The 57671-nt window shown below is 56.2% G+C and carries 50 protein-coding genes, 1 tRNA gene and 1 pseudogene (2 of these 52 cut by a window edge); 21 read left to right on the top strand and 31 right to left on the bottom strand.

Annotated elements, in window-relative coordinates; all coding sequences use genetic code 11:
• The 6 genes from GXM22_RS00495 to GXM22_RS00470 all read right to left on the bottom strand — a co-directional run.
• Nucleotides 1–575 carry the start of a hypothetical protein gene (locus GXM22_RS00495; protein WP_005928761.1) on the bottom strand. The gene continues 4057 nt to the left of window position 1, outside the view, so only the first 575 of its 4632 coding nucleotides appear in the window; the start codon lies at nt 573–575; its stop codon lies off the left edge, out of view.
• 43 nt (nt 576–618) lie between these two features.
• Entirely contained in the window at nt 619–999 is a 381-nt protein-coding gene (locus GXM22_RS00490) for a hypothetical protein (protein ID WP_005928763.1), read from the bottom strand.
• A gap of 499 nt (nt 1000–1498) precedes the next feature.
• Nucleotides 1499–2131 carry a response regulator transcription factor gene (locus GXM22_RS00485; RefSeq protein WP_005928770.1) on the bottom strand — a complete coding sequence of 211 codons (633 nt, stop codon included), beginning with the start codon at nt 2129–2131 and terminating at the stop codon, nt 1499–1501.
• Nucleotides 2128–2958 carry a sensor histidine kinase gene (locus GXM22_RS00480; RefSeq protein ID WP_005928773.1) on the bottom strand — a complete coding sequence of 277 codons (831 nt, stop codon included), beginning with the start codon at nt 2956–2958 and terminating at the stop codon, nt 2128–2130. The genes GXM22_RS00485 and GXM22_RS00480 overlap by 4 nt, the downstream gene beginning before the upstream one ends.
• On the bottom strand, nt 2943–4595 hold the full coding sequence (locus GXM22_RS00475; protein WP_163397091.1) for a histidine kinase N-terminal 7TM domain-containing protein: 1653 nt from the start codon (nt 4593–4595) through the stop codon (nt 2943–2945). The genes GXM22_RS00480 and GXM22_RS00475 overlap by 16 nt, the downstream gene beginning before the upstream one ends.
• 192 nt (nt 4596–4787) lie before the next feature.
• Nucleotides 4788–5573 carry a YesL family protein gene (locus GXM22_RS00470; RefSeq protein WP_035393203.1) on the bottom strand — a complete coding sequence of 262 codons (786 nt, stop codon included), beginning with the start codon at nt 5571–5573 and terminating at the stop codon, nt 4788–4790.
• A 205-nt stretch (nt 5574–5778) separates the two neighbouring features.
• Between GXM22_RS00470 and GXM22_RS00465 the strand changes: the two genes are divergently transcribed.
• From GXM22_RS00465 to GXM22_RS00410, 12 genes are all read left to right on the top strand, one after another.
• Complete coding sequence (locus GXM22_RS00465) at nt 5779–6972, top strand: alpha/beta hydrolase family protein (protein WP_005928782.1); 1194 nt, start codon at nt 5779–5781, stop codon at nt 6970–6972.
• A 107-nt stretch (nt 6973–7079) separates the two neighbouring features.
• Nucleotides 7080–8483, top strand: coding sequence for an ABC transporter substrate-binding protein (locus GXM22_RS00460; RefSeq protein WP_157747387.1), 1404 nt, complete (start codon nt 7080–7082; stop codon nt 8481–8483).
• Between the two features lie 129 nt (nt 8484–8612).
• Nucleotides 8613–10460, top strand: a complete 1848-nt coding sequence (locus GXM22_RS00455) for a cache domain-containing sensor histidine kinase (protein ID WP_005928787.1) — start codon at nt 8613–8615, stop codon at nt 10458–10460.
• Nucleotides 10435–12003, top strand: a complete 1569-nt coding sequence (locus tag GXM22_RS00450; protein ID WP_163397090.1) for a response regulator transcription factor — start codon at nt 10435–10437, stop codon at nt 12001–12003. Before GXM22_RS00455 ends, GXM22_RS00450 begins: the two co-directional genes overlap by 26 nt.
• Before the next feature lie 137 nt (nt 12004–12140).
• Nucleotides 12141–13067, top strand: a complete 927-nt coding sequence (locus tag GXM22_RS00445; RefSeq protein WP_005928793.1) for a carbohydrate ABC transporter permease — start codon at nt 12141–12143, stop codon at nt 13065–13067.
• Nucleotides 13068–13080: 13 nt separating this feature from the next.
• Nucleotides 13081–13971 (top strand): carbohydrate ABC transporter permease, encoded by an 891-nt coding sequence (locus tag GXM22_RS00440; RefSeq protein WP_099045439.1) that lies wholly within the window; start codon nt 13081–13083, stop codon nt 13969–13971.
• A gap of 34 nt (nt 13972–14005) precedes the next feature.
• Nucleotides 14006–14860 carry an MBL fold metallo-hydrolase gene (locus tag GXM22_RS00435; protein ID WP_005928799.1) on the top strand — a complete coding sequence of 285 codons (855 nt, stop codon included), beginning with the start codon at nt 14006–14008 and terminating at the stop codon, nt 14858–14860.
• Between the two features lie 598 nt (nt 14861–15458).
• Nucleotides 15459–18590 carry a DEAD/DEAH box helicase gene (locus GXM22_RS00430; RefSeq protein ID WP_005928805.1) on the top strand — a complete coding sequence of 1044 codons (3132 nt, stop codon included), beginning with the start codon at nt 15459–15461 and terminating at the stop codon, nt 18588–18590.
• A gap of 12 nt (nt 18591–18602) precedes the next feature.
• On the top strand, nt 18603–19004 hold the full coding sequence (locus GXM22_RS00425) for a (deoxy)nucleoside triphosphate pyrophosphohydrolase (protein WP_005928808.1): 402 nt from the start codon (nt 18603–18605) through the stop codon (nt 19002–19004).
• A gap of 97 nt (nt 19005–19101) precedes the next feature.
• Entirely contained in the window at nt 19102–19770 is a 669-nt protein-coding gene (locus GXM22_RS00420) for an alpha/beta hydrolase (RefSeq protein ID WP_005928812.1), read from the top strand.
• Nucleotides 19767–20204, top strand: coding sequence for a YaiI/YqxD family protein (locus GXM22_RS00415; protein WP_005928815.1), 438 nt, complete (start codon nt 19767–19769; stop codon nt 20202–20204). The genes GXM22_RS00420 and GXM22_RS00415 overlap by 4 nt, the downstream gene beginning before the upstream one ends.
• 185 nt (nt 20205–20389) lie before the next feature.
• Entirely contained in the window at nt 20390–20992 is a 603-nt protein-coding gene (locus GXM22_RS00410) for a histidine phosphatase family protein (protein WP_005928818.1), read from the top strand.
• 15 nt (nt 20993–21007) lie between these two features.
• Here the strand turns inward: GXM22_RS00410 and GXM22_RS00405 are convergent.
• Nucleotides 21008–21098: transfer RNA gene (locus tag GXM22_RS00405), tRNA-Ser, on the bottom strand.
• Between the two features lie 381 nt (nt 21099–21479).
• Here GXM22_RS00405 and GXM22_RS00400 point away from each other — a divergent pair.
• A complete protein-coding gene (locus GXM22_RS00400; protein WP_005928825.1) occupies nt 21480–23717 on the top strand; it encodes a glycoside hydrolase family 2 protein in 2238 nt (745 codons plus the stop codon).
• A 127-nt stretch (nt 23718–23844) separates the two neighbouring features.
• On the opposite strand, the gene GXM22_RS00395 is transcribed toward GXM22_RS00400, so the two are convergent.
• From GXM22_RS00395 to GXM22_RS00375, 5 genes are all read right to left on the bottom strand, one after another.
• Complete coding sequence (locus GXM22_RS00395; RefSeq protein WP_005928830.1) at nt 23845–24048, bottom strand: hypothetical protein; 204 nt, start codon at nt 24046–24048, stop codon at nt 23845–23847.
• A gap of 43 nt (nt 24049–24091) precedes the next feature.
• Nucleotides 24092–24388: a TM2 domain-containing protein gene (locus GXM22_RS00390; protein ID WP_005928832.1), complete on the bottom strand. Its 297-nt coding sequence runs from the start codon at nt 24386–24388 to the stop codon at nt 24092–24094.
• Between the two features lie 115 nt (nt 24389–24503).
• Nucleotides 24504–26021, bottom strand: coding sequence for an MFS transporter (locus GXM22_RS00385; protein WP_005928834.1), 1518 nt, complete (start codon nt 26019–26021; stop codon nt 24504–24506).
• 364 nt (nt 26022–26385) lie between these two features.
• Nucleotides 26386–26937: a TM2 domain-containing protein gene (locus GXM22_RS00380; protein ID WP_005928836.1), complete on the bottom strand. Its 552-nt coding sequence runs from the start codon at nt 26935–26937 to the stop codon at nt 26386–26388.
• 135 nt (nt 26938–27072) lie between these two features.
• The gene (locus GXM22_RS00375) at nt 27073–28701 is read right to left on the bottom strand and encodes an MFS transporter (protein ID WP_005928840.1); all 1629 of its coding nucleotides are present in this window, start codon (nt 28699–28701) and stop codon (nt 27073–27075) included.
• Between the two features lie 428 nt (nt 28702–29129).
• On the opposite strand from GXM22_RS00375, the gene GXM22_RS00370 reads away from it, so the two are divergent.
• The 3 genes from GXM22_RS00370 to GXM22_RS00360 all read left to right on the top strand — a co-directional run bounded on the left by GXM22_RS00370 (nt 29130) and on the right by GXM22_RS00360 (nt 33716).
• The gene (locus GXM22_RS00370; protein ID WP_005928846.1) at nt 29130–31373 is read left to right on the top strand and encodes a glycoside hydrolase family 3 N-terminal domain-containing protein; all 2244 of its coding nucleotides are present in this window, start codon (nt 29130–29132) and stop codon (nt 31371–31373) included.
• 44 nt (nt 31374–31417) lie between these two features.
• On the top strand, nt 31418–32794 hold the full coding sequence (locus GXM22_RS00365; protein ID WP_005928849.1) for an MATE family efflux transporter: 1377 nt from the start codon (nt 31418–31420) through the stop codon (nt 32792–32794).
• A gap of 67 nt (nt 32795–32861) precedes the next feature.
• A complete protein-coding gene (locus tag GXM22_RS00360) occupies nt 32862–33716 on the top strand; it encodes an SDR family oxidoreductase (protein WP_005928852.1) in 855 nt (284 codons plus the stop codon).
• A gap of 93 nt (nt 33717–33809) precedes the next feature.
• On the opposite strand, the gene argF is transcribed toward GXM22_RS00360, so the two are convergent.
• The 15 genes from argF to GXM22_RS00285 all read right to left on the bottom strand — a co-directional run bounded on the left by argF (nt 33810) and on the right by GXM22_RS00285 (nt 50500).
• The gene (argF, locus tag GXM22_RS00355) at nt 33810–34724 is read right to left on the bottom strand and encodes an ornithine carbamoyltransferase (RefSeq protein ID WP_005928855.1); all 915 of its coding nucleotides are present in this window, start codon (nt 34722–34724) and stop codon (nt 33810–33812) included.
• Nucleotides 34721–35926, bottom strand: coding sequence for an acetylornithine/succinylornithine family transaminase (locus GXM22_RS00350; RefSeq protein ID WP_035393208.1), 1206 nt, complete (start codon nt 35924–35926; stop codon nt 34721–34723). Before GXM22_RS00350 ends, argF begins: the two co-directional genes overlap by 4 nt.
• 119 nt (nt 35927–36045) lie before the next feature.
• Nucleotides 36046–36900: an acetylglutamate kinase gene (argB, locus tag GXM22_RS00345; RefSeq protein ID WP_035393210.1), complete on the bottom strand. Its 855-nt coding sequence runs from the start codon at nt 36898–36900 to the stop codon at nt 36046–36048.
• Nucleotides 36901–37057: 157 nt separating this feature from the next.
• Entirely contained in the window at nt 37058–38287 is a 1230-nt protein-coding gene (gene argJ, locus GXM22_RS00340) for a bifunctional glutamate N-acetyltransferase/amino-acid acetyltransferase ArgJ (RefSeq protein ID WP_005928866.1), read from the bottom strand.
• 156 nt (nt 38288–38443) lie between these two features.
• Nucleotides 38444–39379: an N-acetyl-gamma-glutamyl-phosphate reductase gene (gene argC, locus GXM22_RS00335; protein ID WP_005928869.1), complete on the bottom strand. Its 936-nt coding sequence runs from the start codon at nt 39377–39379 to the stop codon at nt 38444–38446.
• On the bottom strand, nt 39376–40776 hold the full coding sequence (gene argH / locus GXM22_RS00330) for an argininosuccinate lyase (protein ID WP_005928872.1): 1401 nt from the start codon (nt 40774–40776) through the stop codon (nt 39376–39378). The genes argC and argH overlap by 4 nt, the downstream gene beginning before the upstream one ends.
• Nucleotides 40777–41233: 457 nt before the next feature.
• Entirely contained in the window at nt 41234–42469 is a 1236-nt protein-coding gene (locus tag GXM22_RS00325; protein ID WP_005928879.1) for an argininosuccinate synthase, read from the bottom strand.
• 270 nt (nt 42470–42739) lie between these two features.
• Nucleotides 42740–43588 carry a GNAT family N-acetyltransferase gene (locus tag GXM22_RS00320; RefSeq protein ID WP_005928889.1) on the bottom strand — a complete coding sequence of 283 codons (849 nt, stop codon included), beginning with the start codon at nt 43586–43588 and terminating at the stop codon, nt 42740–42742.
• A gap of 1 nt (nt 43589) precedes the next feature.
• A complete protein-coding gene (locus tag GXM22_RS00315) occupies nt 43590–44417 on the bottom strand; it encodes an MYG1 family protein (RefSeq protein ID WP_005928891.1) in 828 nt (275 codons plus the stop codon).
• A 196-nt stretch (nt 44418–44613) separates the two neighbouring features.
• Nucleotides 44614–45129 (bottom strand): hypothetical protein, encoded by a 516-nt coding sequence (locus GXM22_RS00310; protein WP_005928897.1) that lies wholly within the window; start codon nt 45127–45129, stop codon nt 44614–44616.
• Between the two features lie 18 nt (nt 45130–45147).
• Nucleotides 45148–45909, bottom strand: coding sequence for a hypothetical protein (locus tag GXM22_RS00305; RefSeq protein WP_035393213.1), 762 nt, complete (start codon nt 45907–45909; stop codon nt 45148–45150).
• A gap of 166 nt (nt 45910–46075) precedes the next feature.
• Nucleotides 46076–47449, bottom strand: a complete 1374-nt coding sequence (locus GXM22_RS00300; protein ID WP_005928905.1) for an ATP-grasp domain-containing protein — start codon at nt 47447–47449, stop codon at nt 46076–46078.
• Between the two features lie 18 nt (nt 47450–47467).
• The gene (locus GXM22_RS00295; RefSeq protein WP_035393214.1) at nt 47468–48220 is read right to left on the bottom strand and encodes an esterase family protein; all 753 of its coding nucleotides are present in this window, start codon (nt 48218–48220) and stop codon (nt 47468–47470) included.
• Nucleotides 48221–48368: 148 nt separating this feature from the next.
• Nucleotides 48369–49142 carry an alpha/beta hydrolase gene (locus tag GXM22_RS00290; RefSeq protein WP_005928911.1) on the bottom strand — a complete coding sequence of 258 codons (774 nt, stop codon included), beginning with the start codon at nt 49140–49142 and terminating at the stop codon, nt 48369–48371.
• A 278-nt stretch (nt 49143–49420) separates the two neighbouring features.
• Complete coding sequence (locus GXM22_RS00285; protein ID WP_005928914.1) at nt 49421–50500, bottom strand: branched-chain amino acid aminotransferase; 1080 nt, start codon at nt 50498–50500, stop codon at nt 49421–49423.
• Nucleotides 50501–50854: 354 nt separating this feature from the next.
• Here GXM22_RS00285 and GXM22_RS00280 point away from each other — a divergent pair, with 354 nt between their 5' ends.
• A complete protein-coding gene (locus GXM22_RS00280; protein WP_035393217.1) occupies nt 50855–51508 on the top strand; it encodes an HAD family hydrolase in 654 nt (217 codons plus the stop codon).
• A gap of 97 nt (nt 51509–51605) precedes the next feature.
• Complete coding sequence (locus GXM22_RS00275) at nt 51606–52001, top strand: NifB/NifX family molybdenum-iron cluster-binding protein (protein WP_005928920.1); 396 nt, start codon at nt 51606–51608, stop codon at nt 51999–52001.
• Nucleotides 52002–52130: 129 nt separating this feature from the next.
• Here the strand turns inward: GXM22_RS00275 and GXM22_RS00270 are convergent, their stop codons facing one another.
• Nucleotides 52131–53075, bottom strand: a complete 945-nt coding sequence (locus GXM22_RS00270; RefSeq protein ID WP_035393220.1) for a LysR family transcriptional regulator — start codon at nt 53073–53075, stop codon at nt 52131–52133.
• A 182-nt stretch (nt 53076–53257) separates the two neighbouring features.
• Nucleotides 53258–53368 (bottom strand): annotated as a pseudogene (locus GXM22_RS15155) (DUF6061 family protein); the annotation flags it as partial.
• A 16-nt stretch (nt 53369–53384) separates the two neighbouring features.
• Between GXM22_RS15155 and GXM22_RS00265 the strand changes: the two are divergent.
• The 3 genes from GXM22_RS00265 to GXM22_RS00255 all read left to right on the top strand — a co-directional run bounded on the left by GXM22_RS00265 (nt 53385) and on the right by GXM22_RS00255 (nt 56060).
• On the top strand, nt 53385–53651 hold the full coding sequence (locus GXM22_RS00265) for a hypothetical protein (protein ID WP_005928927.1): 267 nt from the start codon (nt 53385–53387) through the stop codon (nt 53649–53651).
• Between the two features lie 557 nt (nt 53652–54208).
• Nucleotides 54209–54457, top strand: a complete 249-nt coding sequence (locus GXM22_RS00260; protein ID WP_005928936.1) for a DUF6061 family protein — start codon at nt 54209–54211, stop codon at nt 54455–54457.
• 388 nt (nt 54458–54845) lie between these two features.
• Nucleotides 54846–56060 (top strand): ATP-binding protein, encoded by a 1215-nt coding sequence (locus GXM22_RS00255; RefSeq protein WP_005928939.1) that lies wholly within the window; start codon nt 54846–54848, stop codon nt 56058–56060.
• Between the two features lie 51 nt (nt 56061–56111).
• Here the strand turns inward: GXM22_RS00255 and GXM22_RS00250 are convergent, their stop codons facing one another.
• Nucleotides 56112–57581 carry a toll/interleukin-1 receptor domain-containing protein gene (locus GXM22_RS00250; RefSeq protein WP_005928941.1) on the bottom strand — a complete coding sequence of 490 codons (1470 nt, stop codon included), beginning with the start codon at nt 57579–57581 and terminating at the stop codon, nt 56112–56114.
• A 9-nt stretch (nt 57582–57590) separates the two neighbouring features.
• Nucleotides 57591–57671: the end of a TIGR02391 family protein gene (locus tag GXM22_RS00245; RefSeq protein ID WP_005928943.1), read on the bottom strand. It continues 624 nt past the right edge of the window; the window shows 81 of its 705 coding nt (coding positions 625–705); its start codon lies off the right edge, out of view; the stop codon is at nt 57591–57593.

The following is a 57671-nucleotide window of genomic DNA, read 5'->3' as shown; positions in this document are numbered from 1 at the left end:
CCGGAGCCAGTCTCGCCGGAGCCGGGGTTGGGGTTGGGGTCGGTCTCACCGCTGTCGGGGTTAGGGTTGGGGTTGGTCTCGCCGCTGTCGGGGTTGGGGTTGGGGTTGGTCTCGCCGCTGCCGGGGTTGGGGTTGGTTTCGCCGCCGGTCTCACCGGAGCCAGTTTCGCCGCCGGGCTTGGTCTCGCTGCTGTCGGGGTTGGGGTTGGGGTCGGTCTCGCTGCTGTCGGGGTTGGGGTTAGGGTTGGGGTTGGGGTTGGTCTCACCGCCGGTCTCACCGCTGCCCTCGGGGTTGGTCACGATCACGCCATCCAGCTTCTGGGAGCCGTCAGGGTTGGTCGTGGGGTTTTTATTGTATTTGACTTCCGCATCCTTCAGGGTCTCATGAGCGTTTTTCGCTTCCTGATTGACCTGAGGTTCTGCGGTGTTTTCCTCTTTCTTGGTTTCCTCCGCCACAGGCTCCTTTTTCTCCGGAGCTGCTTCCGGAGCATCTGCGTTTGCTGCCAGAGGGCTTGCGGCCACACAGGCGGTCAGGGCCACGGACATTGCCGCCATCTTCAGTTTCTTGTTCGTCATGGTAGTTGCTCCTTTCCAGAATCATGCTGTTTGTTTCAAGGGATCACAGGGCATCGATCATAGCAGAGAGATAGTCGGAGGAGACAGAGCTGTAAAAGAACCCGTCGATCAGACCGTCCTTTTTCGCCCGCCGCACCTGGTCCGCCAGTTGAGGCTCGCACACCTCATCTACCACCAGCGCCACCCGGCAGCCGGGCAGACCCTGCCGCAGCCTCCGGCACAGGTCCAGCCGCTGTTCCAGCCGCCACGGCGGGTAGGCCGTGACCTCTGCAACAAGAACATCGGCATGGGTATCCACACACAGATCCTCCGCAGCGGTTCCTTCGGTCTGGTAGACCCGGAACCCTGAGTCAAAGTGCTGCAGGGAACCCGATATCGCATCGCCAAAGAGCCTGTTGCGCATATCGACTACGACACATTTCATGTCCACGGCCTCCTTTCCGGGCAGTGTCTCGCCACATGGATGCAGAACGTTTTACTGTATCAAGGATACCACACCGCCCCGCGGCTCCGCATGGGCCATAAGGGACAAAACTGTGAAAATTTTTCGGTGTTCTGCCCAAAGTTTTTCCAGAATTTCCGGCGTGTTCCACAATTTGGCACTTTTGGGAGCAAAATGCGCATAAAAAAAGCCCCCCTGCAAAGGGGGGCTCACGGGCAGGCTTCGCCTTTGTACAACCCTTCCGTCTTTGCTGCGCAAAGCCACCTCCCCTAGTAGGGGAGGCCTTGGCAGGGCGGCAGCGTCTGCGTGTTGACCATAAAGCAGAAACTTATCCTCTTTGCCAAGGGCCCCACTACTAGGGGGGCTGGCACGGCGCAAGCCGTGACTGAGGGGTTTTGCACGGCAGTTTGCCGTAAAGCAGCGCCTTTCTTGCCTCCCCTATTAGGGGAGGTGGCGAGCGAATGCGAGACGGAGAGGTTCCTCACTCCTCCTCCAGATGGGGGAGGATGAAGTTTTTCTTGGTGACGGCAATGGCCAGGCGGGTGCGGTTGGAGTAGCCAGTTTTTTCCAGCAGGGAAGAGACAAAGCGCTTTACGGTGCGGGAGGAGATGCCCAGCTCTGCGGCGATCTCCTCATATTCCAGCCCCTCACACACCAGCCGCAGCACCTCGATCTCCCGGGGGGTGAGCTGGGTGCTGCTGACCTGCCCCAGGCGGGTCTCCGGGGTGCGGTCCGGGTAGAGGCTTTCCCCCGCCATGGTGCGGTCCATCACCTCCAGCAGGCTCTCCGGGGACACATCCTTGTACCAGAAGCTCTCGGCCCCGGCGGCCTTTGCCCGTTTCAGGTAGCTTTCCTCCACCATGGAAGTAATGATGATGACTTTGGTCTCCGGGTACCGGGCCTTGATCTCTGCCGCCACGTCAATGCCGTCCCGGCTGCCCTTGGTGCACACATCCATCAGCACCAGATCCACGCTGTGCCGGGCGCACTGGGCCAGCGCCATTTCCGCTGTGCTCAGGGAGGCCACCCGGCGGTAGCGGCCGCTGTCCTCCACAAGGTGCTCCATGTTCTCCCGGGGCATCCGCTGGTCTTCCACGATCAAAACGCTGGTCATATCGTTTCCTCCTTTGGCAGGTTCACACACAGCCGGTAGCGGGGCCGGGCCTGCACCTCCATGGTGCCGCCCGCCTGCATCACCCGGCGCTGGATGGCGGTAAGCCCTCCGCCCGGCGTAATGGCGGGGTCTGCGGGGGGCGGGCCGTCGTTTTCAAACTGCCAGCGCTGGCCCCCGCCCTGCGGGGTGATGGTGATCTCCAACCGGTTGGCCCCGGCGTAGCGCACCGCGTTGGTGATGCACTCCCGGGCAATGGTCAGCAGCAGCTGCTGGTGCTGCCGGGGCATGGGCCCCTGCAGGGCCACCGTGACTCCCAGCTGGGCCGCGTCCTCCACAAACACGTCCCACTCGTTTTCCTCCGGCGGGGCCTCACTGTCCTTCCGGTACAGCTGCACCGCCTTGTTCATCTGTTCAAGGGAGGCTTCCAGCTCCGCCGGGTCCTTCCGCTGCAGCAGGCACTGCCGCACCGCCGTAAGGCCGTAGCCCATTTCATCGTGGAGCCGGGTCTTGAACTCCAGGATCTCTTTTTCCCGGGTCATCTCCTGCACGTTCTCCGACAGCCGGCGCAGCTCCCGGTTCATCCGCAGCAGCTCCTGATTCTGCCGCAGCAGCTCCTGCCGCTGGCGCTGCAGGTCTGTCACCTCCGAAAAGATGCACTCCACATGGGGGCGGACCCCCTCCCCGAACACGGTCTGCTCCGAGTAGAGCCAGCAGGTGCCGTCCGGGGTAAAGTAGCACACCGCCGCGGGCAGGTCGTCAAAGCCCTCCTTGATGGAGCCGCGGGTGATGTGGTCCGGGTGCAGCCACTGCTTCAGTTTGTTCCACATTCCGGGGCACCTCCTTCAAAGTGATCGTTCAGCACCCAGCTGCCCGGGGCCTCCTGCACAGCGGCGGGGCAGGCGGCTTTCAGGTCTGCCCCGGTCTCCACCGAAAGATAAAGGTTCAGCCGGTGATCCTTCCAGATGGCCCGCACAAACAGGGCATCCAGCTGCCCCAGCGCCCCCTCCACCACCGACTCGAACCGGCTGTAACAGGCCGCTGCCGCCTCTGCCGGAAGCCGGGCCTCGTGGGTCACCTCCATGGCGCACTCCACCCCGGCCAGCTCCAGGCTGCTGATGGATTCCTCCAGCGCGTACCGCAGCTCCGCCGAGGGCACATACCGGTGCTGCTGAGCCAGAAACATCAGGTTGGCACCCCGTTTCAGGTAAGCGCCCAGCACCGCCACCTGCCCCAGCAGCTGCCGCTTTTCTTCCTCCGGGGCCGCGCGGTACCGGGTCAGAAGCTGATCCATCCGGATGATCTGGGGGGCCAGCTGACGCTGCAGCAGATCGTACAGGCGTTTTTTCTCCCGCAGGGCGTTGATCTTGCGCTCCACCTCGTAGTTCTGCTGTTCCAGATAGTTGCGCTCTGCCAGCTCCGTTCGGTTCTCCTTCAGGCGCTCCATATTTTCCACCAGCTCGGTGATGTCTGTCTGCCACATCACATAACCGCCCTGCACCGGTGCGCTGCGCAGCAGGGTGTGCTCGTCCAGCTGCACCGTGCCATGCATGGCGGCCTGCAGCTCCCGGCGGTCCACCATGCGGCCGTTCTCGGAGCAGCAGTACACGTTGCCCTGCCGGTCCACCAGCTGCACCGCCAGAGAGGTGACGCGCAGCAGCTCCTCATAGCCGGTGTTGGACTGGATCAGGCCGCAACGCAGGCCCCCTTCCAGCGAAGCCGCCGTCATCAAGCAGTGGACGATGGTCATATCCCCCAGAAACTGCTTGATCAGGGGGATATGGAAGCCGTAAAGCACCGCGTACACCCCCAGCAGCACCATCGGAATGGCAGGCAGGGGCAGCCGCCGGAGGATCCGGGGGTTCCGGCTCTTGTGGGCGATGATCCCAAAGGCCAGCAGGATGCAGATCACGATCCACCCCACCACCAGACCGAAAAGCCAGCCGTACTGGTAGTTTTCGTTCCAGGGCTGCTGCAGCCGGAACACCTGCTGGTGCAGGTCGTTGGTCAGCACCAGCTCCAGCAGCACTGCCGAAGGCAGCCACAGCATTCTGGCCCAGGCAGACAGGCGGTAGCGCTCGGATCTGTCCACCGTCAGGACCAGCTGAACGCAGAGCACCGGTATCCCCAGCATGGGGGCATAGTAGAGGTACCCCAGCATCCGATCCATCCCCGGGGGAGTGTTCAGCTGGAACCGCAGGGTGCGCACAAGAATCCAGAACAGCATCAACAGATCCACATTCAGCAGCAGCCGCCGCACCTGCGGATGCACCGTGCGGTTGTACAGGGAGATTCCCCACCCTGCGAACAGGCTCAGATACAGCAGGCTCCGGAGGATGCCGCAGGCTTCCTGCAGGCCGGAGGGCAAGCCCTCCAGCGGGAGCACCCGGCACAGCCATGCCAGCAGCACCACGGTGCCCACCGCACAGCCTCTTTGAACCTGTTCCCGCTGCCTCTGCCCCATCATGCCAGCCTCCTTCTTTTGTGCCGTTCTCCGGTGGTTTTTCTCCATTATATCACATCCGTGCTGTAATTTACCAGAGAGCAGAGGGGGAATGTACGAACCGGCATTCTTTTTGGGGCCGGGATCCCAAAACCGGGTGGTCTCATAAACAAAAGACAGGCCTGCCCCACAGTGATGCGGAGCAGGCCTGTTTGGTTACAGAAAAGGATTCGGGGCGTTTCCTTGCAGGATCCGTGATTCTATGCTAAAATTTCTTTCAACACAACCATAGAGCAGAAATGCTACTGTCAGCATTGGCAGCCACAGGTTGGAGACGATGAGCAGGAATGATAAAGTGGCTGGCAGCAGAACAAACAGTGCAGCATAACCGATCAATGCGGCAACAGCCATCAGCGAGCACCCAAGGTTGCCCCGAAACAGCAGAAAGGCATTTTTGAGCAGTGCTGATACAGGGAGCTGCATCAGGGGGATCTGGATGGCAAGGTTCAGCGCAAAGCCCAGCAGGAAGATTATGGATATCACCAGAAACTCGACCTGAAACACGCTTTGGCCGCGGCGTACCGCCAGACTTAACCCTGCCAGATCCACAGCAAATAACGGGCCGAATACCGCCCCGAACAAAGCGGCCGGCAGGGTGTTGTTCTTCAGAGACTTTTTGTATTGGAAAGACCAAAAACCGGCCTCATCCCGCAGACAGCGCAAAATTGTATCCAGCAGGTTCATCCCGAAGACAGAGGCCAGAGCACCGGTGACAACACAGGAAAGGATCAGCGGTCCCAGAGCATTGGATGGCAGGAACAGCATGATACAGAGTCCGTAGGGCAGAGTCGCCGCCGTGGCGATCAAGCCGGAACCCAGCAACTGCCAAAAGTCCCGCACAACGATCTCCAGGATACGGGCAAGCCCTTTTTTTCGCCGCTGTCCTTCCGGGTACAAAGCGCCGGTGGCGGGGTCTTTTTTGTAGATCTCAAAATGCTTCATGTTCATTCCTCACTAAAGTACCCTGATACCGTGTTGGCATCTGTTTATATAAAACATTATAAGTCATTCGGCTGGCCGGAGCGACATCACTGTATCAGGTTCGGTGTATTTTGAAGCATCTCCTGAATTTTTTCAACCCGCCATGCTGCTGCGGATGATATGATGAAAAGGGGCATGATCCGTCCCCGGTTAGGAGGAATATCAGATGAATTTGCCGTTGGTATTGGAAAAGAATACGACTCCGCAGAATTGGAATGCACGGCGGGAAGCGCTGCTCGCGTTGTTCCGCTCGCAGGAGTACGGCATCCGGCCGGAAGTTCCCTATGAACAGACCGAACACCTGCGGTCAGAAGAGTATCTGCCAAAATGCAAAGCCATACGGCAGATCTGGGATGTCTGTCTGAAAACGAAGCAGGGAAGTCTGAAATTCCCCGTGGTGCTGGTGCGTCCGGAGGGAACGCAGAAAGTCCCGGCAGTCCTGTTCCTTTGCAATCACGAAAAGACAGCCTCTCCCGGGCCGAAAATGGGGCCTGATCAGATGGAAAAACTGCTGGCCAATGCCCCGGAAGCGTGGCGCAAAGAGGCCATGAATTTCTTCCAGAATATTCCAGCCGGAAGCGGTGGGCCGTCGCTCATTGATATCGAACAGGAAACGGAGCAGGAATACTGGCCTGCTGAACAGATCGTACAATCGGGCCGGGCAGCCGTGACCTTCTATGCAAGTGCATTGCAGCCCGACGATGCTGCGCAGTATCCCGGCCCACTGGCAAAGCTTTTTGGGCTCAGTGCAGATGCACTGCCTGCCGATGCATGGGGAACCCTGGACATCTGGGCCTTTGGGATGAGCTGTGTGGTAGACCTGCTGGTAAAACACCCGGGCATCGACCCGGCCCGAATCTCGGTAGGCGGTTTCTCGCGCGGCGGCAAGGCAGCTCTTTGGTGTGCGGCACAGGATGAAAGGGTCTGCGGGGTCCTTGTCAATGATTCCGGCTGCTCTGGTGCTGCCGTGTCCCGTGGCAAGCATGGTGAGACGGTGGGTTCCATCACGGCAGCATTTCCCCATTGGTTCTGCAAAAATTATCAGAAGTATGCATGGAAAGAGGAGACCCTTCCCTTCGATCAGCACCAGCTGGTGGCCTGTGTGGCACCACGGCTGTGTTACATAACCAGCGGCTCTGAGGATCGGTGGAGCGACCCTGATGCAGAGTGGAATGGTGCAAAGAGCGCCAGTTGTGCCTGGGAGCTCTTCGGGGATGCTCCTCTGCCCAGCCAGCCGCCTGCCAATGACTCGGGATACCTGACCGGGCGAATTGGATACCACCGCCGCACCGGCGGCCACGATATTACCCGATGGGATTGGGCAATGTTTCTACGTTTTTTGGATTTTCACAATGGCTGAAGTAATTTTTTGAACATAAAAACTGAATATTTTACTCCCTGAAATCCGGCAGATTTGGTATGCTCTCAGTAGAAGAAGGTTCTGTTCTCAAAAGAGGAGGAAAGATTATGAAAAAAAAGATCAACCGGCGCGATTTTCTTAAAGTCATGGGTGTTGTTGGCATGACGGCATCTCTGGCCGCCTGTGGGGACTCCGGTTCCAGCAGCGCGGCTGCCAGTTCTACCGCTGGCGGCGATGACGGCGTGATCACCATCTCTTACTGGACCACGGACCGTCACGATCAGGCGTATCTGACTCCGCTGATCGAAGAATACAACAAGACCAATTCGGACAACATTTATATCGACTACCAGGTCTATGCCGACAACTATTCTCAGATGCTGGATCTCGCTTTCAGCACCGACACTGCACCGGATGTGTTCAAGCTCAGTGGAACGGACCCGCTGGAAGTGCAGGTGGACGAAAAGAAGATGCTGCTGGATCTCTCTCCGTATATGACGGAGGAGTACAAGGCTCGTTTCTGGGATGGCGCTTTTGTGCAGGGCATCAACTCCTGGGGCGACGGAATCTACTCCCTGCCCTTTACGGCATCTGCCTGTCGCCTGTTCTACAACCAGGATCTGCTGGATCGGGTGGGCATTTCTGCTCCCCCCAAGACCCTGAAGGAACTGGTAGATGATGCCACACTGGTGACAAAGCAGCTGAGCAGCGAAGGGATCTACGGCATTGCAGGCAACTATAAATCGGCAATGAGCGCCGTAATGCGTTCCATCGATCCGGTGGTTCAGGTCAGCGGCGGCACCTGCAATGGCTTTGACTTCAAGAACGGCAAGTACGATTTCAGCAGCTACAGAGAAGTCCTGCAGCTGTTCCGTGAAATGTACTCCACCGGTGTAGCATTCCCCGGCAGCGAGTCTCTGGACATTGACCCCCTGCGCACCCAGTTTGCAGCAGGCAACATTGCCTTCTATTTCTCCTTGAGCCATGCAGAGCCCGGCGTTTACCAGAGCCAGTTTCCCACGGATATCAACTGGAACTGCTGCCAGATCCCCAGCCTGTCCGGAAATACGGACGGTGTGCAGAACCTGTGGTTTGGCGGCTCCGATAAGGCGATCAATGCCTCCACAAAGCACCCGGATGAAGCATGGAAAGTCATGGAATTCCTCCACAGCGATGAGGTCATGGGGCCCTATTATACCGCCGGTCTCGGCACTGTCATGATCAAGAGCGCCGTGGAAGGTGCAGAACCGCCGGCCTCCATTGAGACCATGCCGGATCTGGCCATTGGGGCAAATGATCAGAACTGGCCGATCCGCCCCGCCATTTCCATCGAGGGCGAGGATTACTCCACCGTGGCGGTTCAGTGCATTTTTGGTTTAAAGGACATTGATCAGGCCATCAGCGAGCTGAACGATCGGTACAACAACGCCTATGATAAGTCGGTTGCCGATGGGGCAAAGCGTATCGTTTATCCCAACTTTACCGCAAAGAATCAGGACACTTCCGTTTGATAACAGATGCCCGCGTGCATCGGAACTTAAACTGAACTCCGCTCCCATTTGATCCATATATGTGAAGCACCAATAGAGGAACCCGGCTTCGGGTCCCTCTATTGGTGCTTCTGAGAAGAAAGAAGCTGTATGAACAATCACACGCATCATCACAATGGTTCGATCGTTCTGAAGGTCACTGCCACCATCACCGTGATCTTTCTGGTTGCCATCACCCTGAATCAGATCATCCTGAACCGCCATATCAACGACACGATCGAGGAGAATATGGAAGAGACCGTTCTGCGAACAGCGGAACAGACAGAGAACTATCTGTCCACCCGCGTTAGCGGGAGCATCGAGCGGCTGCTTTATTTTAAGGCTGAATCGGGGCTGGACAGCATTTTGGCAAATTACTTTGCAAACCCCAATGCGGCAGCCTACAGCGTGGCAATGTCCAATCTCGCTGCACCCCTATCCACAAAAAAGGTGTCCGACAGTCTGATCAGCGATCTGTATCTCTACACGGATTATGGTGCATTTACGGACGGCAGCACCCTGTTGACTCCGGGGTTTTCACTGGAAAAAGTTGCGCTGTGGTCCGAGATCCGGGAAGGAAATTCATTTCTGGAGTTCTGCACCGTCCGCAATGACGAGATCTTCCGCTCCCGGAAATGGGTGGTACCAGTGCTCTATCGATTCAGTATCTCCTCAGCGCAGGTGTATTCTGCCACCCGGAAATGCATTTTAGTGGTAAATCTGGACTGTAAGGAGATTCAGGCACTGATCCGAAAAATCGTTCCCGAAGCGGAATCGGCGATCCTTGTGCTGGATCAGGAAGGCAACCCCGTGACCTGTGTGAATGCCGCAGCGGAAGAGTTGATGAGGGAACCGGAGCTGTTGAGTCGGCTGACCGCCGCAAAAAATACAGTTTTGGATGTTAGATTAGACGGAAAAAGGTATTACGGTGTCGCCCGCAAGGTATCGGTAACACCGTGGACCATCGTGTGTCTGCAGGCATCTACCACAGCACGGGAAGAATCCCGATCCTATCTGCAGCTGCTGCTTGTGGAAGGCGGGACACTGATCATGGTAACAGGGATAGTGTGCCTGCTGATGCTCCATTGGTTCACAGCCCCCTTGCGGGAGTTGATCAATTGCCAGAATGTGAGGCAGGAGTTCTGCTATGAAGGCAACGATGAGATCGCATTGCTGACAAAAAGCTACAACCAGATGCTCCGGAGCAGCAATGAGATGCTGGACAGGGAGAAGCAATACAGCCACCAGCTCGAGGAAAAGAATGATGCCATTGAACTGGAGCAACGGCTGAAACGCCGAGCGGAACTGCAGGCTTTGCAGGCCCAGATCAACCCGCATTTTTTGTATAACACGCTGGACTCCATCCGGTGGAAGGCAGAGGCCGCAGGAGCGGAGGACATCAGCCAGATGGTGCGTGATCTGGCAAATTTTTTCCGCATCGGCCTCAGCCGGGGGCGGGAGATCATTCCGCTGGAGCAAGAGATCTGCCATGTGCGCAGTTATCTAGACATCCAGAAGATGCGGTATGGCGATCGATTGGATTATCAGATCCGGATCCCGGAGGAACTGAAAAAGCTCTACACGGTCAAATTGCTGATACAGCCTCTGGCGGAGAATTCTATTTATCACGGGATCAAGGAATCGGACCGGAAAGGCACCATTCTTATTACAGCAGGCGAAGAACCAGGGGGGGTCTATCTCTGTGTCCGTGATGACGGGCTGGGAATCTCGCAAGAGACACTGACGATCCTGAATGCAGATCTGAAGCGGGGCGTAACGGTCAGCGATGGTGGTTACGGCATCTTCAATGTCAACGAGCGGATCAGGCTCTATTTTGGCCGCGACTATGGTTTGGAGCTCAGGAGTTGTACAGGAGAATGGACAGAGGCAGTCATTCATCTGCCAAAGTATATTCCGGAAAGGACGGAGTGGGATGTTTCAGATTTTGATCGCAGATGATGAACCGAATATCCGGGAGGGGGTAAGGCAGTTTATTACCAGACGCTGCCCGGAGTGGCAGGTGGTAGGGGCGGCTCGCGACGGCAAAGAAGCCTTGGCAATGGCAGAACGATTTCTACCGGACTGCATTATGACCGACATCACCATGCCTCATGTAAACGGATTGGAGTTTCTGGAAAAGATCAAGGAGGAACTTCCGGATGCAAAACTCCTGATCCTGAGCGGCTACGATGATTTTGAATACGCCGTGCAGGGAATGCGGCTGGGGGTATCAGATTATTTGTTAAAGCCGCTGGACACAGAACTTCTGATCCAACGGCTGGATGCCTTTGCAGCAGAGTTGACCCAGCGTCAACAACAGTGGCAGGATCGGGTGCAGCAGATGCAGCAACGGCTGCACCAGGAACAGAAGATCCGGGAACTTATGTGGCGAGCCAGTGCAGGGGAGCTTGCTTCAGAAGAAATGAAAGAGTTACAACAGTTCTGCATCGGAAGCGACCGTTATCTGGTCGCACTGTTTCAGGGCGGCCCCGAGATACGGCAGGAACTGCCCGCACTGTTGAACCAGCGCTTTGAAAAAAAGCTGGATGCTTATGTTCTGAACCATTCTGTGGAAGGAATGTCTTTCATTGTGTTCTCCATCCACCAGGAAGTGACCAATGCCGCGGCGGCGCTTTTGCTGACCCGTGAACTGACGGCTGTGGTGGTGGCGATCCGGCGCAAATGGAATCAAACGGTCCACTTTTTTCTGGGAGGGATCAAGGACAATATCTACAAGTTGGAAAAATCCGGTCACGAGGCAAAAGAAGCAGCGGAGTATTCTTTCTATGAAATGGCTCCGCCGGTGCGCACCATCTCTGACGTGCTGCTGACGCGGGTAACAGCCTGCCTTGAGATCGACCCCCATCTGACAGAGCAAGTGGCACTGACGGTGGCCGGAGGAGATGCGGAGGCCATTGCAGGGGCAGTAGACGGAGTTCTGAGTTGGTTCTACCCCCATGGAGTAGTGGATGCAGCATACATCAAAATGGCAGTTCTGGACATGTGCCTTTCCGTATTGAAGAAGCGCCGGGGACAAAACCCCATCACCTACGTGGAATATAAGGCCTGCCATCAGGAGATCATGGAGGCCGGAACCCTGGAGGAATTGCAGGAATGCTTTAAAAATCTTCTTCTCCTGTGCCGTGCTGCAGAAGAGAAAAAGAATCCTGGACAGGAACTGGTGTCCCGGATCGATGAGATCATGGGAGAACATCTGAGCGATCTGCAGTTTTCGCTGGATGATGTAGCAGCGGAATTGTACATCAGCCCCAATTACCTGCGGCAGCTGTTCAAGCAGGCTTCCGGGCAGACCTTCACCGAACACCTGACCGAAATGCGAATGAAGGAGGCACAACGGCTTTTGGACGACGAAAGCCTGAAGATCTATGAGGTAGCAGAGCGCACCGGCTATGCGGATTCCCGGTATTTCTCCGTCTGTTACAAAAAATACTGGCATATTACCCCCACTGATTATCGCCGCACCCTGCAGGAAAGCGGCTGAGCGGAAATATGCAGAAGCAGATACAAGAATCGGAATTTTTTCAACATAATCGGGTATCCATTTCTCTACGTTTCAAAAAAATCCCCGTATACTTATAATCAGAAATGCCTTCAGATAATCCGTTAGGAGGAAACACTATGGAAACGAGGAAAAAAAGCCTTGGGAGAAGGATCCGGGAGGAGAAGACATCCTATTTGATGCTTCTGCCCAACCTGATCATGTTTGTTGTTTTCACCATCTACCCCATCCTGTGGACAATACGGTACTGTATGTTTGACTACAAGGGCTACGGCACCCCAAAATTTGTAGGCTTTGCAAATTTTGCCCGCATTGCCCGGGACACTGTGTTCAAGACAGCCATCGTGAACACCTTCGTTTATGTGGGAGGCAAACTGCTGCTGACGCTGCCCATTGCATTTATGCTGGCGTTCCTGCTGAGCAAAAACACCCGGCTCAACGCCACCGGACAATCCATTATCTTTACCCCGACCATTATGTCCAGCGCTGTTATGGCGTTGATCTTCTACCTGCTGTTCAACACTTACAACGGCGAGATCAACCGCTTCCTGACGTGGCTGGGTATTATCGATGAAAATGTCAACTGGCTCGGTGTAAAGTACGCCATGCTGACTTGTATCATCATTGCTGCATGGGGCGGTATCGGCAACTACATGGTTTATTTCATTGCAGGCCTCACCGGTATTTCTACAGAGGTATATGAGAGTGCAAAACTGGATGGTGCGAATGCAGCCCAGATCCTGTTCCGCATTACCATCCCTCTGCTGGCCCCCGTCATGAAGATGATCCTGATGTTGGCGCTGGTGATCTCCTTTATGGATTATCAGAGTATCATGGTTCTGACTGAAGGCGGACCCATGAATCAGACCAACGTGATGTTCTTGTATATCTATCAGCTGTTCTTCCCCATCACCGCAGGTTCCTCTGTGGTGCAGGAGTTTGGCTATGGCGCAGCCTGCAGTTTGGTGGCAGCGTTGATCATCGGTGGTGTCACTGGCCTGTATCTGATTCTCGCCAAGCGGCTGGACGCAGTGACCGGTGAATAAGGAGGAACGGAAAATGGCACGGAAAAAATTAAAATGGTCGGATATGCGCCCCTCGGAAAAAAGAGATCATGTGATTTACCTGATCGGCCAGATCCTGAAATGGCTGTTTGTAGGTTCCATGTGTATCTTTACCCTTTATCCGGTGGTCTACACTCTGCTGGGCTCCTTCAAGACCAACGCAGAATTGACATTGGGCGGAAATTTCCTGCCGGAGAACTGGCAGTTCAACAACTATGTTTATGCTTTCCAGAAGTTGGACTTCGGCAAGTATTTCCTGAACAGCGTGGTACTGGCACTGCTGACGGTGGTTTTTACACTGATCACCTCTTCCATGGCGGCCTATGTGATCAGCCGCCGAGATTTTGTGGGCAAAAAGCTGATCTCTACGGCATATCTGCTCAGTATGTTCATCTCGGTTGGTTCGGTGGCGCTGTATCCTCTGTATACTCTCATGAGTCGGCTGGGACTGACCAAGAATATGGTGGGTCTGGCACTGATGCTTACCGGCGGCCAAGCGGCTAACATTTTTATGATCTCCGGCTTCATCAATGGAGTGCCCAAAGATCTGGACGAGGCTGCCACGATCGATGGCGCTGGCCCCTTCCGCATCTTCTGGCAGATCATCGTTCCGGCCATCAAACCCATTTTGGGAGTGATCGCGCTGTTTGCCTTCCGCCAGGCCTGGAATGAGTTTGTTACGGCACAGGTGTTCACCATGGCCAACCCCGGCCTCAAGACCCTGAGCGTTGCTGTTGCAAATCTGCGCTACTCCGCCAACGCTGCTGCTGAGTGGCATATCATGACAGCGGGCGCTTCCATTGCACTGCTGCCTATCCTTCTGGTTTATCTGGCCGCAAACCGCCAGTTCATTGCCGGATTGACGGCCGGTGCAGTCAAGGGCTGAATCAACACATACACGAAAGGAGTCTGTTTTGTCTATGTATCGACATGAGATCACCGAAATCGCGCCCCATACATGGTGCCTGAGTGAATTTCGTCTGGTGAACGCTTTCCTCATCGAGGGTGAAGAGAAAGCCGCGCTGGTGGATACCGGCTGCGGTATCGGCGACCTCGCTGGGGAAGTGCGTGCACTGACGGATAAGCCTCTGATCATTCTGCTGACGCATACACACTTTGACCATGACGGCGGTGTCTTTGAGTTTCCCGGCGTTCCAGTCTATGTGAATCCGCTGGATGGGGAGCGTGCCGAAGAAGATCACAAGAATATGGAAAAATTCATGGGCACCACAGATTACAACAAGATGCGCAGTTTCTATATTCAGTCTCGTGGGCCTATTCGCTGCCCGGATCTGGATCAGGAAGAACTGCTGAAATTGGTGCCCAATCATCCCACTGAGGGCAGCTATCCTTGGCATCCTGTTAATGACGGAGATGTGATCGATCTGGGCGGTCGAACCATCAAAGCGATTCTCACGCCTGGCCACACCCCCGGCAGTACCTGCTTCCTGGATGCAGAAAATCATATCCTTTTCAGCGGAGATTGTGCGAATATCTCAATCATTCTGGAGCGGCAGCCTGAAAACGATATGCGGCTGGTGGATATCTGCAATCACACGATGACAAAGCTCTGGAATCAGGAAAGTTCTTTTGAACGGCTGGCCGTGGGACATGATGCAGTGACTTTGGATAAGCAGATCGTTCGGGATTACCGGGATCTGTCTGCGGGGCTTCTGGATGGCAGCATTACCGGAAAGTACGAGGAGACCGGGTTCCGCAAGGGCGATGTTGCACGCTTGGGTATGGCAGAATTGTGGTACCAATGTGACGCTTAAATTTACGATTGCACGAACATGATATGGGGCTGTTGCAAAATAGTCCAAACGAAAAATGAGATAGACTCCCCCGAAAGGGTGTCTATCTCATTTTTGTTGTAATCGAGATTTTGCCACCTGTAGCATTTGTCCAGTCCGCAGGCGGCTCCAGCCGTAATCTGAAACAAACGAGGAGGCTCGCTGTCAGTCAAAACCAGTCGGCGTAGCCCATGCGGACCAGATTGTCATGGCTGATCTTCAGGCTTTCATAGGGGTCACGACCATAGGTGTCATCCTGCTCGATCAGGAAGTATCGCTACCGCCATCCAGACCGGCTTGTATGCAGGCGGAGATGGGCAGACTGGACCACCAGCAAAACCCTCGCACTGTTGCGTGAAAAACGAGCGTCTGCGATCCGCCAATACCTGAAATACCGTCTGCACTATCTGAAAGCCGCCATGGGGTGATAAAATGGCCTATCTGAAATTGATGGACCTGCCCGATTGCAATGCGTGGGAAATCGTTAAACGCACCAACGTCTGCCTGATGGAAGATCCCTGTCATTGAATGTCCGCTCAGCTAGCGCTATAATAAAAGAAAACGGTAAGGAAGTGCACCTATGCTCTACCCCGGTCTGTACGAACAGGTCATCAATAACGCACTGAACCGCGAGCTTGCAGAGATCCCGGAAGCCCGCAAGTCCACTGCGCCCATCGACACAGCGGAGGCTGCCAAGGTACTGGCGCAGTATCTGACCGACGTGGTACAAAAGGGTCTTGAGAACGTGCAGGACAATGGCGGCGGCATCGAGGCGCAGATCCAGCTGGCAAACCAGATCGTGACTACCATCCAGAACACCACACAGGAAGCTGACTTTGCCGCGCTCGGTGTTGACCAGCGGGCAGAGCAGCTTCTTGCTCTTTTGCAGCAGAATGACCCGCGCCTTGCTACAGGAAAAAGCGCAAAAGACCTTGACCGCCCGGAGACTTCCATTGCACAAAGCTCCCTGTTTACCGGTGCTATCCATGAACCGCAGATGTACACGGAGCTGAAAAAGGAGATCGTTTCCGCCGACCGCATTGATATGCTGGTCTCCTTTATCAAGTGGAGCGGCTTGCGCCTCATCATGGACGAGCTGCGGCAGTTTGCGCAAAACGGCGGTGAGTTGCGCATCATCACCACCTCTTATATGGGCGCTACGGACGTAAAAGCCATTGAAGAGCTGCGCGCGCTGCCCAATACGAAGATCAAGGTCAGCTATGACACCAAGCGTACCCGGCTCCACGCAAAGACCTATGTATTTTACCGGTACACCGGTTTTACTACGGCGTATGTAGGCTCCTCCAACCTGTCCAACGCAGCAATTTCCAGTGGTCTGGAATGGAACGTCAAGGTGACCCGAAAGGACCTGCCGGAGACCATCGAAAAGATCGCAGCCACCTTTGAAAGCTACTGGAACTCCAGCGAGTTTGAATATTACGATGAAGGGCAGCGGGAGCGGCTGACCCGCGCCCTGAAAGCCGAAAAATACAGCGAGACCGACCACAGCGGGATCTACACCCTGGATATTCTGCCCTATTCCTACCAGCAGGAAATTCTGGACCGACTGGATGCCGAGCGCACCGTTCGGGGGTACAACCGCAACTTGGTGGTGGCCGCTACCGGCACCGGTAAAACCGTGATCTCCGCACTGGATTACAAGCGCTTCTGCAGGCAGCATCCGGGGCAGCCCTGCCGGCTACTGTTTGTGGCACACCGGGAGGAGATCCTGAAGCAGAGCCTGTACACCTTCCGGGCGGTACTGAAAGATGCCAATTTCGGTGAACTGTATGTGGGCAGTCACAGAGCCGACAGCATTGATCATCTGTTTGTTTCCATCCAGACCTTCAATTCTCAGGAGCTTGCCGCCAAAACGGCAGCAGATTTTTACGATTACATCGTTGTAGACGAGTTCCATCATGCAGCTGCACCCACTTATCAGAAGCCGTTGGAATATTACCAGCCGAAGATCCTGCTTGGACTGACCGCCACCCCGGAACGCATGGACGGCAAAAGCGTTCTGGACTATTTCGGCGGACGCATTGCCGCCGAGATCCGTCTGCCGGAGGCCATTGACCGGAAACTACTTTGTCCCTTCCAATATTTCGGCGTCACCGACACCGCAGATCTGAGCAGCCTGAAATGGCGTACCGGCGGCTACGATAAAAACGAGCTGTCCAACCTGTACACCCTCAGCGGCATGGTGGCGGAGCGCCGCGCTGACCTTGTGGTGAACTCCATCCTGAAATATGTCACCGATATCGACGATGTGAAGGGTTTGGGCTTCTGCGTTTCCATTGCTCATGCCCAATTTATGGCGCGCTACTTTAATACCCACGGCATCCCGTCTATGGCACTGACCGGCGATTCTCCTGACGAGGAGCGCAACGCCGCCAAACAGCGGCTGGTTTCCGGGGAGCTCCGATTCCTCTTTGTGGTGGACATTTACAACGAGGGTGTGGATATCCCCGAGGTGAACACTGTGCTGTTCCTGCGCCCTACCGAGTCGCTGACCGTGTTTTTGCAGCAACTGGGGCGTGGTCTGCGTCTGGCAGAAAACAAGGATTGCCTGACCGTTTTGGATTTCATCGGGCAGGCCAACAAAAAGTATAATTTTGAGGAGAAATTCGCAGCACTGCTCTCCAACACCACCCGCAGCGTCAGCCGGGAGCTTAAAGAGGGCTTTGTCTCTGCACCCAAAGGCTGCTATATTCAGCTGGAAAAAATTGCCGCAAAGTATGTGCTGGATAATATCAGCGCCTCCTATGACCGCACCTCCGGGCTTGTGGCGCGGGCGGCTGCCTTCACAGAGGATACTGGTCTGCCCCTGACACTTGGGAACTTCCTCGACTACTACCATCTCGACCCCCGGGCCATCTATAGTAAAAAGGTCTGCTTCAGTAGGCTGTGCGTCCGCGCAGGAGCGGCATCCGATTTTGCAGAGCCTTTGGAAGAGACCATGACCAAAGCCCTTGCACGCTTTGCAGTCGTGGATTCCCGCAGGTGGATCCGTTTTTTGCTGGGGCTTCTGCCGAAATTGGATAACACCGACTTTGCAGCCCTGCCACCGGTAGAGCAGCGGATGCTGCAGATGTTCTATGTGACCCTTTGTGGTAAGACCGCAGAAAGCTGGGAGGATAAAGAAGTTCTCGATAACCTGTATGCTCTCTCGGACAGTCCCGTTTTGCTGGGGGAACTGCAGGCACTTTTGCAGTATCAATATGACCGCATTGATTTTATTGACGAACCGGTGGATGTGGGCTTTGACTGCCCGCTGGACCTGCACTGCACCTATACCCGCGACCAACTGCTGGTGGCGCTGGATTTTTTGAAGCCTGCTACCGTCCGCGAGGGCGTGAAATGGCTGCCGGAAAAGCAGCTGGACGTATTCTTTGTGACCCTGAACAAGGCAGACAAGGATTATTCCATCAACGAAAGCCTGTTCCACTGGCAGAGCCAGAGCACCACCGCCGAAAACTCTGCCACCGGGCAGCGCTACATCCATCACCGGGAAAAAGGAAGCCGCGTGCTGTTATTCGTGCGTGAGTTCAAGGCAGATGCCCGTTTTGGCGGGGCAGGAGCGTATACCTATCTGGGCACGGTGAACTATGTGAAGCACGAGGGCTCCCGCCCCATGAACATCACATGGAAGCTGGACCGCCCGATCCCTGCAAAGTTCCTCAAAAAGACCAACAAGCTGGTGGTCGGTTAAAAGGAGAATATCATGAAGGTTGTTCGCGTTGTTGCAGCTGTGATCTGCGACGATATTCAGACGAAACATAAAATTTATGCCACCGCCCGCGGCTACGGTGAGTATAAGGGCGGATGGGAATTTCCGGGCGGCAAAATCGAGCCGGGTGAAACCCCGCAGCAGGCGCTGAAACGAGAGATCCGGGAAGAACTGGATACCGAGATCGCGGTAGGCGACCTTATCGACACCATTGAATACGATTATCCCACCTTCCATCTTTCCATGGACTGTTTCTGGTGCGAAGTAGTTTCCGGCGAACTGGTGCTGAAAGAAGCCGAGGCTGCACGCTGGCTGACTAAAGAGGAGCTTGATTCTGTTCCGTGGCTTCCGGCGGATCAGACCATTTTGGAGACTATCAAAAACTCTATGATATAACTTTGGCAAGCCTTATGAATTGCAAAACGATTTTTTAGTTGCTATACTGGGCTTATCAAATTTTTTTCGGGAGGCTGCTACAGTGACAGCACAGACAATGCAAATCGGGAACAGACCTTGCCGCATTTACGGCGGGGCTAATGCAGAATACTTGCTGCTCCAAATGACAGGTGAGCATGAGCTGCAAAGTATGGATTATGAAGTGGCGGCCATTGCTCAAAGCAGCCGGAATTTTCTGTTTGCGGCTATCCCGGTGGAAAGCTGGAACGATGCGCTCTCTCCGTGGAAAGCCCCTGCCGTGTGGGGAAAGCAAGGCTTCGGCGGCAAAGCTGGGGACACCCTGCGCTTTCTGACGGAGCAGGTCATTCCCACACTGGAGCAGCAGTTTCCTCTCCCGGAAAACGTCAAAATCATTCTGGGCGGCTACTCGCTGGCCGGGCTGTTCGCTTTGTGGGCATCCACCCAGACCGATTTGTTCTACGGTGTCGCCGCCGCTTCTCCCTCTGTGTGGTTTCCGGGCTGGATGGAGTTTGAACAGCAGCACCCGATACAGGCGCAGCACATTTATCTGAGCCTTGGCGACAAGGAAGAGCGCACGAAAAACACCATCATGGCTGCGGTAGGGGATCATATCCGCACGCTGCACAGTCGGCTTACAGAGCGTGGCGCAGACTGCACCCTTGAATGGAACAGCGGCGGGCACTTTAAGGACGCTGATTTGCGTACGGCAAAGGCTTTTCAGTGGGTGATGGAGGAACACACATGACCATTTTGATTGATGCAGATGGCTGCCCGGTTGTCAATCTGACGTTGCAGATTGCAAAACAGTTTGACGTTCCGGTCATCATCCTGTGCGACACCGCTCACCAAATCGAACGGGAAGGTGCACAGACGCTGGTGTTCGATAAGGGAGCGGACAGCGTGGATTTTGCTCTCATCAACCGGGTAAAGCCGGGGGACGTGGTGGTAACACAGGACTACGGGCTGGCCAGCATGTGCCTTGCCAAATGCGCCCGGGTGCTGAATCAGAACGGTTTGGAATACACCGCCGACAACATAGACGCTCTCATGCTGCGGCGTTATGAAAACAAAAAGCTCCTCCGTGCCGGAAAGCACCCCAAGGGGAGCCCAAAGCGGACGAAAGAGCAGGATGTCAGGTTTGCGGATACGCTTGAGAAGATCTTGAACTGCAACCATTGATACATACTATTGGAAGTCTGGAGAAATCCAGTCTTCTTTTTTCATGAGAAAATTGCAACATTTTTTGCAATTTGGTTGCGTTTTGAGGGGGAGTGAATCGGCCCCGTCGTTCTTTCGGCTCGTTTTCTTGCATCTGCTTTCCCGAATCTGCTATACTGAAGTCACTTTTTTAATCGGAGGCTTTCATGACAACCCTTCTTCTCCTGCGCCATTCCATCCCGGAGCGCGGCGGTTCCAGCCCCGACCCCGGCCTTTCTGCCGAAGGTCTTCAGCGGGCCGCCGCAGTCTTTCAAAATGACGCTTTCCGCACGGTCTCGCTCGTCTGGTCGTCCCCTTCGCTGCGTGCGCTCCAGACCGCACAGCTGCTGGGGCTTCCCGTCCGGCAGGACACCCGCCTTGCCGAGCGCCGCACCGGCGACACGACCGGGCAGGACGCTTCGTTCTGGAAACGCCAATACGAAGACCCGGACTTCAAAAATCCGGACGGCGAGTCCTTCCGTGAGGTCAGCGCCCGGATGGCAGACTGCATCCACGAACTGCTGGATTCGCTCCCGGAGGAGCAGAACGCCCTTGTCGTCTCCCACGCCGCCGCTATTTGCAGCTACTTGCAGCGCTTTTGCACCGTTGAGGTGACCGACGCCGCACAGAAGCTCCGCCGGATTACATTTCAGGGCGAAGTTCTGTTGGATGGGCACTTTTGGGAAGCTGATGGATTTGTGCTGCACATCGAAAATCGCCGCCCTGTTCTCATCCACACCATCTTTGCCGCAAAAAAGGCACCAGCCTGAGCCGGTGCCTTTTATTGGCGGAGATGGTGGGATTCGAACCCACGTGCCCGATTAAGGACAAAACGATTTCGAGTCGTTCTCGTTACGACCACTTCGATACATCTCCATATTCATAGCTATATAATTATAGCAAAAAGCCGCCGTTCCGTCAACACTTTCTGCCGGAGGGACCCACAGCGCCAAAGAAAGCTTCTGGTCAGGGATGAGCGGAAGCCGCTGCCGCCCTCTGCGGAGAAGTACAACCTCCTTTTCCTCTCTGCTTCGGGGCACCTTTTTCATGCTGTGCTGTCGTTTCCAAGGGCCAGATTGTAAAATCGTGGAATCATCGTCTGGATTTTCACAAAATATTACTATTTTGCCAAAAGATTGTACAAACTCTGCCCCCCTCTGATGTGCTATACTAAAATCAACAACCGGCCTGTTTCCGGCATTTCTTCTGCCATGCAGGCCGCCGAAACAAAGAAGAAAACCAGAAGGAGCAGTATCGATGAGAGAGATCATTTCCTTGAACGAAAACTGGACCCTGTCCTTCCCCAAGGGCGAGCGTCCCACCGAGCAGGTCACCCTGCCCCACACCTGGAACGCTGTGGACGGCATGGACGGCAACGGCAGCTATCTGCGCACCACCGGTGTCTATACCCGCACCTTTACCCAGCCCAAGCAGCCTCTGGCTGGCGGCCGCACCTACGTTGAGGTGCTGGCAGCTGCTCTGGCCGCAACCGTGAAGGTCAACGGCCAGGTGGCAACCACCCATGAGGGCGGCTTCTCCATCTTCCGTGCCGATGTCACCGACCTGTGCCACGAGGGCGACAACGAGCTGACCATCGAGGTCTCCAACGAGGACACCCCCTCCATGTACCCCGCTTCCGCCGACTTCACCTTCTACGGCGGCCTGTACCGCGGCGTGAACCTGATCAGCGTGCCCGGCACCCACTTTGACCTGGACTACTTCGGCGGCCCCGGCATCAAGGTCACCCCCAAGCCCACCGAGGACGGCGGTGCCACCTTTGAGATCGAGAGCTGGGTCACCAACGGCGAAGAGGCCTACACTGTGATGTACAGCATCGAGGACTGCTACGGCAACGAAGTTGCTTCCGGCGTGCGCCCCTGCGACAGCACCAAGGTCACCCTGTACGTTCCCGATGCCCAGCTGTGGAGCATGGACGAGCCCAACCTGTACACCGTGACCGCCCGCCTGCAGAAGAACAACGAGACCTTTGATGAGATCTACGCCAACGTGGGTGTCCGCAGCTATACTGTGACCCCGAACGACGGCTTCTCCATCAACGGCGTGCCCACCCCGCTGCGCGGCGTGGCTCGCCATCAGGATCGTCTGTACAAGGGCAACGCCCTGACCGCTGAGGATCACTACGAGGATGCCATGCTCATCAAGGAGCTGGGTGCCAACACCATCCGTCTGGCCCACTATCAGCACAGCCAGGACTTCTACGACGCATGTGACGAGCTGGGCTTCGCCGTCTGGGCTGAGATTCCCTTCATCAGCGTCTTTAAGAAGGACCCCTCCGCTCACCAGAACTGCCGTCACCAGATGACCGAACTGATCATCCAGAACTACAACCACCCCTCCATCATGTTCTGGGGCCTGTCCAACGAGATCCTGATCGGCGGCATCTGCCAGGAGCTGGTGGACAACCACCACGACCTGCAGAAGCTGGTGCGTGAGCTGGATCCCACCCGTCTCACCACCATTGCCCACGTCTCCAACACCCCTGTTGACGGCCCCATGCATCACATTACCGATGTAGAGAGCTACAACCACTACTTCGGCTGGTACGGCGGCAAGATGGAGCAGAACGGCCCCTGGCTGGACAAGTTCCACGCCGAGCACCCCGACATCTGCATCGGCATCTCCGAGTACGGCACCGAGGGCATCATCAACTGGCACAGCAACGATCCCCAGTGCAAGGACTACACCGAGGAGTATCAGGCACTGTACCACGAGCATCTGGCTCAGGTGTTCGAGGATCGTCCCTGGGTGTGGGCTACCCACTGCTGGAACATGTTCGACTTTGGCTGCGCTGCCCGCCACGAGGGCGGCGTTGCAGGCCGCAACAACAAGGGCCTGATGACCATTGACCGCAAGACCAAGAAGGACAGCTACTTTGTCTACCAGGCATACTGGTCCAAGCTGCCCATGGTCCACATCGCCGGCCGCCGCCATGCACAGCGCGCAGGCGAGACCACCGAGATCAAGGTCTACTCCAACCAGGACACCGTTGTGCTGTACGTCAACGGTAAGGAAGTCGGCCAGCAGACCGCGCACCGCGTGTTCAAGTTCAATGTTGCTCTGGAAGAGGGCTTCAACACCATCCTGGCCGTTGCCGGTGACGTGAAGGATTCCATCACGCTGGAAAAGGTCGAGAAGGAGCCTGATTGCTACACTCTGCCTGAGTTCAACGAGCGTCAGGAGGGCGTTGCCAACTGGTTCAAGCAGGTCGGCAGCCTGGATCTGAAGGCTCCGATGGAGTTCCCCGAGGGCTATTACAGCATCAAGGACAGCATGGAGGAGCTCTCCAAGAACGAAGAGGCTCTGGCTCTCGCCACCAGGGCTGTCAAGCTGGCCACCAACTTTGACATCAAGCCCGGCGTTGGCATGTGGGATATGATGAAGCGCATGACCCCTGAGGCTATGGCTAAGATGATCAACATGCCCGACGGCTTTATCGAGAGCCTGAACGCCCAGCTGATCAAGATCAAGAAGTAAGCACTTCCTGCATCTGAACACCAAAAAATAAACGAACCGCCCCGGCACTGCACAAAGCAGCCGCCGGGGCGGTTTTTGTATGCGGCAAATGGCAAAGCATCTCTGCCATACGATCTCAGCCTGTGGCTCAGCGCTTTTTGCTGCGCTTCTTCTTGCGCGGGGCAGAACGGGCAGGGTTCTGGGTGGGAACAGAATCATTGGAGCGCTTCTGCTCCATCCGATATCTGACGTAATTGGGAATCACGACCGCGATCACGATCAGCAGGACCCAGACCAGGATGCTGGGCTGCTCGTGGTTGGTGTTGAACAGAAACTGCATGACATTATCCATGGGGTATTTTCCTTTCCGGCCCAGCAGGCCGCCAGAGGGCTTTTTACAGCCAGATGTTGCCGTTCTCGTCCGGTTTCATGGGCACGGCAATGATGAAGTCCACGATGGTCATAGCGGCAGAGAAACCACTCCAGAAGGTTGCCAGATACAGCAGGCCCAGCACCGGGCGCTTGGCATAGAACTGGTGCGCACCAAACGCACCCAGAATGCACAGGCGCATATACTTCTTGCGGCTGACACAGTGCTTTTCACGGTGTTCTCTCCAGTATAACAGGTGGTCGATGGTGTTCCAGATGAACCCATGGTCCGGGTCCTTTACCCACTGTGTCTTTTCTTCCATTTACGATGTACCTCTTGTCTGAATTTTGTTCCAAAAGCAGAAAACCGCCCGCCGCAAGGGCGAGCGGTTTTTCTATTTGATTTTACAGGTTTCCGCAGAAAATTGCAAGTACCAATTAGGCGTTCTCAGCCATGGTCTTCATCTTGATCTGAGCGACCTCATCCTGGATCTCTTCCATCTTCTCCTTGGTCAGGGGATAGAACTTCATAGCGATCAGGTTGCAGACCAGGCCGATCATGATCATGCCGTATGCGCAGAAGACAACGCCGCCGCGCAGGCCCGGGGTAACAGGGTCACCCATAACGGGGTTGTGGTCGGTGTAGCCGCACATGCTGAACATGACACCGGCGACCATGGGTGCGAAAGAGGAGACCAGCTTATCCACGAAGCTGAACAGGGTGCCCATCAGGCCGGGGACGTACTTGCCGGTACGGTAGACTTCGTAGTCGGCGCAGTCAGCGGTCATGGGGATAACGATGTTGCCGGAAATGCCCTGGAAACCAGCGGCGATGATGGTCAGAACGAGGTACAGGATCAGGAAGTAGCCCCAGTTCAGAGCACCGGTAGCGGGGTTAGAGGTCATGGTGGTGGGATCGCCCAGCAGCCACAGGGCTGCCAGAGCGCCGTTGATGACCAGACCACCCACAGAGCCGATCAGCATGGCCTTGCGCTGACCCAGTCGGGTAGCAAAGAAGCTGATGAACAGGAAGCACACGATGGTGCTGGGGATGGTGACCAGACCGGTAACGTTACTCTGCAGCAGGTTGGAACCGGCGATGCAGGCGAACATGGCGACCATGACGGCGCTGGACTTTGCAGAGGAGCCCAGCTTATCGGTAGATGCGGACAGGACCAGCATCTGAATGGCACGGTTGTTCTTCAGGGTATCCCAGTAATCCTTCAGGCCGACCTTGACAGGTTTGCCGGTGCCGAAGAACTCGGAACGATCCTTGGGAGCGATGGAGATCACAGCGATGATGGTGAAGATCGCAGACATGACAGCGGTCATCTTCCACAGGGTGTCAAAGAACTCCAGAGATGCGTAACCGCCCACATCGTTGTAGCTGTTGGCGATACGGGGAATGATGATGCCCAGGATAGCAAACACCAAGGTGTTATACACACCGTCGAAAGAAGCGAACATGGGGCGCTGTTTGGGATCGTTGGTCACACAAGACTGAGCGGACTTGGTAACGACACACTGGCAGGTGTAGCCCAGGTAGTAGACCATCAGAACGACCACATAGAAGGGGAAGCGCACGCCCTGAGGCAACTTGTGGGTCACATGGAATGCGACCCAGCTGGTGACGCACAGGATGATCTGACCGATCACGATGAACGGGCGGTTCTTGCCGAACTTGCCGTTGGTCTTATCGACCATGAAGCCGACGAACGGGTCAGTGACACCGTCCCAGATACGCATCATCATGGTCAGGGAAGAAGCGACCATCATGCCAACGCCGACCCAGCCCATCAGGTAGTAGGTGGCGTAGTTCATCATCATCAGATAAACGTTGGTTGCGGTGTTGTTCAAAGCGTAGCCTGCGATACGCCACAGGGGAACGCGGTGGATGCCGTTGTGCTCATAGTCCTTATCATAGAACTTATCCGGCAGACTTCTGGTTTTTGCCATTTCATTCTCTCCTTTGTTCACACAGGAACATTCTCCGTTTTCTCCATGGGGCTTACAGCTGCCACTGCGTACCAGCCCGTCCGGAACTTTATGTCTATATTATGAACGCTTTTTGATATATCTGTTAGTAATATTTTAAGGTGAAACAGGTCAATTTTACGATTATGGGAAAAGTTTCACTAATGTGAAAAATTCTATTGTGCTTATTGCACAATCAATTGATATACTAGTATAGCACAACGCCAGTTAGCTGCCACTATGTTCTGCGCCGGAGAACGGGCCTGCAAACGCCAGAAAGGGCCCACGGCAAATGCCGCAGGCCCTTTCTGGCGCTAGGAGGTAAATGAATGAATAGAGGAAGATGTCAGATCAGGATGTCGCCGTTCTCATCGGCCTGCATGGGCAGTGCAATGAGAAGGTCAGTCACGCAGAGGAAGAAGGGCACCACGCTCCAGAAGAACAGGGTGTAGAAGGCCGCCAGCGCATACCGCTTTTCATAGTAGCGGTGGCCGCCGCACCAACCCAGAAACAGGCAGAGAAGAAGGTACTTCTTCTTGTTCACCTTGTGCCTTACGCGGTTCTTTTTCCAATCGTGATACTTCCCAATGAGGCCCGGGCTCTTCTCCTTTTCGGGATCGATGCCAGCTTCCAGCTTGGCATCCTGCAGCGCCAGCTCTGCCTTGATAAAATCATCCCGGGTGAACTTTTCGCCGGTTTCCAGCTTATGGAACACATCGTCCGTTACCTGCTGGCGGCTGCCGGTGCCGTAATAGCCGGTGCTCCAATCATCCTTATCCTCGTCGTAGTGCTCCACATCGCCCAGCAGCTCGCCGGTGGTGGGAGCCTTTTCCGGGGTCTCAGCGGAGGGGGCCGGGGTGATCTCAGGGGTCTGGTTCAGCTTGTTTTCTTCTGCCATAGTGGTATTCCTTCCGGGTCTCAGGTATCAGAAAGTCCTGCGGCAGAGGATGGCCCGCCGCAGGACATTTCCGGTTACGATGCAGGACAGCAGCGCTGTCCCTCATTCAAAATTTCCGCAGGGAGATGGTTGGCATTAAGCCTGCTTTGCAGCAGCCTCAGCCTTGATGCGGCCGATCTCAGCCTGGATCTCTTCCATCTTCTCCTTGGTCAGGGGATAGAAGTGCATGGCAACAACGTTGCACAGCCAGCCAACGATGGGCAGCAGGACAAAGCAGCCGATGGTTGCCCAGAAGATGCCGTCAGAGTACGGAGTCAGGGTATCGGGCAGAGCGTCCTTGAAGCCGACCATGGAGTAGAACAGGGCCACCAGAGTGGTTGCCAGAGAGGAGACCAGCTTATCCACAAAGCTGAACAGGGTGCCCATCAGGCCGGGGACGTACTTGCCGGTACGATAAACCTCGTAGTCGGCGCAGTCAGCGGTCATGGTGATAACGATAGAGGAGGACAGAGCCTGCACACCGCGCCATGCGATGACCAGCAGGATGAAGATCAGGCCCACTGCACTCCAGCCGGTGAACAGGGTGCCCCAGGTGTCGGGACGGATGATACGGAATGCGGGGATCGCAAACTTGGAAGCATCGCCCCTGGGGTTCACAAAGACCAGGAACAGGGTGATGATGATAGAACCGATGATACCGCCATAGGTGCCGGTCATCATGGATGCCTTCTGGCCCATCTGACGAGCGATCTTGTTCATCAGCAGGATGGAGATCAGAGCGATGGGGATAGAGGTGATCTGAGAGTAGCTGGAGAATGCGGCATAGTTGCCGAAGATGATGCCGAACAGGCAGATCATAACGGTGGAGTTGCTCATGGTAGACATGAACAGCTTATCGGTAGATGCGGAGACCACCAGCATCTGGATGGCACGGTTGTGAGCCAGGGTGTCAACGTAATCCTTAACGCCGACCTTCTGGGTGGTGCCCAGGCCGAAGTACTTGGGACGGTCCTTACGCCACAGAGCAATGATGGCGCAGACTGCAAACACTGCAGACAGGCCGCCGAACATCAGCTGCATGGTGGTGAACAGGCCGGGGTTGTAGAAAGCGGACAGGTTGCCGCCAGACTTCTCCACGATGCCTGCCAGAGCGGGGTTCTGTGCCACCAGAGAAGCGATCTCTGCAGCGTTGTTCTCAGCAGTCAGGGTGAACTTGGGAACCAGGCTGTCGGTAACGATGACAGGGATGACGATGTTCATCAGGATGATGTTGTACACGGTATCGCACATTGCGAAGATGGGGCGCTGCTTGGGATCGTTGGTCAGGCAGGTCTGAGCAGACTTGGTGACAACGCACTGGCAGGTGTAGCCCAGGATGTAGATCATGTAGATGATGATGAACGCAACAAAGCGGACACCAGTGCCCATCTTGGGGATGAAGTTGAACATCACGAAGGTGGTGGCGAACATGATGACCTGACCGATCACAATGAACGGACGGTTTTTGCCGAACTTGCCGTTGGTCTTATCGACCATCATACCAACGAACGGGTCGGTGACACCGTCCCAGATGCGCATGATGGTAACAATGGAACCGGCCAGCACGGATGCCAGACCGACGATACCGATCAGGAAGTAGCTGATGTAACCGACCACCATCATGTAGGTGTTGGTGGAGGTGTTGTTCAGAGCGTACATCATGATCTCCCACATTTTCGCTCTGTGGATGCCGTTTTCTTCAAGCGGCTGTTTGACCTTTGCCATAGAGAAGCTCTCCTTTCAATTCTGCGGCCGGTGTGCTGCCACTCACTCCGGCCTTTCATTCGGCCCCCCGTGGGCTGCGGCTGCCACATCGCGAACCGGGGGATTTTTATGTATACATTATGAACTATCCCTCAAATTTCTGTTAGTAAAATTTTGTGGGAAAACAGGACAATTTTACTCTCCTTGGGCGAAATCAACAGTTTTAAAAAACAGCGTTCGTCATTTTGCACATGATTGTAAGATACTAGTACAGCACATTCCACAAAACAGACTTGTATTCCAACCGCGCGCAAAAAAGAATACAAGGAAAGTGCGGAAATATCCAAAAAATTTTCTAGTTGTTCCGCGCGGCGGCCTATTATAATAGGTATAGCATCTGCGGCTCTGTGGCATGGGCCGCTGCGTTCAAAAGAAAAGGAGAAAACACTATGGCAGTGAAAGCATCCGAGCGTGTAAAGCGCTACCAGAACCCCAACGGCCCCACCATCAGCACCGTGGAGCGCAAGGTCATCGAGCAGGACGGCCTGTATTTCAAGGACATCGACGGCACCGGCACCGTCAGCGCAGTCAACGACTGGCGCTTGACCCCGGCTGAGCGCGCCGAGGCCTATGTCAAGGTTCTGACCACCAGCGAGAAGATCGGCCAGATCTTCACCTCCGACTGGCGCATGGGCCCCAAGTATCCTTCCCCCCGTCTGGCAGCCAACGGCCACAAGCCCGTGGCGGACGAAAGCGGCCTGCTGGACGAGGCACCCGTGAACGTCTCCGACAGCATCTTCGGCTCCCAGTCCCTGCCCAGCACCTCTGACATGGTCAAGAAGAGCTTCAACCGCCACGTCATCCTGCGCGAGAGCCCCACGCCCGAGGATCTGGCAGATTACCTGAACCAGCTGCAATACCTGACCGAGACCTGTGATCACTTTGTTCCCATGCAGGTCATGTCCAACAGCCGCAACGAGAACGGCGAGGTCGTGTTCGGCATGAACGATGCCACCGGCGTGTTTGCCACCTATCCCGGCACCCTGGGCATTGCTGCTGCCGTCAAGGGCACCGCACGCATCGACATCATCGACAAGTTCGCCGACACCATCCGCCGCGAGTGGAATGCCTGCGGCCTGAAGAAGGGCTACATGTACATGGCCGACTGCGTCACCGACCCCCGTTGGCAGCGCACCTTCGGCACCTTTGGCGAGGATCCCGCACTGATCGAGGAGATCTTCGACCACCTGATCCCCGGCATCCAGGGCGGCAGCAACGGCGTTACCCCCGAGGGTGTTTCCATGACCGTGAAGCACTTCCCCGGCGGCGGTGCCCGTGAGAACGGCTTTGACCCCCACTATGCAGCAGGCCAGTGGAACATCTACGCTACCCCCGGCTCCCTGCAGAAGTACCACATCCCGGCATTCCGCGCAGCCATCCGCCACAATGCCGAGTCCATCATGCCCTACTACTCCAAGCCCAGCGCCGAGAAGAGCGCTCCGCAGGAGGACTTCAACGGCAACCCCATCGAACTCCAGCCCTACGGCTTTGCCTACAACAAGGTGTTCATCGACGGCCTGCTGCGCGGCCAGATGGGCTTCAAGGGCTACATCAACTCCGACACCGGCATCGTCCACAACATGTGCTGGGGCGTTGACATGCTGGACGAGCCCGAGCGCATCGGCTATGCTGTCACCCAGAGCGGCGTGGACCTGATCTCCGGCCTGCTGGACAACGAGCTGGGCGAGGAGAGCTACGCCCGCGGCACCAACGACTACTACAACACCCACGCAGTGCCCGCCGGCTTCAAGAAGGAAGATCTGGTGCTGACCGATGCCAGCCTGAACCGCGCTGTCAGCCGCACCCTGACCGAGCTGTTCCGTCAGGGCATGTTCGAGGACACCTACGCCGACCCCAGGAAGGCCGCCGAGGTCGTTGCCACCAAGGCCGACTGGGAGGAAGCTTCCCGCGTGCACCGCGAGTCCGTTGTCCTGCTGAAGAACGACGGCACCCTGCCCCTGAAGGACGGCACCAAGGTCTACGCTGAGGCCTTTGGCAAGAGCGCCGAGGCCGGTGAGGCCGCCACCAAGGCCCTGCGCGAGATGCTGGGCAATGTCACTCTGGTGGACACTCCCGATGAGGCCCAGGTGGCCCTGCTGATGGTCAGCCCCCAGTCCGGTGCATACTTCAACGCCACCCCGGGCTACCTGGAGCTGGACATCTGCGAGGACAAGACTGTCTGCAACGTGGACGAGAGCGGCAAGCCCACCACCGAGACCCACAAGGAGACCACTCTGGTGGGCGCAAACCGTCTGGCCGGTATCGCTGCTGCGGTCCACGCCCACGGCGGCAAGGTCGTTTCCAACATCAACTGCCCGCTGGCCTGGGAGGTCGGCAATGTGGAGAAGGTCTCCGACGCTCTGACCGTCGGCTTTGACACCTACCCCTCCGCAACGCTGGATGTGATGTTCGGCCGCTTTGCTCCCGTTGGCAAACTGCCCCTGACCCTGCCCAAGGGCGACGAGGTGCTGGCTGTGAATGCGGACGGTGTCTGCATCAGCCCCAACGACGTGCCCGGCTTTGCAAAGGATGCCTACATGCCCGACAGCATGAAGGACGAGAACGGCAAGGCTTACGCCTACCGTGATGCCGCAGGCAACTACTACGAGATGAACTTCGGCCTGACGTTCTGAGGGCAGCCCTCTCCGTCTTGCTCAAACCAAAGGAGACACTTTCCATGGCACAAACGCAGAAAAAACAGCAGGATATGGGCACGGGTGACGTGAAAAAGCTCCTGCTCCAGCTGATGATCCCCGCCGTTGTGGCGCAGGTGGTCAACCTGCTGTACAACATCGTGGACCGCATCTACATCGGCCACATCTCGGGGATCGGCGCAGCGGCTCTGACCGGCGTGGGCCTGTTTACCCCCATCCTGATGCTCCTGAACGCCTTTGCCATGCTCATCGGCTCCGGCGGTGCGCCCCGCACCGCCATCGCCATGGGCCAGGGCGACAAGAAGCAGGCAGAAAAGATCGTCAGCAACAGCTTTACCATGCTGCTGCTCTTCTCGGTCGTCCTGACCATCGTCTTCTACGCCGCCGCACCCACCCTGCTGCGGCTGTTTGGTGCCAGTGACACCACCCTGCCCTACGCCCTGACTTACAGCCGCATCTACATTCTGGGCACCATCTGCGTGCTGATCGTGCTTGGCATGAACACCTTCATCACCGCGCAGGGCTTTGCCAAGATCAGTATGCTGACCACCGTCATCGGCGCGGTCATCAACATTGTGCTGGACCCCATCCTCATCTTTGGGCTGGGCATGGGCGTAAAGGGTGCTGCCATTGCCACCGTGCTGAGCCAGGCAGTGGGTGCCATCTGGGTCATCCGCTTCCTCACCGGCCCCAAGACCATCCTCAAGATCCGCAAAGAGGACATGAAGCTGGAAGGGAAGATCATCATGCCCGTGCTGGCACTGGGCATTTCCACCTTCGTCATGCTCTCCACCGAGAGCCTGCTGTCCATCAGCTTCAGCTCCAGCCTGGCCCGCTACGGCGGTGACGTGGCCGTGGGTGCCATGACCGTGATCACCAGCGCCTCCCAGCTGTGCACCATGCCCATCTCGGGCATCTGCCAGGGCGGCCAGCCGGTGATGAGCTTCAACTTCGGCGCAGGCAAGAAAGACCGCGTCAAGCAGGCATTCCGCTTCCAGCTGACCCTCTGCCTGAGCTACACCACCATCTTCTGGCTGCTGATGATGCTGGTTCCCGGTGCAGTGGCTGGCATCTTCACCTCGGATGCCTCCCTGATCGATTACACCACCTGGGCCATGCGCATCTACATGGCGGGCATCTTCTCCACCGGTGTCCAGATCGCCTGCCAGCAGAGCTTTATGGCGCTGGGTCAGGCCAAGGTCAGCCTGCTGCTGGCCTGCCTGCGCAAGCTCATCCTGCTCATCCCCCTCATCTTCATCCTGCCCCATGTGGTCGCGAACCCTGTGTTCGGCGTGTTCCTTGCCGAGCCCGTCAGTGACATCATCGCCGCTACCGTGACCGCCACCACCTTCTTCCTCCAGTTCAATAAGATCCTGGACAAGGGCGCTGGCAGGGTCTGATGCCTTGTCCGCCTGAAAATAATCATCCGTATCACCACAACCATCTGATCAAAAAAGGAGTATCCTCGTGGAAAAGAATGTTCTGAACACCGACCTGTCCGGCAAGGTTGCCGTGGTCACCGGTGCCAGCGGCACCCTTTGTTCCATTTTCGCCAAGGCTCTGGCCCGGGCAGGAGCCAAAGTGGCTCTGCTGGGCCGCAACATGGAGAAGCTGAAGGAGCTGGCCAATGCGATCGAGGCAGAAGGCGGCGTTGCCAAGGGCTACACCTGCAACGTTATGAACAAGGCCAACTGCCTGCAGGTGGCAGAGGAGGTGATGGCGGATCTGGGTCCCTGCGACATTCTGGTGAACGGTGCCGGCGGCAACAACCCCCGGGCCAACACCGACAAGGAATTCTTCGAGATGGCGGATCTGGACGATGACACCGTGACCTTCTTCGATCTGGACGAGAGCGGCGTGGAGATGGTGTTCAACCTGAACTTCATCGGCACCCTGCTGCCCACGCAGGCCTTTGCCCGGCAGATGGTGGGCCGCCCCGGCTGCAACATCATGAACATCTCCAGCATGAACGCCTACCTGCCCCTGACCAAGATCCCGGCCTACTCCGGCTCCAAGGCTGCCGTCACCAACTTCACCCAGTGGCTGGCAGTGCACTTCAGCAAGGTGGGCATCCGGGTCAACGCCATTGCCCCGGGCTTCTTTGCCAGCGAGCAGAACGCACGGCTCCTCTACAACGAGGACGGCACCCCCACCGCCCGCACCGAAAAGATCCTGGCTGCCACCCCCATGGGCCGCTTCGGCGACAGCGAAAAGGATCTGGTGGGTGCCCTGCTGTTCCTGCTGAACAACGAGGCTGCCGGCTTCATCACCGGCATCTGCCTGCCCATTGACGGCGGCTTCTCCGCCTACTCTGGTGTCTGATGAGGGCCCCGGCCTGAGCTGCAGACCCTGAGAGAAACAATAAGAGCCCCGGAGCTGCAGTTTCCATGCAGCTCCGGGGCTCTTTCTCGTTTTTTACAGACCGGCCAGCAGGATGGCCAGCACGGCTTTCTGCACATGGAGACGGTTCTCGGCCTCGTCAAAGATCTCGTCGGCGTGCTCTTCAAAGACAGCGGTGGAGATCTCCTCGCCCCGGTGCGCAGGCAGGCAGTGGAGGAGCATGGCATCGGGCTTTGCGCCCTCCATCAGCCTGCTGGTCACCTGAAAGCCCGCGAAGTCCCGCAGACGGCGCTCACTTTCGGGGGTGCCGGGGGCCGTGTTCCATGCGGCGGTCACCACCACATCGGCATCCTTCACACCCTCGGCGGGGTCGGTGAGCAGGTGGAACTTTTCGCCATACTTGTGGGCGAACATCAGCACGTCGGCGGCAGGGCGGTAGCCCTCGGGGCAGACACAGGTCACACGCATCCCTGCCAGCAGGCCGCCCACGATAAGGCTGTTTGCCATGCTGCAGCCATCCCCGATGAAGCAGAGCTTCTGGCCCTCCAGCGTGCCCCGGCGCTCCCGGATGGTCATCAGGTCGGCCAGCACCTGGCAGGGATGGGCGTAGTCGGTCAGGCCGTTGATCACGGGCACACCGGCCAGCTCGGCAAACTCTTCCAGATCGCACTGGCGGTAGGTGCGCCAGACCACGCAGTCGTAGTAGCGGCCCAGCACCCGGGCGGTATCCTTGAGGGGCTCGCCCCGGCCGGACTGCAGCTCGGTGGCGGCGTTCATATAATTGCCCAGACCGCCCAGCTGGTAGACACCCACCTCAAAGCTGGTGCGGGTGCGGGTGGAATTTTTGGAGAACATCAGCGCCACGCTCCTGCCCTTGAGCAGCGCCGGGGTCGTCCCGGCCTTCTGCTCTGCCTTGAGCTCCTCCGCCACATCAAGGATGTGGTGGAGCTCAGCGGGGGAGAGGTCGCTCATTTTCAGCAGATGTTTCATGCCTGCTCCTTTGGAGCCTTCTGCTCCATCTCGGTCAGCACCTCGTTCAGGATGCCCAGAGCCTTTTCCACATCGTGGGCGGTCAGGGTCAGCGGGGGCAGCAGACGCAGGCGGCTCTTGGCCGTGAGCACCAGCAGGCCCTTTTCGCGGCAGGCAGCCAGCACGTCCGCGGCCTGGATGCCGCCAAAGAACTCGATGCCCACCATCAGGCCAATGCCGGAAAGGTTCTTGACCATGGGCAGCTTGGCCAGACCAGCACGCAGCTGGACGGCCCGCTCACTGACATTGGCCAGGAAGCTCTGATCCATCCGATCCACCACCACATTGGCACCGGCGCAGACCACCGGGTTGCCGCCAAAGGTGGATCCGTGGCTGCCGGGGCCCATGCCCTCGGCGGTCTTTTCGTTCAGCAGAACGGCACCGATGGGCAGGCCGCCGCCCAGGCCCTTGGCCAGCGTGACGATATCGGGCTTGAGGTTGTAGTGCTCACAGCACAGGAAGGTGCCGGTGCGGCCCACGCCGGTCTGCACCTCGTCCACGATGAGGACAAGGTCCTTTTCATCACAGAGGGCGCGCACAGCCTGCACATACTCAGGGTCCAGCGCCATCACGCCGCCCTCGCCCTGGATCAGCTCCAGCATAATGGCGCAGGTATGGCGGTCCACCAGTTCCCGGAGGCCTTCGATGTCACCGGCGGTGGTATAGACAAAACCCTCGTTGAAGGGGCCGAAGTAGTTGTGGAACACCTCCTGACCGGTGGCGGTCAGGGTGGCAATGGTGCGGCCATGGAAGCTGTTGACCAGCGTGATCACAACATCGCGGCCCTTGCCGTAGTGATCAAAGCTGTACTTGCGGGCAGCCTTGATGGCACCCTCGTTGGCCTCGGCACCGGAATTTCCAAAGAACACCTTGTTCATGCCGGTGCGCTTGCACAGCTTTTTGGCCAGCTTGCCGCAGGGGGCAGTATAGTAAAGGTTGGAGGTGTGCTGCAGCTTGTGGGCCTGCTCGGAGACAGCCTCGGCCCAGGTCAGGTCGCAGTAGCCCAGGCTGTTCACGCCGATGCCGCTGGTGAAATCCAGATACTTCTGGCCCTCGGGGCCCTCGGCATACAGGCCGTGGCCCTTTTCCAGTGCAATGGGGTTGCGGTTATAGGTGTGCAGGACATATTCGTTGTCCCGCTTGATGACTTTTTCGGAATCCATAGATATACCCTCCTTGGTTAGCGTCCTCGCCCTCTCAGTCTCGCATTCGCTCGCCAGCTTCCCCAAAGGGGGAGCCTATTCATCTTTATTATATCGCCCGATATAATTTTCAGCAAGCCTTATTCCTGATGGCTGCGGCGGTAGAACCGGGTGCCGGAGCCCCGGTTGGAGAACAGCTCCAGCAGGATGGAGTGGGGCACGCGGCCATCGATGATGACCGCCTCGTGGACTCCCTGATAGATGGCATCGGCCATGCCGCCGATCTTGGGGATCATGCCGCCCGCAATGATGCCGGCAGCCTTGTAGCCCTCGATCTCGCTGACCTCCACCTCGGGGATAAGGGTGGTCTCATCGTCCTTATCCCGCAGCAGGCCGGCGATATCGGTCATGGAAACCAGCTTCTCGGCCTTGAGGGCAATGGCGATCTGTGCGGCGGCGGTGTCGGCATTGACATTATAGGCCTGGCCCAGATCGTCCATACCTACCGTTGCGATCACAGGGATATAGCCGCCGTCCAGCAGGGTGGAGATCAGGGTGGGGTCCACATGGATGATCTCGCCCACATGGCCCAGCGCGGGGTCCAGCTCGGTGCAGCGGAGCATCTGGCCGTCCATGCCGCACAGGCCCACGCCGCGGCCGCGCAGCTTTGCCACAAGGTCCTTGTTCACCTTACCGGCCAGCACCTGCTGAACGATCTCCATGGCAGCGTCATCGGTCACACGCAGACCGTTGTTGAAATGGCTCTCCACGCCGACTTTTTTCAGCATCTCGTTGATGGCCGGGCCGCCGCCGTGCACCAGCACCACCCGCACCCCCAGCAGGGTCAGGGTGACAAGGTCGTTCATCACGGCGTTTTTCAGCGTCTCGTTGATCATGGCGTTGCCGCCGTATTTGATGACCATGGTCTTGCCATGGTATTTCTGGATGTAAGGGGTCGCCTCCGAAAACAGGAGGGCCATTTCTTCGTTCTTCATATACTCTCCTTGCCGCCAGCACACTTGCTCCGGCATTCATTTTCCACCAGACAAACTCCTTCCGTCATCGCTGCGCGATGCCACCTCCCTCAAAGAGGGAGGCTTTCAGGCCCCTTCCTTGAGGGGGCTGTCGCCGCAGGCGACTGGAGGAGTTCCATTAAGTTCTATAATCCCCGTTGATCTTCACATAATCATAAGTCAGATCACAGCCCCATGCCTTGGCGCTGGCATCGCCGGTACCCATATCCACCTTGACAAGGATATCATGCTCCGCCAGAACTTTGGCGGCCTCGTCCTCGCTGTAGGGATGGTAGGCGGCGTTCTCGCAGACATAGACCTCACCGGCAGCACTGCTCAGCCAGACACAGACCTTGTCGATGGAGAAATCGCCGGGGGTGTAGCCGATGGCGCAGAGGATGCGGCCCCAGTTGGCATCGCGGCCAAAGACAGCAGCCTTGAACAGGTTGGAGCAGACCACGCTGCGGCTGACGGCACGGGCCGTTTTCAGGTCGGGGGCGTGGGTCACCTCGCAGGTGATGAGGTGGGTGGCGCCCTCGCCGTCACCAGCGTGCTCGGCGCACATGTGCTCAGCAATGGCGGTCAGGGCCGCCACAAAGGCATCGTAGTCGGCGTTCTCTTCGCAGATCTCGGGGTTTCCGGCCAGACCGGAAGCCATGATGATCAGGGTATCGTTGGTGGAGGTATCCAGATCCACGCTCATCTGGTTGTAGGTGCCGGGCACCACGGTCTTGAGGGCCTTTTCCAGCAGAGCGGGGGAAACGGCGGCATCGGTGGTGTAGAAGGCCAGCATGGTGGCCATGTTGGGGGCGATCATGCCGCTGCCCTTGCCAATGGCACCCACGGTGCAGGTCTTGCCGCCCAGCTCAAACTGGATGGCGTACTCCTTTTTGTGGGTATCGGTGGTCATAATGGCCGTGGCCGCATCGGTGCTGCCCTGCGCAGTTGCCGCCAGCTTTGCGGCGGCGGCAGGGATTCCCCGGGCAAAGGGGTCAATGACCATGGGCTGGCCAATGACACCGGTGGAAGCGGGCAGCACATCCTCTGCGGGGATGTGCAGTGCCTCGCCCACCAGCGCACAGCACTCCTCGGCCAGGGCCACGCCGTTGGCGGCGCAGGTGTTGGCGTTGCCGCTGTTCACCAGAATGGCCTGTGCATAGCCGTCCTTCAGGTGGGCACGGTCCACCTTGATGGGCGCACCGCAGACCTTATTGGTGGTGTAGACACCGGCGGCGGCACAGCGCACCTCCGCCTTGATGAGTGCCAGATCGTATTTTTCATTATGGTTTGCGCGGATGCCGCAATGCACGCCAGCCGCTGCAAAGCCTTTGGGGGCACAAATGCCGCCCGCAACTTCCTTATACTGCATAACGATTTTCCTTTCCCACAAAGAAATACTCCCTCAGTCACGGCATTCGCCGTGCCAGCTCCCTCACGGAGGGAGCCTTTGCGTAACCGTCAGCTGCAAAAGCCTCCCTCTTCGAGGGAGGTGGATGCGAACACCGTGAGCAGACGAAGGGAGTTTTTATTCCAACCCCTGGGTCTCCGGCAGACCCAGCATCAGATTCATACACTGGACTGCCGCGCCGGACGAGCCCTTGCCCAGATTATCAAACAGGGAGACCAGCATCATTTGATCCCCGGCGGCGTTCACGGTGCTGTACAGCTCCATGCGGTCGGTACCGGCCATAGCGTTGGAATACAGGCCGTTCTCGGGCAGCGGCTCGTTCAGGGCGTGCACCTTGATGGTGGCGGCATCCCTGTAATACTCCGCCAACCCTGCGGCCACCTTTTCGGCACCGCCCCAGACCGGCTGGAAGGGCACCAGCACCTGCATCCCGCTGTAATAATCGCAGACCACAGGCACAAAGGCGGGCGGGTTTGCCAGCCCGCTGATCTTCTGCATCTCGGGCAGATGCTTATGGGCAAGGCTCAGACCGTAGCTCTTGGGTGCATCCAGCTTGCTGTGGGCCGGACGGTCGGGGCTTTCGTAATCGGCGATCATCTTTTTGCCGCCGCCGGAATAGCCGGAAATACCGGTGCAGCTGTAAAAATCACCCACTCCGGCAAGGCCCAGCTCCACCAGAGGCCGCATGATGCTGATAAACCCGCTGGCATAGCAGCCGGGCACCGCCACGCGGCAGGCGTTTTTGATCTTTTCCTTCTGGCCACTGAGTTCCGGGAAGCCGTAGACCCAGTTGGGATCCGTGCGGAAAGCCGTAGAAGTATCCAGCACCTTGACATCCGGGCGGAGCAGGGGCATGACCTCTCTGGAGGCGGCATCCGGCAGGCAGAGGAAGGCGAGGTCAGCCGAATTGATGACCTTTGCCCGCTCGTTCACGTCCTTGCGGCCCTCCTCGGAGATGGAGAGCAGTTCAATTTCGGGCCGTGCGGCCAGACGGTCAGCAATGCGCAGACCCGTGGTGCCTGCGGAGCCGTCGATAAAGACCTTTACGCTCATGCGTTGTTCGCCTCCCATGCGGCCAGCTGGTCCATGGCCAGCCGGATCTGGTTGTTGACGCTTGCCTCGCTGGGGCCGCCGTAGCTGGTGCGGCCCTCACAGCACTTGATGAGGTCGATGGCATCATAGATATCGTTCTCGAACAGGGCGCTGTAGCCCTTGAATTCGTCAAGGGTCAGTTCCTCCAGGGTCTTATCCTTTGCGATGCAGTCGGAGACCATGCAGCCGGTCAGCTTGTAGGCATCCCGGAAGGGCATCCCCTTCTTGGTCAGGTAGTCGGCGCAGTCGGTGGCGTTGATAAAGCCCTTGGCGGCAGCGCGGCGCATGTTGGCAGGCAGGGTCTTCATGGTGTCCAGCATGGGGGTGACGGTCTTGAGGCACAGCTCCAGCGTATCCACTGCATCGAAGATGGCTTCCTTGTCCTCCTGCATATCCTTGTTGTAGGCCAGCGGAATGCCCTTCATCATCACCAGCAGGGTGTTCAGGTCTCCGTAGACGCGGCCGGTCTTGCCGCGGATCAGCTCGGTGACATCGGGGTTCTTCTTCTGGGGCATGATGGAGGAGCCGGTGGTAAAGGCATCGTCCAGCTCGATGAACTTGAACTCCCAGCTGCACCAGAGGATGATCTCCTCGGAAAGGCGGGACAGATGCATCATGCAGATAGAAATGGCGTTGGCCAGCTCAATGCAGAAGTCACGGTCAGAAACGCCGTCCAGGCTGTTGGCACAGGGTGCGGCAAAGCCCAGCTTTTCGGCGGTGAACTGACGATCCAGCGGGTAGGTGGTACCGGCCAGAGCGCCGGAGCCCAGCGGGCACTGGGCATCCATGCGGGCAGTGGCATCCTCAAAGCGCTGCAGGTCGCGCAGGAGCATGGAGGCGTAGGCCATCAGCGCATGACCAAAGGTGATGGGCTGGGCGCGCTGCAGGTGGGTATAGCCGGGCATGACAGCGGTGGTATTCTCCGCGGCCTTCCTGCAGATGACCTTGATGAGCTCCACGATGTAAGCCTGCAGGGTGTGGCTGTAGTCCCGCAGGGTCAGGCGGATATCCAGCGCCACCTGATCGTTGCGGCTGCGGCCGGTGTGCAGGCGCTTGCCTGCATCGCCGATGCGGGCGGTCAGGGTCTGCTCCACGAAGGTATGCACATCCTCGGCGTTGGGGTCGATCTCCAGCGCACCGCTTGCCAGATCGTCGGCAATGGAGGCCAGCCCGCTGAGGATATCCTCGCAGTCCTTTTCGGAGATGATGCCCTGCTTGGCCAGCATGGCGGCGTGGACCCCGCTGCCGCGCATATCCTGCGCGATCATCCGCTGGTCAAAGCGGATGGAGGAGTTGAAATCATTGACGCGCGAATCGACCGCCTTGGAGAAGCGGCCCTTCCAGAGTTGTTCTGCCATCGTTATTGTCCCTCTATCTCGTAAAGTATCTTTATCTTACGGAAAGCTTTTCCTCCGTACAACCTCTCCGTCATCTTCGCTTTGCTCGATGCCACCTCTCCTAGTAGGAGAGGCCTTGGCATACCATCGCGTTTTCGGGGGTTGGCGCTTCGCTCCTGTTTGCCCTGCGGCAGGCATTGGCTTTGGAGCGTCAGTGATTATTGCGAAAAATAAATCTTCTGCCAAGGGCTCCCCTACTAGGGGAGCTGCCAAGCGCCAGCGAAGGCTGAGAGGTTGTACAGAGACGGGCCTGACCACAAGCATACATTTCCTTTATAAACGGCAAAGCCGCCGCAGGGGAAAACGCTCCTGCGGCGGTGCCGCCGGCAACTATGCCGGTTTTGGAACTCCGTTGTGAAAGTGTAGAAAACACACCGGAGAGAAAGTTGGCTTTGTGTGATCCCGGTGGATCAGCCGCTTAGTCCTCGATCTTCGGCCAGCTCTTGGACAGCTTTGCGCGCTCCTTGATGGACAGGCCAAACAGGTTGATGAAGCCTGCTGCATCTGCCTGGTTGTAATCCTCGTCCTCACCAAAGGAAGCAGTCTGCTCATCGTACAGGGTGAACGGGGAGGTGACACCAGCGTTGATCATGTTGCCCTTGTACAGCTTCAGCTTCACATCGCCGGTCACGGTCTTTGCCAGGCTGTTGGCAAAAGCATCCAGAGCCTCACGCAGCGGGGTGAACCACTGGCCGTTGTAGACGATGTCGGCGTACTTCTGTGCCAGCTGCTCCTTGAGGTGTGCGCTCTCCTTGTCCAGGGTGATGGTCTCCAGAACATTGATGGCCTTGTACAGGATGGCACCGCCGGGGGTCTCGTACACGCCGCGGCTCTTCATGCCCACCAGACGGTTCTCCACGATATCCAGCAGGCCGATGCCGTTCTCGCCGCCCAGCTTGTTCAGGTACTCCACCAGCTCCACAGCGCCCATCTCCTTGCCGTCCACGGCAGTGGGAACGCCCTTTTCAAAGTGGATGGTCACATAGGTCGGGGTGTCGGGAGCCTGCTCGGGGCTGACACCCAGCTCCAGGAAACCGGGGTGGTTGTACTGGGGCTCGTTGGCGGGGCTCTCCAGATCCAGACCCTCATGGCTCAGATGCCACAGGTTCTTGTCCTTGGAGTAGTTGGTCTCGCGGTTGATCTTCAGGGGGATGTGGTGAGCCTCGGCGTAGTCGATCTCTTCGTCACGGCTCTTGATGTCCCACTCACGCCAGGGAGCAATGATGGCCATATCGGGGCACAGAGCCTTGAGAGTCAGCTCAAAACGCACCTGATCGTTGCCCTTGCCGGTGCAGCCGTGGCAGATGGCATCTGCGCCTTCCTTGATGGCGATATCGGCCAGAGCCTTTGCAATGCAGGGGCGTGCAAAGCTGGTGCCCAGCAGGTAGTCCTCGTACTTTGCACCAAACTTCAGGGTGGGGAAGATGTAGTTCTCCACAAAGTCCTTCTTCAGATCCAGAACGTACAGCTTGGAAGCGCCGGTAGCCTTGGCCTTTTCCTCCAGGCCGTCCAGCTCGGTGCCCTGGCCCACGTCACCGGAAACGGCGACGACTTCGCAGTTGTTGTAGTTTTCCTTCAGCCAGGGAATGATGATGGAGGTATCCAGACCACCGGAGTAGGCCAGCACGACTTTTTTGATGTTTTCCTTTTTCATAATAAACGCGCTCCTTTTAATAAAAATACACTTTTGTACCCTGATGCGCACTTTCCCTTCGCATCCTCTGTCTTTGATTCGTGGTTGATGCTTTTATTATACACAGCGCGGCTTTTCCGTCAATGCCGAAAACTGCCAAACATGCCGCGCATTTGCGGCAGGATTTGTTACACTTTGTATGTTTATGCAATGTTATTTGTTTATATTCGAATTTTATGCAGTTAAAATGTATATATGAAATGCAAAAAAGCGCCCCGAAGGACGCTTTCTTTATGCCTGGTATCTTCCCAGGATCTCCTCCACCTGTTCCTGTGTCAGCGGGTGGGTGGGCTCCGGCTTTTCATTGCCCCTGCGCAGGGGCAGCCACCAGGTGGACAGGCCCAGCCAGCCGAACTTATAGGCAGTGTGGGGCTCGCGGCCCACGCAGGTGAAGCCCAAACGGGCATGGATACGCTCACTGGCGGGGTTGGGGTCTGCCACAAGGGCATAGACATTCCAGTAACCCATCCCGTCCAGAATATCCAGCAGGGCGCGGTAGAGGGTATCCCCCACACCAAAGCCCCGGGCATCGGGGGCACAGTAGATGGTGCTTTCCACAGCCCAGTCGTAGGCCTCCCGGGGGTGGTAGCGGTGGGCGCAGGCATAGCCCAGCAGTTTACCGTCCCCATCCCGGGCCAGCAGCAGAGGGATCAGCGCACGGGTGCTGTCCACCCAGTCCTCATACTCCGGCAGGGAAGAGGGCGTTACCTGAAAGGTTGCCGTGTGGTGCAGGACATACCAGTTGTAGATGTCCAGGATCTCCGCCGCATCGGCCCGGGTGGCCAGCGAGAGCCGGGGCAGGTTCTTCTCAGCCCATTCGGCGCACAGGGTTTCCTTCTGCGCCTTGGTCAGCTTTTTCAGGGCTGCTTCCCGGCGCAGGGCGGCAGATTTGTCTGTGCACCGTTCCAGATACGCGAACCGCTGTGCCCCCAGCGCACGGGTGCACTTGGCCCCCTTCCCGCTCTTGTGGGCGTGCAGTCGGCTGGCCGGGTCATTTGTCCAGCCCGTGTAGAGCTGGCCGCCTGCGCAGCGCACCATATAGACATAGGCCCGCTCCGCCTTCTCCGCTTCCCCGCTCATATCACAGTCTCCCGTTGTTTTTCAGCACCTGACGGCAGGCGGCCAGCGCCGTCTCCTTATCCTTTGCGGTGATGAGGAACCGGCTGGCGTGGCAGAAGCTGATGCCCTCGATGCCGCTCTTCTGCTCAATGACCTCCTGCGGCTGGCCCGCCCAGCTCTGGGGGAAGGGCAGCTTCGGCTTTTTGGTCTTGTGGTCGGTCACGCACTGGGCGCTCCACCCGCCGCGCTGACTGGGGTAGATGACGAAGAGGGCATCGGTCTTGTACAGGCCATTCTTCCAGGGCAGGTAGCAGGGCAGGATCACGATGCCGTCCCGGGAATTCTTATAGGCCTGCTGCACTTTCTCGTCGGCGCGGTTCACGGCGTTCGCGCTCTCGATCTGGTTTTCCAAGATCTGCTTTGCCACAGCCACCGCCTTGAAGAAGCAGGTGTCCTGATCCTCCTTGGAATCCCACACCGGGTTGAAGAAGCCGATGGCATCGCACAGGCTGTTCTGCTCGCCGGTGTTATCGTTCAGATCAAGGGGCTGGATAAAGTTTTCATCGATGAGCCGGGCCTGACGCTCCCCCACCAGCCCCGGGCCCAGCACCCGCCACAGCAGGCCGAAGGCCGCATAGGGGATGCCGTTGGCACGGTACTCTCGGGGCTCCTGATGGTGATCGAACATGCCAAAGCCGATATCATACACGATGCCGTCGAAATCGTCCGGTACCACAAAGCCGCGGGTGATCCTGATGTCCGGCCGGATGATCTGCAGCAGCGCCGTTGCAAACACGTCGTCCGCATGGAACTTGCCGGCGTGGGTGAAGCCATTTGCAGGAATTTTCATAACAGCAATACCTCGTTCTCTTTCTTTGGGAACAGTATATCACATTCTGAAGCAGGGGACAAATCTTGATTTATTCTATTTTCGCTGGATGAAGCCTTTGCCCGGCTCCGTAATCTAAGCCCGACAGAATTTTTATAAAGAAGTAAAATCAGCCCCGGAAGCCGCTTTTTGTGCACTTCCGGGGCTGGTTTTCATTTTAACTATTTGTTGTATCGGTATATCCATCTGGAATCTTCAGCAGGTCTGTGCGCGGTGTTCCCGATATTTCGTTGACCTTTATCGTTGCTCCTCCATGGCGCATATATACCAATTCATTTCCCTGGAAGAGATATTCATACGACTCATCGGGATGATTTGTAGTACCAGTCTGGAAAACCTCCGTATAGTATTCCTTTCCATCTACCTTACTGGTTCCCATGCTGTACCAGTAACAATTCGATGCGCTCGGAATCATAAAATATCCGCCAGCAGTACGGATATTCTGTTCCTCTTGCGGATTTTCCACAGTGGTTCCCTGCTTAAAGTAAATTTTGTTCAGGCAGTAAAAGCCATAGATATTTCCGACTGCGTCAATATAGCTGCCGCTTCCATCTGGCGGGTTCAGGGTGTTTGTTCCCAGCTCAAATGCTTCTTTTCCCCGTGCCGTAAGGATGATATGTCCGTTAGAATAGTTGATCAGCTGCATATCAACATAGAGGTTATTTTCCGTCATACCCTTAGCCTTGAAATATTAGCTTGCTTTGGATGCACCAATATTTTCAGAATACCAATCCGGGAAGCCGATCACTTTGTCTGACGGGTTCGCATAGAGGGTCGTTATCGTATTTTTTACGCCATAATGCTGCATGATGATAAAGGCCAGATTATCTCCATCAAACACATAATCATAAGTGCCCACGCCAGCTTCCGCGCTGGCAACACGGACGCTTTCCATATAGGCCCCCTGATATTCCCCGGCGGTAATCGAAACCACTTCGTTGGCCTTGGGAATCATCACATAGCCGTACACGTTTTGTTTGATCTGTTTAGTTTTATTCTGGGCAGCAGAGGTTCCCGCCTTATCCACGTTCACCTCTTTATTCGCACCATCAAACCAATATACATTGCCTTGTTCATCCACAGAGCAGGTACAATCATCTTCTATGACCGTATAACTAGCGCGATTTCCACATGCGCTAACACGGAATGCAAAGTTTCGTCCGCCCTGCTGACTTTCCAATTCGGCATAAAAATTCTCCCGTGTCACACCCAGGCGGCTAAAATATGCATTCGTTTTAGAATTTGCCCATGTGAGCGTTTTATCCGGCTCTTGTATTGTAGAATCAGAAGAACTTTCATTATCCTGCCCACCAGTTGAAGCCGCAGGCGGATTTGCATTCCCACTGTTTCCACCGCCATTACTTCCACCGCCGCTATCGCCGCAGGCCGTAAGCAGGGATAGTGTCAGTGCGGCCGTCAACAAACCGGCCGCAAAACGCTTCCAGATTTTCATACTATTTTCTCCCATTTCTTGATGTGGATATTCCCATCTTTTTTCAAGATTACCCCCTCCCCCGCAATTTGTCAACTGGTTATCGAAAAAAAAAAATTCTCCAACATGAGAACAGCCCCGGCACGTTCCCATGTGAAACGTCCCGGGGCTGTTCTCTAGCTTCTGGTCACTTTCTCTTCCGTGCTGTCTTTGTAACGGCGCGGGTGGGGGTCTTGGTCACAGCCGTGGTGGGCTTCACGGCGGGGGAGAGGTTCGGCTTTTCGGTGAGGGCGGTGGTGGTGGGCTCGCCCAGTGCCAGCACCTCGGCCAGCTCCTTCTGCACCTTGGCGTTGACAGGGTCGTTCACAGCCAGCACATCGGAGTAGAACTGCTCCATCTCTTCGCGGGTGGAGAAGGTTGCAACGTACATCTGGTTGCCCATGGCACCGGACAGAGCCTCGGGGATGCGGTCCACCATCCGCATATTCTTCTGGTACTTCTGCATGATCTGCTCATGGCTGTACACAAAGTTTTTGCCATCGCGGCGGCCTGCAAAGGGGCAGTAGTAGTGCTCACCCACTGGCATATCCGTGCCGCCGAAGGCGATCATATCCGCCCAGATCTTGTACACGTTGGTGGAGCGGGCAAAGTTGATCATATCCGGGGTAAAGCCGCCGCAGGGGCGCATATTGACCTCCAGCGCCACGAGCTGGCCCTTTTTGCCCATGCCGACCTGATCCTCGGTCATGCGGAAGAACTCAAAGTGGACGAACCGGCTCTTCACGCCAAAGCTCCTGACGGCGGCACGTCCGGCGGCGCGGGTATCCTCGGGCAGGTCCTTGATGATATAGTAGATGGAGTTATCGCTGTCGTTGACGATGTCCATGATGGACACCGGGCTGACGTTGCCCGCCTCAAAGATGGGGTTGCCGCTGCCGTCAATGATGGCATCGTAGCTGTTGACCTCGGCATGGACGAACTCCTCCATGATGTAGGAGAGGTCGGGGTGATAGGTGCTCTTGTAGAGCAGGAAGCGCTTCAGCTCCTCATCGCTGGACAGCTTATGGGTATCGGAGGCACCCACACCGTTGTCCGGCTTGACCACCACCGGATAGCCCACCTCGTCGATGAACTTCCTGCAGCCCTCCAGGTCGTCCACCATGTGGTAACGTGCGGTGGCGATGCCGGCCTTCTGGTAATACTCCTTCATCTTGCTCTTGTACTTGATGCGGGGCATATCCTCGGTTTGGAAGCCGGACTTGATGTTGAAGTCCGTGCGCAGGGCCGCATCCCGCTCCAGCCAGTACTCGTTGTTGGATTCCAGCCAGTCGATGCGGCCATACTTGAAGGCGAAGAACGCCACCGCCCGGTAGACCTCGTCATAATTCTCCAGACTGCCGACCTTATAGTATTCGTTCAGGCTGTCTTTCAGCTCCGGCTTCAGCTCATCATAGGGCTGGTCACCGATGCCCAGCACGTTCATGCCGTTATTTTTCAGCTCCCGGCAGAACTGCCAGTAGTTGGTGGGGAAATTGGGGGAGATAAAGATAAAGTTCTGCATAGCTTGATGATTCCTCTTTTATCCTAGAATATAAGGCATATAATACACGACCTGCTGATACCACCAATCCCAGTCGTGCTTGACATCATAGCCCCACAGGTCCACCCAGACAGGGATGCCTTTCTGCTCAAAGATCTGCTTGAGCTGCCGGGTGGTATCGGGCTGCTCCCAAGCGCCCTGACCGCAGCAGATAACCGCCTTCCTGCTGCGGTAGAGGTCCATATAGGGGTGGTCGGTGGGGAAATTGGCCATATAGTCCACAGGGGAGTTCTGGTAGACCACCTCGTCCATGTAATCGCCAAAGCCGTATTTTGCGGTGTAGATGCCGCTGAGGGCCAGACAACCATCGAAAAGATAGGGGAACCGCAGGTAGAGGTTGACGGCATGGGTCGCGCCCAGGCTGCAGCCAAAGGCGATCACGCCGGGGAGGCCGTCCCAGCCGTTGCGCTCCTTGGCGATATACTGGATCTTGGGCACGACTTCCTCCACGATGTAGCGGATCCACTGCTCATAGCGGCGGATCCGCCAGTAGGGGTCGCCGTTGGTGTCGGACCAGGTCTCCTGATCGATGGTGTCGATGGAGATGACCATGATCTGCCCGGATTCGATCCACGGTGCCAGCGTACCGGCCATGTGGAAGTCCTCAAAGTCGAAGAAACGGCCATCCTGACAGGGGATAAAGAGCATGGGGCGGCCTGCGTGGCCGTAGACCTTGCATTCCATCTCCCGGCCCAATGCGGGGCTGTAATCCTTGAAGTATTGTGTTTCCATGGAGATTCCTCCTTTGGTAACTCCTTCCGTCATCGCTGACGCGATGCCACCTCCCTCTATGAGGGAGGCTTTTCACGCAACGGAAAAGCTTGGGCTCCCTCCGTGAGGGAGCTGGCGCGGCGCAAGCCGTGACTGAGGGAGTTCGTTTTTACTCATCGTCTAACTCGTACATCAAAGTATGGAACACGAACGGCAGCTGCTTTTCCCAGCTGGCTTCGCTGTGGGTGCCGCCGGGCACCAGGCGGCTGGTCAGGTGGATGCCCCGGACCATGATCTTGCTGCACATCTCGGCAAATTCCCTGCGCATTCCCTCGTGGCTGCCCATCTCCTGGGAACCGTAGTCCATGTAGAGCACCGTGCCGGGCTCCAGCTTTGCGCGGCCCACCAGACCGCTGAACTTTTCAGGAGACACCCAGATCGACGGCGACAGGGCTGCCGCGCGGCTGAAGATATCGTTATACTGCAGCAGGGCGTACAGGCTCATCAGGCCGCCCATGGAGCTGCCGCCAATGAACGTGTGCTCCCGGTCCGGCAGGGTGCGGAAATTGTGGTCAATGAAGGGCTTGAACCGGTGGATGAACCAGCTCATGGTCGCCTGCCCCTTGCCGTCAAAGTGGCCATAGGTCGGGTCATCGAAGCGGTAGGGCGAATACTCCACAAGGCGCTCGTTGTTGGGGCCTGCATTGCACTCCACTGCCGCCACGATGAGCGGGGTATCGGTGTAGTCCAGATAATCCGCCACGCCCCAGCTCTTGCCGTAGGTGGCATCCGCATCAAAGAACACATTCTGGCCGTCGAACATATACAGCACCGGATACCGACGCTCCGGGTCGGCTTCGTACATGGTGGGCAGGTAGACATACACCCGGCGCTGCTCCACGCCGTTCACCGCAGGATAGCTGACGCTCCATTTTTTGACCATATTCCAGTTCCCTCTCGTTTCTGTTTTTCTGCACATAGTCTAGCACTGTGCAGGCGGAAAAGCAATCGGGAGACAAAACCTCTCCGTCAATACTTCGCATTGCCACCTTTCCTAGCAGGAGAGGCAAGAAAACGGTATCGTAAACTTGGCTCCCCTAACCAGGGGAGCTGCCGCCGTAGGCGGCTGAGAGGTTCTATGATACGGCAAACGCCGCCCGGCGGCATTCCCCACCCGGCGGCGTTTGCAAAAATTCTGAACAGAGAGAAGCGCGGGAAGGATCAATACTTCTTCTCAACCGGAACGATCCAGCCCTTGGTATCGGGGATCTTGCCCCACTGCATCCCGGTCATGGTGTCGTACAGCTTCTGGGTCACAGGGCCGATCTTGCCATCGCCAATGTAGGCGTGCTCGCCCTTCCAGACCAGCTCCTTGACAGGGGAGACGACTGCGGCGGTACCAGTGCCGAAGACCTCCTCCAGCTTGCCCTCGCGGGCGGCCTGCATGATGTCCGCAATGGCCAGCTTGCCCTCGATGACATCATAGCCCCAATCCTTCAGCAGCTCGATGCAGCTGCGGCGGGTAACGCCGGGCAGAACGGTGCCAACGGTTGCAGCGGTGTAGACCTTGCCGTCGATCTTGAACATGATGTTCATGCTGCCGACTTCTTCAACGTACTTCTTCTCCACGCCGTCCAGCCACAGCACCTGTGCGTAGCCCTGCTCCTCGGCCAGCTCACCGGCCTTGATGGAAGCAGCGTAGTTGCCGCCGCACTTGGTGAAGCCGGTCAGGCCGGGAGCGGCACGGATGTATTCATCCTCAACGTAGATGCGGACGGGGTTGATGCCCTCGGCGTAGTAAGCGCCGGAGGGAGCACAGATGATGCAGAAGATATAGTGCTTGGAAGCGTGCACGCCCAGACCCACATCGTTTGCAAAAATGAAGGGACGGATGTACAGAGAAGCACCATCGGTATGGGGCACCCAGTCGCGCTCCACATCCACCAGAGCCTCAACAGCCTGCACAAAATCCTCTTCCGGGATCTTAGGGATGCACAGGCGGTCGGCGGAATCCTGGAAACGCTTTGCGTTGCAATCGGGGCGGAACAGCTGAATGGTGTCATCCGCGGTGCGGTAAGCCTTCATGCCCTCAAAGATCTCCTGCGCATAGTGGAACACCACCGTGGCCGGGTCCAGCGGGAAGGGTGCATAGGGGACGATGCGGGCATCGTGCCAGCCCTCGCCCTCGGTATAATCCATCACAAACATGTGGTCGGTAAATTTCTTGCCGAAGCCCAGCTTGGTCTCGTCCTGGGGCTTCTCCTTGGGAGAAGTGGTACGAGTGATCTTGATATCCAACATGATATATTTCCCTCTTTTCTGATCTCACACAGCAGATTTTGCGCGGCACGCGCCCGCACCTGAAATGCCGAATGTTGTTTTCTATTATAGTAGCATGAGCCGGATTTGCAAGGAAACGCAAAATCTTTCATGTTTGGGGGCTGTAAGTTGTCGCAAATTGTGATAAAATGAAAACATAAGCCCTCTCAGTCAACGCCGATGGCGTTGCCAGCTCCCCCAAAGGGGGAGCCCATTGCGGCTTTTAGATTTTGGTTTTGCGAAAACCTTTTCCATGAGGCAGAACAGCCTCTCCCTTCGGGAGAGGTGGCATTGCGAAGCAATGACGGAGAGGGTTATAATAAAAGGAGTTCTACCATGATCAACGGCGTGATTTTTGATATGGACGGCCTGATGTTCGACACCGAGCGGATGTGGGCCACTTTCTGGAAACCGGCGCTGGCGGCGCTGGGTCTGGAGTACAAGGAAGGCCTTGCCGAGGTTGAACGCGGCACGGCGGGCGAAACTTCCCGTAACATCGTGCGGCAGTTCTACGGAGAGGACTGTGATGCCAACGCCATCATCGACAGCCTGCACCGGGTGGCCGATGAGGAGTTCCAGAAACCGGTGCCCAAAAAGCCGGGGCTGGACGAGCTGCTGGCCTGGCTGGATGCCAACCACATCCCCATGGCAGTGGCCTCCTCCAGCCGGGTCCATGTCATCGAGGGCAACCTGAACAACTGGGGGTTGACCCACTACTTCAAGGCGCTGGTATCCGGCCAGCAGGTCAAACACTCCAAGCCCGACCCGGAGATCTTCCTGCTGGCGGCAGAAAAGCTGGGCACCGACCCCGCCCACACGCTGGTGCTGGAGGACAGCTACAACGGTGTCCGCGCCGGTGCCGCCGGGGGCTTTGTCACCGTCATGGTGCCCGATCTGCTCCCCGCCGACGATGAAATGCGCAGTCTGTATACCATGGAATGCACCAGCCTGAACGAGGTGCTGGCCAAGCTGAAAACAGGAGAACTGTAACTGAGGGAAAGCTCCGCAAAATCACCCCGTGTTCCGGGGTTTTATTGTCTCCTGCGTTATGTTATAATAAAAGAAAAGAAAAAAGGAGACATCCCCCATGAAAATCGCAATTCCTTATGAAAACGGTATGGTATTCCAGCACTTCGGCCACACGGCAGAGTTCAAGTTCTACGAGGTCGAAAACGGACAGGTGACGGCCAGCGAGGTCGTTTCCACCAACGGGCAGGGCCACGGCGCACTGGTGGGCTTTCTGGCCCAGCACAATGCCAATGTGGTGTTCTGCGGCGGCATCGGCCCCGGGGCACAGAACGCCCTTGCACAGGCAGGCATCCAACTGTTCGGCGGGATCAGCGGCCCGGCAGACGCGGCAGTAGCAGATTATCTGGCCGGAAAGCTCCGCTTTGACCCCAACGCCCATTGTGACCACCACGACCACGGCGAGGGCCACCATTGCGGTGAGCATCACTGCGGCGGGCACTCCTGCGGCCAGTAACCCATAACATCACAAAACCCCGGAGCGATGCATCACAGCAAACGCTCCGGGGTCATTTTATGCCTTAGAAAAGCCGGCAGAAGCCAGGGCAGTGCTGTGAACGACGCCCTGCCTCATCTCGACAGCATTTTATTGGGACACAAAAGAGATGCTCTCGGTCTGCTTCGATTCGGCCGGGCGGGGCGGATCTGCTTTGGTCAGCATCTGCTGGAATTTCCGCGCCGCCGTATTCAGTGGGCGGTGGCGGTCGTAAACAAGGCAGATTGAACGAGTCGGGATGATCTCCTGCAGATGAAGCTGCACCAGCTCGCCCCGCTCCAGGCTATCCCTCGCCATGGGTTCCGGCACAAAGGCAAGGCCCAACTCGCTTTTGACCAGCGTGAGCATCTGGTCGGTGGTGGCGGCTTCCGTATCCGGCTTGAGGACCGCGCCGTGATCCAGGAAGAACTGCCGGTACAGGCTGCGGGTCACGCTCTCGTCGCTGAGGGAGATGAGGGGATAGCTGCGCAGCTCCTTCAGGGTCAGGCTCTGACTTGCCAGTGCGGTGAAGGTCCTGCCACCCACCAGCACCTCGTAAAACGACTTCAGCTCCACCATTTTCAGCCCTGACTCGATCTCCGCCGGGGTGCTCACAATGGCAAAATCCACCTCGCCGTTCTTCACGGCCTGCACCGCCTGCGGGGTGGAGTGGTTCGAGATGCGCAGCCGGATGCCGGGATATTCGGTATGGAAATCCCGCAGCTTTTTGGAAAGATAAATGTTGAGCGCCGTCTCGGTGGCGCTGATGCTGATGGTTCCGTGCTCCAGCGTGGCACTGGCGCTCAGCTCCTCCTCGGCATCCTGGATCTGCACCGCCGCCGAAGCAATGCGGGAGTAGAGCATCTCGCCTTCCGGTGTCAGGGTCACACCCCGATTGGAGCGGATGAACAGCACGCAGTTCAGCTGGCTTTCCAGTCGGTTCATCGAGTGGGTGATGTTGGGCTGGTTGTTGCCCAGCACCCGCGCGGCCTTGGTAAAGTTCTGATACTTCGCCACATAATAGAAGATCTTGTAATACTCCCAATCTACATACATGATACGTCTGCCCCCTCCATGTAAAAATCGCATTGCTGCCTTGTGCAGAATACTTTTTGCACATTTTATCCCTGCCCGTATCATAACAACTGCAATCGAAAATTGCAAGAGGAAATTGAAAAATAGTAAAATCGCAAAAAGGAAGGCAATTGGCCCTTGCCGATCTTGCGCCCGGGGCACAGCTAATCTTCTAGCCCATGACTCCCAGTCACATTCTTCAAATATTCCTCCGGGTCACCATTCAGAATCAAGTCCGCATAGCTCAGCGGGTCGTTGTAAATAAGGTACGGAAGTATTGGGAGGGATTGCATGAGCGACTGGAAAAAGAGGAACGAAGATTGGCGTGATGAGGACGAACTGCTCTACGCTCACACGCAGAACAAGCCCCGGTTGGAGTTGACCGAGAAGATCGAAGCCGACTTCTACACGCAGGATGTGGCCGGTGCAAAGCCGCAGGACCTCCCGGAAAACAAAACGCCGGTGTCAACAAAAATCACGGGTAAAATGATTCTTGAAGCCATCCGGCAGATGAACGCAGAGGAGCGCTGCGAGCTGACGCGGGTGCTCTTCGCGTAAAAATTTGCGTTTGCGAAGCAATGAAAGCCCCAGTGGGGCTTTTAAGCAACAAAGCGGTCTTGCGTAAGCAAGATGGAGGGGCCTCGCCCCGACAAGCTTAATTTTTGTGCAGCGAAATACACGCTGTGCAAACGATGCAAAGAGTTCACGGCATTTTCTGGTGCGATGGAAGGGACTCGAACCCCCGGCCTACTGATTCGTAGAAACCAAACGGCATCTTTCATCCATATCCACAATTCACGAAGAATCGTCATTTTCATCGATGCACCGTGATTTTAGAGTTGTGAATCTATTGTATTCCTTTGCATTGTTTGCACTCCTTTGCACCTGTTATCCATCCTTGCAATGTGCAGAAAATGTGCAAAAGTGTGCAGAGCCAAAATCAGCCCTGCAAGACGACCTCAAACTCAACGGCTTTCCTGCTGGATTTTTGGGGCATCGGCAGAGCAAAAATTCCCAATTTCATCCAGACAACAATCTTACATCATACACCGGTTTTATGGCAGGGTTTAGGACATCCGAACAGACACCGTTTGATATAGAAAGTGAGGTTCACCATGAATAAACTGCTTTCCTGCCGCTTCAATATGGACACCAACCGGGTGGAAGCCCGGTTCGAAGATGGCACCATCGTTGCCATCGACTGCATCGCCGTGGAGGACGAGTACGGCAACGCCCCAGCGCAGCGGGCTGAACTGGACTGGCTGCTGTACAACAAGCCCTTGGAGTATGTGCAGATGGTGCTGGAAGGGGAGATGGAGCGCTATCTCTCCCTCAGCTGCAACCACGGTAGGCTGGAAGATTAAGCCCCTATAAAGAACACGATGCCCACCGACCTATGGTTTTCGCCATAAGCTGGTGGGCGTCGTTCGTTATTCGGGATTCTTTGGCAGGCGGTCGTACAGCACCACCGTGTCAGCGATTTCAATCTGTACCCTCTCTTTCTTGAGCAGGGTAACCGTCCAACGGATATGCCGATGGTTGTTTCATTTTTCTGTAACGGCATCTTGTGTGCCAATAAAGGGTGAAACCCTCCCTTTGCAGGGCTTCGCTTAAATAGTTGAGCCTTATCTGAAATCTTTTGTCGAATTCAGTATTTTATCAGTTATAACTTTTGGTTTTGCAATTTCTCCATTGAGTTTCAATCGTAAGTGTGATATACTGTGGTCGGCCACGGAAGGAGAGTGAAGTTTTATGATCAAACGCGAACTGTATATGAGCCGCATCCGTCCGTTTATCGGGACGGAGCTAGTCAAGGTCATGACCGGTATCCGCCGCTGCGGAAAGTCGGTCATGTTGGAGCTGATCCAGCAGGAACTCACGGAGTCCGGCGTCAGCCCAACACAGTTTATCGCCATCAACTTTGAGGATATGAGCTACTCCCATCTGCAAACCGCGCAGGCGCTGCATGATGAGATCACCAAACGCGCCAAGGAGATCGACGGCAAGGTCTATCTGTTTTTTGATGAGATTCAGGAGGTCAAGGACTGGGAAAAGTGCATCAATTCTTTCCGCGTTTCGCTGGATTGCGACATCTATATCACCGGCTCCAATGCAAAGCTGCTGTCTGGTGAGCTTGCAACCTATTTGGGCGGACGGTATGTGGAGTTTGTGATCTATCCGTTCTCATTCGGAGAGTTCATGGAGCTGTACCGCTCGATCAGTCCTGATGCGTCCATTCAGCAGTGTTTCCAAAAGTACCTGCTTGCCGGAGGGATGCCCTATCTCGCAAACCTCCGCTATGCGGATGCGCCGTCCAAGCAATATCTTCACGATCTGTTCAACTCTGTCCAGCTCAAGGACATCGTGAAGCGAAATAAAATCCGTGACGTTGACCTGCTGGAACGGATCATTGCCTATGTGATCGCCAATGTGGGAACGACCTTCTCGGCGACCTCTCTTGCAAAGTTCCTGAAAAACGAGCAGCGCACCGTTGCCCCGGAAACAATTCTGAACTATATCAAATACTGCTGCGAGGCGTACCTGTTCTATCAGGTGAAGCGGGAGGACTTGCAGGGCAAACAGATCCTTGCCTCCAACGAGAAGTATTATATTGCCGATCACGGAATCCGCGAGGCGGTCTTCGGCGGCAATATGCGGGACATCAACCTCATTTTGGAAAACATCGTCTATCTGGAGCTGCTGCGCCGGGGCTATGAGGTGACTGTCGGCAGGACGGGCGATAAGGAAATTGATTTTGTATGTGACAAGCGCGGCGAAAAGCTGTATGTTCAGGTCACTTATCTTCTGGCATCGGAAGAAACAGTCAACCGCGAGTTCGGCGCGTATGATAGCATCCGCGACAACTTCCCGAAGTACGTTGTTTCCCTCGATGAGTTCGACATGAGCCGAAACGGGATCAAACACCGGAATATCCGCGATTTCCTCTTGGCGGAGGAATGGAACTGAACAGGAAGCCCGGCATCACGTCAAATGGCGCGATGCCGGGCTTCTTAAAACTCAAAATGGAAAATCTAAATGATAGGCATCTTTGACTTTTTGTAATTCCTCCATAATCTTATGGGGACAATTAAAAAGGAGCTCCTGTAGAGAAGGGAATAAAGTATACTCTCGCGGATTTCCATAGCTTGTCCAACTGCTTGCATATACAAGCTCATTTTGAACAAAAAATTCAAGGCAGCTTCCATAGTTATTTGAAAGTGTGGAATCAAGTGTGTTTTTGCTCTCCCACTGCCTTATATTTTCGATTTCTCCTTCTGCCATCCAACGGTCACCAAACGTGCGCATTCTCTCTTCCACGATATAAGCAACAAACAGCCGTATATTAATATCAAGCGTGTCATCTGACCAGATTTTTTTGAATATGTTGACGGCTAATTCAATATGCTGATCCACGCATTTTTTAAGTGGTGGAAGCACCCGTGCTACGTTTGCAGAGTATTTGCGGAAAGTGTCGATGCCAAACTCCAGAGTATCGTTATTCAAAGCCCCGTTATCAAAAGATGACAGCAGATCAAACGCGTTATCGACATTTACGCCACGGATTTCGCATTTGTTTAACCAACTTGAAATAGTAGATTTAGAGACTTTTCGAACATTTTCATGAAGTATGTAGTATAGCACGATTCGTTCATCGTCCGTGGTTATTTCTGCAATAGTATCTGCGATAGAAATATCAGAACCACCCGGGGGCAATTCTCTCACTTTCAAATATTCTGCATACCTTGTTCTAAGTTTATTATTCTCGTATGTGATAAGACTGGCTTTTGTGTGCGGAGCCGATACCGCTTCGCTCACAGTATCATAAATGTACGAAATATCTGTATCGGAATCCAACCGCCTTAACTTATATTCGTTATTTAGGAATCCGTACATGTTGCCCGAATTAATTTCCGGCAAGGCAACTGGAATTACAGGAACGTCCTCATACCAAAGCACTCCCGCTTCATTCAGGCAATAGGCACTCTGATAATAATCATGCGAAAGAATCGCAATGTTAACTGCGCTGCTTTTCAGCGCAGATCTGACTTCATCAGAAATGCGTTCATTTATGTCGTTGCCCGGCAGAGAAGAGCAGAAAACTGCTTCCTTAGAAATTCCGGTTCCTGCAAAAAAGTCAACAAGCATATCCGCAATACCTTTATCAGTTGATCGGTGGCTTATGAAAATTGTATTTTTCTCCTTTTTCCCTTGTGTTGCATTGGTGGGGTTATGCGTGTTATACTCAGCCAATCGTTCACTATATGTTCTTGCAGAATTATTTAGAATGACAAAGTATGGCTCATTATCAGCCCATTTAACATCAATATAGCCGAGTTCTTTTAGTTCTCTTATGATACCGTCAAGTTCTTGCTCTTGTTGCGTAGAAAGCCCGTTGTATTGTTTCCGCAATACCTGCGTAGGGTTTTCTGAACAGACCAGCTTTAACAGTAACCCTTCAGAATTAGATGGAAGTTTTCTAAAATCCATAGATTCTCCTTATAATTGCGGCTTGTCTAACACATACATCAGCTGGCTTGCCAGCATTATTTGCTCCATAGCCTCACGTTTTTCATATTG

This window comes from Faecalibacterium duncaniae, from assembly GCF_010509575.1.
GTDB classification, from domain to species: domain Bacteria; phylum Bacillota; class Clostridia; order Oscillospirales; family Ruminococcaceae; genus Faecalibacterium; species Faecalibacterium duncaniae.
Note: the sequence above shows the minus strand (reverse complement) of the source record. Positions and strands in the feature narration are given on the sequence as shown.

Bases quoted from the DNA above. Each gene is read 5' to 3' on its own strand.
- GXM22_RS00490 (WP_005928763.1), bottom strand. From the start codon at position 999: ATGAAATGTGTCGTAGTCGATATGCGCAACAGGCTCTTTGGCGATGCG.
- GXM22_RS00485 (WP_005928770.1), bottom strand. From the start codon at position 2,131: ATGACCAGCGTTTTGATCGTGGAAGACCAGCGGATGCCCCGGGAGAAC.
- GXM22_RS00480 (WP_005928773.1), bottom strand. From the start codon at position 2,958: ATGTGGAACAAACTGAAGCAGTGGCTGCACCCGGACCACATCACCCGC.
- GXM22_RS00475 (WP_163397091.1), bottom strand. From the start codon at position 4,595: ATGATGGGGCAGAGGCAGCGGGAACAGGTTCAAAGAGGCTGTGCGGTG.
- GXM22_RS00470 (WP_035393203.1), bottom strand. From the start codon at position 5,573: ATGAAGCATTTTGAGATCTACAAAAAAGACCCCGCCACCGGCGCTTTG.
- GXM22_RS00465 (WP_005928782.1), top strand. From the start codon at position 5,779: ATGAATTTGCCGTTGGTATTGGAAAAGAATACGACTCCGCAGAATTGG.
- GXM22_RS00460 (WP_157747387.1), top strand. From the start codon at position 7,080: ATGAAAAAAAAGATCAACCGGCGCGATTTTCTTAAAGTCATGGGTGTT.
- GXM22_RS00455 (WP_005928787.1), top strand. From the start codon at position 8,613: ATGAACAATCACACGCATCATCACAATGGTTCGATCGTTCTGAAGGTC.
- GXM22_RS00450 (WP_163397090.1), top strand. From the start codon at position 10,435: ATGTTTCAGATTTTGATCGCAGATGATGAACCGAATATCCGGGAGGGG.
- GXM22_RS00445 (WP_005928793.1), top strand. From the start codon at position 12,141: ATGGAAACGAGGAAAAAAAGCCTTGGGAGAAGGATCCGGGAGGAGAAG.
- GXM22_RS00440 (WP_099045439.1), top strand. From the start codon at position 13,081: ATGGCACGGAAAAAATTAAAATGGTCGGATATGCGCCCCTCGGAAAAA.
- GXM22_RS00435 (WP_005928799.1), top strand. From the start codon at position 14,006: ATGTATCGACATGAGATCACCGAAATCGCGCCCCATACATGGTGCCTG.
- GXM22_RS00430 (WP_005928805.1), top strand. From the start codon at position 15,459: ATGCTCTACCCCGGTCTGTACGAACAGGTCATCAATAACGCACTGAAC.
- GXM22_RS00425 (WP_005928808.1), top strand. From the start codon at position 18,603: ATGAAGGTTGTTCGCGTTGTTGCAGCTGTGATCTGCGACGATATTCAG.
- GXM22_RS00420 (WP_005928812.1), top strand. From the start codon at position 19,102: ATGCAAATCGGGAACAGACCTTGCCGCATTTACGGCGGGGCTAATGCA.
- GXM22_RS00415 (WP_005928815.1), top strand. From the start codon at position 19,767: ATGACCATTTTGATTGATGCAGATGGCTGCCCGGTTGTCAATCTGACG.
- GXM22_RS00410 (WP_005928818.1), top strand. From the start codon at position 20,390: ATGACAACCCTTCTTCTCCTGCGCCATTCCATCCCGGAGCGCGGCGGT.
- GXM22_RS00400 (WP_005928825.1), top strand. From the start codon at position 21,480: ATGAGAGAGATCATTTCCTTGAACGAAAACTGGACCCTGTCCTTCCCC.
- GXM22_RS00395 (WP_005928830.1), bottom strand. From the start codon at position 24,048: ATGGATAATGTCATGCAGTTTCTGTTCAACACCAACCACGAGCAGCCC.
- GXM22_RS00390 (WP_005928832.1), bottom strand. From the start codon at position 24,388: ATGGAAGAAAAGACACAGTGGGTAAAGGACCCGGACCATGGGTTCATC.
- GXM22_RS00385 (WP_005928834.1), bottom strand. From the start codon at position 26,021: ATGGCAAAAACCAGAAGTCTGCCGGATAAGTTCTATGATAAGGACTAT.
- GXM22_RS00380 (WP_005928836.1), bottom strand. From the start codon at position 26,937: ATGGCAGAAGAAAACAAGCTGAACCAGACCCCTGAGATCACCCCGGCC.
- GXM22_RS00375 (WP_005928840.1), bottom strand. From the start codon at position 28,701: ATGGCAAAGGTCAAACAGCCGCTTGAAGAAAACGGCATCCACAGAGCG.
- GXM22_RS00370 (WP_005928846.1), top strand. From the start codon at position 29,130: ATGGCAGTGAAAGCATCCGAGCGTGTAAAGCGCTACCAGAACCCCAAC.
- GXM22_RS00365 (WP_005928849.1), top strand. From the start codon at position 31,418: ATGGCACAAACGCAGAAAAAACAGCAGGATATGGGCACGGGTGACGTG.
- argF (WP_005928855.1), bottom strand. From the start codon at position 34,724: ATGAAACATCTGCTGAAAATGAGCGACCTCTCCCCCGCTGAGCTCCAC.
- GXM22_RS00350 (WP_035393208.1), bottom strand. From the start codon at position 35,926: ATGGATTCCGAAAAAGTCATCAAGCGGGACAACGAATATGTCCTGCAC.
- argB (WP_035393210.1), bottom strand. From the start codon at position 36,900: ATGAAGAACGAAGAAATGGCCCTCCTGTTTTCGGAGGCGACCCCTTAC.
- argJ (WP_005928866.1), bottom strand. From the start codon at position 38,287: ATGCAGTATAAGGAAGTTGCGGGCGGCATTTGTGCCCCCAAAGGCTTT.
- argC (WP_005928869.1), bottom strand. From the start codon at position 39,379: ATGAGCGTAAAGGTCTTTATCGACGGCTCCGCAGGCACCACGGGTCTG.
- argH (WP_005928872.1), bottom strand. From the start codon at position 40,776: ATGGCAGAACAACTCTGGAAGGGCCGCTTCTCCAAGGCGGTCGATTCG.
- GXM22_RS00325 (WP_005928879.1), bottom strand. From the start codon at position 42,469: ATGAAAAAGGAAAACATCAAAAAAGTCGTGCTGGCCTACTCCGGTGGT.
- GXM22_RS00320 (WP_005928889.1), bottom strand. From the start codon at position 43,588: ATGAGCGGGGAAGCGGAGAAGGCGGAGCGGGCCTATGTCTATATGGTG.
- GXM22_RS00315 (WP_005928891.1), bottom strand. From the start codon at position 44,417: ATGAAAATTCCTGCAAATGGCTTCACCCACGCCGGCAAGTTCCATGCG.
- GXM22_RS00310 (WP_005928897.1), bottom strand. From the start codon at position 45,129: ATGACGGAAAATAACCTCTATGTTGATATGCAGCTGATCAACTATTCT.
- GXM22_RS00305 (WP_035393213.1), bottom strand. From the start codon at position 45,909: ATGAAAATCTGGAAGCGTTTTGCGGCCGGTTTGTTGACGGCCGCACTG.
- GXM22_RS00300 (WP_005928905.1), bottom strand. From the start codon at position 47,449: ATGCAGAACTTTATCTTTATCTCCCCCAATTTCCCCACCAACTACTGG.
- GXM22_RS00295 (WP_035393214.1), bottom strand. From the start codon at position 48,220: ATGGAAACACAATACTTCAAGGATTACAGCCCCGCATTGGGCCGGGAG.
- GXM22_RS00290 (WP_005928911.1), bottom strand. From the start codon at position 49,142: ATGGTCAAAAAATGGAGCGTCAGCTATCCTGCGGTGAACGGCGTGGAG.
- GXM22_RS00285 (WP_005928914.1), bottom strand. From the start codon at position 50,500: ATGTTGGATATCAAGATCACTCGTACCACTTCTCCCAAGGAGAAGCCC.
- GXM22_RS00280 (WP_035393217.1), top strand. From the start codon at position 50,855: ATGATCAACGGCGTGATTTTTGATATGGACGGCCTGATGTTCGACACC.
- GXM22_RS00275 (WP_005928920.1), top strand. From the start codon at position 51,606: ATGAAAATCGCAATTCCTTATGAAAACGGTATGGTATTCCAGCACTTC.
- GXM22_RS00270 (WP_035393220.1), bottom strand. From the start codon at position 53,075: ATGTATGTAGATTGGGAGTATTACAAGATCTTCTATTATGTGGCGAAG.
- GXM22_RS00265 (WP_005928927.1), top strand. From the start codon at position 53,385: ATGAGCGACTGGAAAAAGAGGAACGAAGATTGGCGTGATGAGGACGAA.
- GXM22_RS00260 (WP_005928936.1), top strand. From the start codon at position 54,209: ATGAATAAACTGCTTTCCTGCCGCTTCAATATGGACACCAACCGGGTG.
- GXM22_RS00255 (WP_005928939.1), top strand. From the start codon at position 54,846: ATGATCAAACGCGAACTGTATATGAGCCGCATCCGTCCGTTTATCGGG.
- GXM22_RS00250 (WP_005928941.1), bottom strand. From the start codon at position 57,581: ATGGATTTTAGAAAACTTCCATCTAATTCTGAAGGGTTACTGTTAAAG.